At 46.4% G+C, this 40,949-nt stretch carries 44 protein-coding genes and 1 tRNA gene; 27 read left to right on the top strand and 18 right to left on the bottom strand.

Annotated features, from left to right (window positions below; genetic code table 11):
* From FTT63_RS10370 to FTT63_RS10355, 4 genes are all read left to right on the top strand, one after another.
* The coding region (locus tag FTT63_RS10370) for an IS5 family transposase (RefSeq protein WP_180192240.1) at window positions 1–595 on the top strand (595 nt) is incomplete at its 5' end.
* 169 nt (window positions 596–764) lie between these two features.
* Window positions 765–4,598 (top strand): phosphoribosylformylglycinamidine synthase, encoded by a 3,834-nt coding sequence (purL, locus tag FTT63_RS10365; RefSeq protein ID WP_127800141.1) that lies wholly within the window; start codon window positions 765–767, stop codon window positions 4,596–4,598.
* Window positions 4,599–4,724: 126 nt separating this feature from the next.
* The gene (locus FTT63_RS10360) at window positions 4,725–5,591 is read left to right on the top strand and encodes a carboxypeptidase-like regulatory domain-containing protein (protein WP_127800139.1); all 867 of its coding nucleotides are present in this window, start codon (window positions 4,725–4,727) and stop codon (window positions 5,589–5,591) included.
* A gap of 274 nt (window positions 5,592–5,865) precedes the next feature.
* Complete coding sequence (locus FTT63_RS10355) at window positions 5,866–6,183, top strand: hypothetical protein (protein ID WP_005176621.1); 318 nt, start codon at window positions 5,866–5,868, stop codon at window positions 6,181–6,183.
* 110 nt (window positions 6,184–6,293) lie between these two features.
* Here the strand turns inward: FTT63_RS10355 and FTT63_RS10350 are convergent, their stop codons facing one another.
* Window positions 6,294–7,085, bottom strand: coding sequence for a nitroreductase family protein (locus tag FTT63_RS10350; RefSeq protein ID WP_127800137.1), 792 nt, complete (start codon window positions 7,083–7,085; stop codon window positions 6,294–6,296).
* Between the two features lie 94 nt (window positions 7,086–7,179).
* Window positions 7,180–7,980 carry an enoyl-CoA hydratase gene (locus FTT63_RS10345; RefSeq protein ID WP_005176626.1) on the bottom strand — a complete coding sequence of 267 codons (801 nt, stop codon included), beginning with the start codon at window positions 7,978–7,980 and terminating at the stop codon, window positions 7,180–7,182.
* Window positions 7,981–8,080: 100 nt separating this feature from the next.
* Here FTT63_RS10345 and FTT63_RS10340 point away from each other — a divergent pair, with 100 nt between their 5' ends.
* Window positions 8,081–8,650: a nicotinate-nicotinamide nucleotide adenylyltransferase gene (locus FTT63_RS10340; protein WP_075174739.1), complete on the top strand. Its 570-nt coding sequence runs from the start codon at window positions 8,081–8,083 to the stop codon at window positions 8,648–8,650.
* Window positions 8,651–8,709: 59 nt separating this feature from the next.
* A complete protein-coding gene (locus FTT63_RS10335; protein WP_168381676.1) occupies window positions 8,710–9,294 on the top strand; it encodes a YceI family protein in 585 nt (194 codons plus the stop codon).
* A 75-nt stretch (window positions 9,295–9,369) separates the two neighbouring features.
* Here the strand turns inward: FTT63_RS10335 and FTT63_RS10330 are convergent, their stop codons facing one another.
* The 5 genes from FTT63_RS10330 to dapD form a co-directional block, all read right to left on the bottom strand.
* Window positions 9,370–9,831, bottom strand: coding sequence for a peroxiredoxin (locus tag FTT63_RS10330; RefSeq protein WP_104471274.1), 462 nt, complete (start codon window positions 9,829–9,831; stop codon window positions 9,370–9,372).
* Window positions 9,832–9,987: 156 nt separating this feature from the next.
* Entirely contained in the window at window positions 9,988–10,401 is a 414-nt protein-coding gene (locus tag FTT63_RS10325; protein ID WP_005176638.1) for a hypothetical protein, read from the bottom strand.
* Between the two features lie 16 nt (window positions 10,402–10,417).
* Window positions 10,418–11,086, bottom strand: coding sequence for a 7-cyano-7-deazaguanine synthase QueC (gene queC / locus FTT63_RS10320; RefSeq protein WP_163142410.1), 669 nt, complete (start codon window positions 11,084–11,086; stop codon window positions 10,418–10,420).
* A gap of 98 nt (window positions 11,087–11,184) precedes the next feature.
* Window positions 11,185–11,895, bottom strand: a complete 711-nt coding sequence (gene queE / locus FTT63_RS10315) for a 7-carboxy-7-deazaguanine synthase QueE (RefSeq protein WP_075167785.1) — start codon at window positions 11,893–11,895, stop codon at window positions 11,185–11,187.
* 95 nt (window positions 11,896–11,990) lie between these two features.
* The gene (gene dapD / locus FTT63_RS10310; RefSeq protein WP_005176646.1) at window positions 11,991–12,812 is read right to left on the bottom strand and encodes a 2,3,4,5-tetrahydropyridine-2,6-dicarboxylate N-succinyltransferase; all 822 of its coding nucleotides are present in this window, start codon (window positions 12,810–12,812) and stop codon (window positions 11,991–11,993) included.
* 303 nt (window positions 12,813–13,115) lie between these two features.
* Between dapD and carO the strand changes: the two genes are divergently transcribed.
* Window positions 13,116–13,844 (top strand): ornithine uptake porin CarO, encoded by a 729-nt coding sequence (carO, locus tag FTT63_RS10305; protein WP_180192239.1) that lies wholly within the window; start codon window positions 13,116–13,118, stop codon window positions 13,842–13,844.
* A gap of 45 nt (window positions 13,845–13,889) precedes the next feature.
* Here the strand turns inward: carO and FTT63_RS10300 are convergent, their stop codons facing one another.
* The 7 genes from FTT63_RS10300 to FTT63_RS10270 form a co-directional block, all read right to left on the bottom strand.
* Window positions 13,890–15,104, bottom strand: a complete 1,215-nt coding sequence (locus FTT63_RS10300; RefSeq protein WP_180192238.1) for an OmpP1/FadL family transporter — start codon at window positions 15,102–15,104, stop codon at window positions 13,890–13,892.
* Window positions 15,105–15,378: 274 nt separating this feature from the next.
* Window positions 15,379–16,302 (bottom strand): CysB family HTH-type transcriptional regulator, encoded by a 924-nt coding sequence (locus tag FTT63_RS10295; RefSeq protein WP_075167787.1) that lies wholly within the window; start codon window positions 16,300–16,302, stop codon window positions 15,379–15,381.
* A gap of 54 nt (window positions 16,303–16,356) precedes the next feature.
* Window positions 16,357–17,418, bottom strand: coding sequence for a sulfate/molybdate ABC transporter ATP-binding protein (locus FTT63_RS10290; protein ID WP_005176652.1), 1,062 nt, complete (start codon window positions 17,416–17,418; stop codon window positions 16,357–16,359).
* An 11-nt stretch (window positions 17,419–17,429) separates the two neighbouring features.
* Window positions 17,430–18,323 carry a sulfate ABC transporter permease subunit CysW gene (gene cysW, locus FTT63_RS10285; protein WP_075167788.1) on the bottom strand — a complete coding sequence of 298 codons (894 nt, stop codon included), beginning with the start codon at window positions 18,321–18,323 and terminating at the stop codon, window positions 17,430–17,432.
* A complete protein-coding gene (gene cysT / locus FTT63_RS10280; protein ID WP_005176654.1) occupies window positions 18,320–19,153 on the bottom strand; it encodes a sulfate ABC transporter permease subunit CysT in 834 nt (277 codons plus the stop codon). The genes cysW and cysT overlap by 4 nt, the downstream gene beginning before the upstream one ends.
* An 83-nt stretch (window positions 19,154–19,236) precedes the next feature.
* Window positions 19,237–19,842, bottom strand: a complete 606-nt coding sequence (locus tag FTT63_RS10275; RefSeq protein WP_005176655.1) for an alpha/beta hydrolase — start codon at window positions 19,840–19,842, stop codon at window positions 19,237–19,239.
* A gap of 47 nt (window positions 19,843–19,889) precedes the next feature.
* A complete protein-coding gene (locus FTT63_RS10270; protein WP_160243414.1) occupies window positions 19,890–20,900 on the bottom strand; it encodes a sulfate ABC transporter substrate-binding protein in 1,011 nt (336 codons plus the stop codon).
* 161 nt (window positions 20,901–21,061) lie between these two features.
* Here FTT63_RS10270 and pabC point away from each other — a divergent pair, with 161 nt between their 5' ends.
* The 5 genes from pabC (at window position 21,062) to mtlD (ending at window position 26,535) form a co-directional block, all read left to right on the top strand.
* A complete protein-coding gene (gene pabC, locus FTT63_RS10265; RefSeq protein WP_180192237.1) occupies window positions 21,062–21,874 on the top strand; it encodes an aminodeoxychorismate lyase in 813 nt (270 codons plus the stop codon).
* Between the two features lies 1 nt (window position 21,875).
* Complete coding sequence (mltG, locus tag FTT63_RS10260) at window positions 21,876–22,934, top strand: endolytic transglycosylase MltG (protein ID WP_163142403.1); 1,059 nt, start codon at window positions 21,876–21,878, stop codon at window positions 22,932–22,934.
* A gap of 2 nt (window positions 22,935–22,936) precedes the next feature.
* Window positions 22,937–23,548 carry a dTMP kinase gene (gene tmk / locus FTT63_RS10255; RefSeq protein ID WP_005176660.1) on the top strand — a complete coding sequence of 204 codons (612 nt, stop codon included), beginning with the start codon at window positions 22,937–22,939 and terminating at the stop codon, window positions 23,546–23,548.
* A 61-nt stretch (window positions 23,549–23,609) separates the two neighbouring features.
* Window positions 23,610–24,029, top strand: a complete 420-nt coding sequence (locus FTT63_RS10250) for a PaaI family thioesterase (RefSeq protein ID WP_005176662.1) — start codon at window positions 23,610–23,612, stop codon at window positions 24,027–24,029.
* A gap of 367 nt (window positions 24,030–24,396) precedes the next feature.
* Complete coding sequence (gene mtlD / locus FTT63_RS10245) at window positions 24,397–26,535, top strand: bifunctional mannitol-1-phosphate dehydrogenase/phosphatase (protein WP_180192236.1); 2,139 nt, start codon at window positions 24,397–24,399, stop codon at window positions 26,533–26,535.
* Between the two features lie 109 nt (window positions 26,536–26,644).
* Here the strand turns inward: mtlD and nadB are convergent, their stop codons facing one another.
* Entirely contained in the window at window positions 26,645–28,291 is a 1,647-nt protein-coding gene (gene nadB, locus FTT63_RS10240) for an L-aspartate oxidase (protein WP_163145964.1), read from the bottom strand.
* A gap of 228 nt (window positions 28,292–28,519) precedes the next feature.
* On the opposite strand from nadB, the gene FTT63_RS10235 reads away from it, so the two are divergent.
* The 11 genes from FTT63_RS10235 to FTT63_RS10185 all read left to right on the top strand — a co-directional run bounded on the left by FTT63_RS10235 (window position 28,520) and on the right by FTT63_RS10185 (window position 37,775).
* Window positions 28,520–29,905: a Do family serine endopeptidase gene (locus FTT63_RS10235; protein WP_180192235.1), complete on the top strand. Its 1,386-nt coding sequence runs from the start codon at window positions 28,520–28,522 to the stop codon at window positions 29,903–29,905.
* A 124-nt stretch (window positions 29,906–30,029) separates the two neighbouring features.
* Window positions 30,030–30,491, top strand: a complete 462-nt coding sequence (locus FTT63_RS10230; RefSeq protein WP_005176672.1) for a thioesterase family protein — start codon at window positions 30,030–30,032, stop codon at window positions 30,489–30,491.
* Window positions 30,492–30,665: 174 nt separating this feature from the next.
* Window positions 30,666–32,483 (top strand): translation elongation factor 4, encoded by a 1,818-nt coding sequence (gene lepA, locus FTT63_RS10225; RefSeq protein WP_005176673.1) that lies wholly within the window; start codon window positions 30,666–30,668, stop codon window positions 32,481–32,483.
* A gap of 23 nt (window positions 32,484–32,506) precedes the next feature.
* Window positions 32,507–33,334, top strand: a complete 828-nt coding sequence (lepB, locus tag FTT63_RS10220; protein WP_016660031.1) for a signal peptidase I — start codon at window positions 32,507–32,509, stop codon at window positions 33,332–33,334.
* A 25-nt stretch (window positions 33,335–33,359) separates the two neighbouring features.
* Window positions 33,360–33,731, top strand: coding sequence for a DUF4845 domain-containing protein (locus FTT63_RS10215; RefSeq protein ID WP_005176678.1), 372 nt, complete (start codon window positions 33,360–33,362; stop codon window positions 33,729–33,731).
* Window positions 33,703–34,404 (top strand): ribonuclease III, encoded by a 702-nt coding sequence (rnc, locus tag FTT63_RS10210; RefSeq protein ID WP_127800113.1) that lies wholly within the window; start codon window positions 33,703–33,705, stop codon window positions 34,402–34,404. Before FTT63_RS10215 ends, rnc begins: the two co-directional genes overlap by 29 nt.
* Window positions 34,401–35,429, top strand: a complete 1,029-nt coding sequence (gene era, locus FTT63_RS10205) for a GTPase Era (protein ID WP_016660033.1) — start codon at window positions 34,401–34,403, stop codon at window positions 35,427–35,429. The genes rnc and era overlap by 4 nt, the downstream gene beginning before the upstream one ends.
* A 21-nt stretch (window positions 35,430–35,450) precedes the next feature.
* The gene (locus FTT63_RS10200; protein WP_005176688.1) at window positions 35,451–35,639 is read left to right on the top strand and encodes an NF038104 family lipoprotein; all 189 of its coding nucleotides are present in this window, start codon (window positions 35,451–35,453) and stop codon (window positions 35,637–35,639) included.
* Window positions 35,640–35,656: 17 nt separating this feature from the next.
* Window positions 35,657–36,367, top strand: a complete 711-nt coding sequence (locus FTT63_RS10195) for a DNA repair protein RecO (RefSeq protein ID WP_127800111.1) — start codon at window positions 35,657–35,659, stop codon at window positions 36,365–36,367.
* Window positions 36,368–36,380: 13 nt separating this feature from the next.
* Window positions 36,381–37,106 carry a pyridoxine 5'-phosphate synthase gene (gene pdxJ, locus FTT63_RS10190; protein WP_016660036.1) on the top strand — a complete coding sequence of 242 codons (726 nt, stop codon included), beginning with the start codon at window positions 36,381–36,383 and terminating at the stop codon, window positions 37,104–37,106.
* Between the two features lie 15 nt (window positions 37,107–37,121).
* Entirely contained in the window at window positions 37,122–37,775 is a 654-nt protein-coding gene (locus FTT63_RS10185) for a tRNA-(ms[2]io[6]A)-hydroxylase (RefSeq protein WP_005176696.1), read from the top strand.
* Between the two features lie 273 nt (window positions 37,776–38,048).
* Here the strand turns inward: FTT63_RS10185 and FTT63_RS10180 are convergent.
* Window positions 38,049–38,124: transfer RNA gene (locus tag FTT63_RS10180), tRNA-Asn, on the bottom strand.
* Between FTT63_RS10180 and FTT63_RS10175 the strand changes: the two genes are divergently transcribed.
* Window positions 38,117–38,383 carry a hypothetical protein gene (locus FTT63_RS10175; RefSeq protein WP_143217969.1) on the top strand — a complete coding sequence of 89 codons (267 nt, stop codon included), beginning with the start codon at window positions 38,117–38,119 and terminating at the stop codon, window positions 38,381–38,383. The two genes, FTT63_RS10180 and FTT63_RS10175, sit on opposite strands and share 8 nt — an antisense overlap.
* Window positions 38,361–38,819 (top strand): hypothetical protein, encoded by a 459-nt coding sequence (locus FTT63_RS10170; protein ID WP_180192234.1) that lies wholly within the window; start codon window positions 38,361–38,363, stop codon window positions 38,817–38,819. The genes FTT63_RS10175 and FTT63_RS10170 overlap by 23 nt, the downstream gene beginning before the upstream one ends.
* 98 nt (window positions 38,820–38,917) lie before the next feature.
* Here FTT63_RS10170 and FTT63_RS10165 read toward each other — a convergent pair whose 3' ends face one another.
* Window positions 38,918–40,153 carry a pyridoxal phosphate-dependent aminotransferase gene (locus FTT63_RS10165; protein WP_005176698.1) on the bottom strand — a complete coding sequence of 412 codons (1,236 nt, stop codon included), beginning with the start codon at window positions 40,151–40,153 and terminating at the stop codon, window positions 38,918–38,920.
* 219 nt (window positions 40,154–40,372) lie between these two features.
* Between FTT63_RS10165 and FTT63_RS10160 the strand changes: the two genes are divergently transcribed.
* Window positions 40,373–40,555, top strand: coding sequence for a hypothetical protein (locus tag FTT63_RS10160; RefSeq protein ID WP_005176699.1), 183 nt, complete (start codon window positions 40,373–40,375; stop codon window positions 40,553–40,555).
* A gap of 46 nt (window positions 40,556–40,601) precedes the next feature.
* Here the strand turns inward: FTT63_RS10160 and FTT63_RS10155 are convergent, their stop codons facing one another.
* The gene (locus FTT63_RS10155; RefSeq protein WP_180036450.1) at window positions 40,602–40,796 is read right to left on the bottom strand and encodes a diguanylate cyclase; all 195 of its coding nucleotides are present in this window, start codon (window positions 40,794–40,796) and stop codon (window positions 40,602–40,604) included.
* A 63-nt stretch (window positions 40,797–40,859) separates the two neighbouring features.
* On the opposite strand from FTT63_RS10155, the gene FTT63_RS10150 reads away from it, so the two are divergent.
* Window positions 40,860–40,949, top strand: a 90-nt coding sequence (locus FTT63_RS10150) for a MerR family DNA-binding transcriptional regulator (protein WP_180046995.1), incomplete at its 3' end; no start/stop codon positions are given.

Here is a 40,949-nt window from a genome sequence, read left to right as displayed (position 1 = left end):
TGATGGGTTACACCTACTCGTCGACTCTACGGGTTTAAAATTTTTAGGTGAAGGCGAATGGAAGCGTAAGAAGCATCAGCCTGAATACCGTCGGCAATGGCGTAAACTGCATATTGGTATAGATGCTAAAACCCTGCAAATACGTGCTATTCAGCTCACAACCAATAATGTCAGTGATTCACAGGTGCTTGGTGATTTACTTAATCAGATTCCACAAGATGAGCAGATTGACTCTGTTTATACCGATGGAGCTTATGACACCAAGCAATGCCGTCAGGTCATTGCAGATCGGCAAGCGCATGCAGTGATTCCACCTAGAAAAAATGCGAAACCATGGAAAGATACAAAGAGTAGCTCGCTAGCGCGAAATGAATTACTTCGAACAGTTAAACGTTTAGGCAGGACACTATGGAAAAAATGGTCAGGCTATCATCGCCGCAGTTTGGTGGAAACCAAGATGCATTGCATCAAATTATTAGGAGATAAACTCAGTGCAAGGAGTTTTGATAGCCAAGTGAATGAGATCCATGCACGTGTAGCAGTCCTTAACAGATTTACGGAATTAGGTCGACCACTTACCCAAGTTACGCCTTAAATTTGGCTCAATTAGGGGCGCTTTGCATTTCAAATCTTTGTGCAACAAAGCCTGTCAGATTTATCAAATCCTCTCTAGCTGATTGGCTCATTTCACAGTAGAATATGCGCTCTCTTCAAGTCACATTGTGGCGAGGTCCAAAAGATCTGCCCGTGGAGCCAAAATCAGCATGTTTATCGTGGCCGGTGCACCTGCACATTCTTCTTTTAAGAAAACTCAACTATTATCACGTTTATCGTCAATTAGTTCTGTTCAATCTTTCGATAGCCAATGGATCTATCTGTTTGACCAAGCGCTCAACGAGCAGCAGCAACAATCAGCTTTAGAGCTGTTAAATGATGGCGCATCTTTTGAGTTACGTCAGCCTGCCAGTGACGAAGTCCAAATTTTAGTGACCCCACGTGTCGGTACCATTTCGCCGTGGTCATCCAAAGCGACGGATATTTTTGCCAACTGTAATATTCCAGTGCACCGTATGGAGCGCGGATTGCTGTTTACCCTAAAAGGTGTAAAAGCGCTTTCTAAAGAAGCATTACAGATCTTGCATGACCGCATGACCGAAAGCGTGTTTACTGACATTGCAGATGCAGCCGCACTGTTCGTGGAAACCGCACCAAAACCGTTAAACTCGATTGATATTCTGGGTCAGGGCAAAGAAGCACTGGTTAAAGCCAACAATGAATTTGGTTTTGCACTGTCTGAAGATGAAATTGATTATCTGACTGAAGCTTTCACCAAACTGGGCCGTAACCCGAACGACATCGAACTGATGATGTTTGCGCAAGCCAACTCTGAGCATTGCCGTCATAAAATCTTCGGTTCAGAATGGACCATTGATGGTGAAGTTCAGCCGTTGTCTTTGTTCCAGATGATCAAGAACACCTATAAAGAATCACCAACCGATGTATTGTCAGCATATAAAGACAACGCATCGGTGATTGTAGGTTTTGATACCCAGCGTTTCTACCCAACGCAAGAAGAAAACGGTCAATACGTTTATAAATACAAGAGCCAGGCGGCTCACATCCTGATGAAGGTGGAAACCCATAACCACCCAACCGCAATTGCTCCATTTGCCGGTGCGGCAACCGGTTCAGGTGGTGAAATCCGTGATGAAGGTGCAACCGGTCGTGGTGGTAAGCCAAAAGCAGGTTTAACCGGTTTCACCACATCGAACCTGAACATTCCAGGCTTTGAACAGCCATGGGAAGATAACTACGGCAAGCCATCGCGTATGGCCTCTCCGCTGCAAATCATGATTGAAGGCCCACTCGGTGGTGCAGCATTTAACAACGAATTTGGTCGTCCTGCCTTAAATGGTTACTTCCGTACCTTTGAACAAAATGTCAATGGCGAAGTCAAAGGCTTCCATAAGCCAATTATGATTGCCGGTGGTTACGGGAACATCCGTCCGGATCATGTCGAAAAAGATGCAATTCAACCGGGCGATCTACTCATCGTGCTTGGTGGTCCAGCCATGCTGATCGGTTTAGGTGGTGGTGCAGCGTCTTCTGTAGACAGCGGTACCATGGGTGAGAGCCTGGACTTCGCTTCTGTACAACGTGAAAACCCGGAAATGGAACGCCGTTGCCAGGAAGTAATTGATACCTGCTGGCGCATGGAAGATGAAAACCCAATCGTATCGGTGCATGACGTTGGTGCGGGCGGTATTTCAAACGCAATGCCAGAACTGGTCAACGATCATGAGCTCGGTGCGGTACTGGATTTACGTAAGATTCCATCGCTTGAGCCAGGCATGTCGCCAATGGAAATCTGGTCTAACGAAGCACAAGAGCGTTATGTACTGGCAATCCGTCCAGAATCTCTAGCGTTGTTTGAATCGATCTGTGCGCGTGAACGTTGTCCGTTTGCGGTACTGGGTGAAGCGACTGAAGCGCGTCATTTAACCGTTGAAGATCCACTTTTTGGCAACAAGCCAGTGGATATGCCAATGCAGGTGATGCTGGGCGGTACACCACGTATGAGCCGTTCATATGAAAGCATCGAGCGTAAAGGCGATGATTTTGATGCAGCTCAAGTGACAGATCTGAAAGATGCGATTTACCGTGTCCTGAAAAACCCGACCGTTGCCTCTAAATCGTTCCTGATCACCATTGGTGACCGTTCGATTACCGGTATGGTGGCACGTGACCAGATGGTTGGCCCATGGCAAGTGCCTGTAGCGGATGCTGCAGTAACAACCACAAGCCTGGTGGGTTATACCGGTGAAGCGATGGCCATGGGTGAACGTCCACCAGTGGCATTATTGAACCCGGCAGCGTCTGCACGTTTAGCGGTGGCTGAAGCGATCAGCAATCTGATGTCTGCAAAAATTGACCAGATTGGCGACATTAAACTGTCTGCAAACTGGATGGCTGCTGCAGGTCAAAAAGGTGAAGATCAGGCACTGTTCGAAGGTGTAAAAGCAATTGGTATGGAAATGTGTCCAGCACTGGGCATTGCCATTCCAGTTGGTAAAGACTCACTGTCTATGCGTACCACCTGGAATGACGAAGGTGAAGACAAATCTGTCACTTCGCCAATGTCAGGCGTGATCACTGCATTTGCACCTGTGACTGATGTGCGTAAGACATTAACACCAGAACTGAAAAATCTTGAATCTGTACTGGTACGTATCGACCTGTCTAAAGGCCAATTCCGTCTGGGTGGTTCGATCCTAGCGCAAGTGTACAAAGCGATTGGTTCAGTGACACCAGATGTCGACAGCTTCGATGACTTCAAAGCCTTCTTCACATTGGTACAAGACTGGAACAACCGCGGCCTGATTAAAGCCTACCACGACATCGGTGATGGTGGTTTAGTGGCCACTGTTGCAGAGATGATGTTTGCGTCACGCTTGGGTGTGGCACTGGAAGAGCAATCAGTTGCAGGTCTATTTGCTGAAGAAATTGGTGCGGTGCTGCAAATCGCCAAAGCAGATTGGGAAGCATTACAAGCTGAAGTTGCAGCGTCGACATTGAAAAATGCAATTACGGTTGTCGGTACAGTCAACAACTCTGACCAGTTGGCCGTAAACGGTTTAGTGCTGGAACGTACTGACCTGCAACAGGCATGGGCAGAAGTGTCTTATCAGATCCAGCGTTTACGTGACAACGTTGAAAATGCCGATCAGGAATTTGCCTTAATTGCAGATAAAGCCCATCAGGGGATTATCGCACAGCCAACTTATGACCTGAACGAGCCAGTTGAAGCACCGTACATCAACACCCGTCGTCCAAACATGGCGATTCTGCGTGAGCAAGGTGTTAACGGTCATGTTGAAATGGCGGCTGCGTTTGATAAAGTCGGTTTCAACACCATTGACGTACACATGAGTGACCTGCTGGCCGGTCGTATCAGCCTGGATGACTTTGAAGGTCTGGTCACCTGTGGCGGCTTCTCTTACGGTGACGTTTTAGGTGCCGGCGGTGGCTGGGCGAAATCGGTGCTGTTCAATGCCAAACTGCGTGACCAGTTCGAGAAATTCTTTAACCGTCAAGAAACTTTCAGTGTGGGTATCTGTAACGGCTGTCAAATGCTGTCACAACTAGCACCACTGATTCCGGGTGCAGAGCATTGGCCACGTTTCCATCGCAATACCTCTGAAGTGTTTGAAGCGCGTACTGTGAACGTGCGTGTAGAAAAATCAAACTCGATTTTGTTTGATGGTATGGAAGGTTCAATTCTGCCAATCGCGGTTGCGCATGGTGAAGGCCGTGCTGTGGCTAGCGCTGAAGACTTTGCCGCATTAAATGCGGGTAACCAGATCAGCCTGCGTTATGTCGACAGTCAGGGCAATGTGACCCAGCACTATCCACTGAACCCGAACGGCTCTCCAGAAGGGATTACCGGTGTGACCTCTAAAGATGGTCGTGCCACGATTATGATGCCGCACCCGGAGCGTAACTTCCGTGCCGTACAACATTCCTGGAAACCTGAAGAATGGACTGAAGATGGTGCATGGTTACGTATGTTCCGTAACGCACGTAAATTCATTGGTTAATTGACCTTATTTTGAAAAGCCACCTACGGGTGGCTTTTTTATCGGCGTTTCATCCCAAAATGGGGATAGCTGATTTTGCCCGGCACCGTACAATAAACAGCATAATTATAAAAGTGGATAACAAAAATGCAGATGCGAACGGTCATTCCTATTTTTACCAGCTTGATTATGCTGAACGGTTGTGGTGGTGAGAGTGCCAAGATTCAGGAGTCTGTCAGATATGCTCAGCCGCTGCATTCCAGTTTAACCCAGTCCCAGTCTGGTACGCAGCCACAAGGTGAAAAGTGGTCGGTTTCAGGTCAGGTATTTGATGCCAGTGGGCAGCCTGTTGCTCAAGCCAAAATCTATGTGCAGCTGGGCGAACACAACTATTACACCCATTCTCAGACCGATGGCCGTTACACTTTATATCTGCCTCGTGAATATGATTATCCGGATCATATTGCCGGCACGGTCTGGATGGAGGGCTATCAACCGGAAATCCTGTTGCTGTCCTATCAGAACCAGCATTTATATATTGATCAGCATAGTCATCTGGTTCAGCTCAAGCCTTTAACCGAAGCGCATGTGGTGTTTCAGCAGGGGCTACATTTAATTCATCTGGGTGATGATTCACTGATGAAAAACCCGGAAACCCGAATTCAGACCGCGCCACAAGGACTGGTCTGGAGTGATGGTTTTCAGTATACGCAGGCACTGCAAAAACAGTATAACCAGCTCTGTATCCAGTTGTATGGCAAGGGTATTCAGAGCCAGTATGCCAATCAGGATAAAATTTCCATCTCCAGAAAAAATGACCTGCGCTTAAGTATTACCCAATTGCTGTCGGACAGTCCGAGTTCGGGCGCCTATAGTGCCAATGAGCACTGTTTTCCGTTAAGGCATTTTCAGGTGAATGATCATATTCAGGTGCAAATTAAGTCACATACCCTGGACACCGATCAGGATAATTTCGAGATGCTGAATATTGTAGGCGTCTTAAGAAAAATTTAAAGTAGATTACCTTGCTGAGATAAATAATGGGCTCAATGGAATAGCCTAAGCAAAGAAAGGATCCAATCGATTTTGAAGATTCAATAATTCTCGCTATTCCATTGCCATGTTTCATCCAAACCCATAGCTAAAGCTGGGCAATTGTTTGGGATCAGTACTGTATCTATTCAAACAGATGTAGCGCTATTCAGGATTTAGGTCATTTCTTGCAAACAGCAGATGACAACAGGCCAGTCAATACGGTATGAAAGATAGATCAATACCGGGAGTGACTATGCTAAAACTGATTTTTTATGTGCCTGAATCGCATCTGGAAGCCACCAAAGCTGCTGTATTTAAAGCCGGTGGTGGGGGAATCGGCGATTATGAACACTGTGCCTGGCAGGTGCTGGGCACCGGGCAATTTAAACCCTTACGTGGCGCAGACCCGTATATTGGGGAAGTCGGCACGCTTGAAAAAGTAGAGGAATGGCGGGTGGAAATCATTGTACCGGAAGATAACGCAGCAAATGTAGCCCGTGCCTTAAAAGATAGCCATCCTTATGAAGAACCGGCATTCGAGTTTATTCAGATGATAGATGTGCAGTTTTAATTATTGAATATTGGAATATCTGACAGAGAGGGAGAGCCTTTTAATCAGCTCTCCCTTGTGCAGCAGTCCCGCTTCTCTCTTAAAGAAAAGTGGGACTTTTTACATCTTGTTTAAACTTTCTGAATAAACAACTCCCGGTCAAACCAGTATTGCGGGAAGAACACGCCATCTTTCGCACGTTCACCGGCAGCAATTACCATCACCACATATTGCTGTTCATTCAGCTTTAAGATTTTACGCACCATTGGCTCATCAAAACCTTCCATCATACAGCTGTCAAAGCCATAAGCGCGTAAGGCCAGCACCAGATTTTCACAGGCCAAAGCGGTAGTTTTCGAGGCCCACAGTTTGGCATCGGCCGGATGAAATGCCGACACTGGCAATTGCTTGTCCAAGCTACGTGCCACTTTAAAGGCCACTTTTTTGAAATGACCGAAGGCATTGAAATAGCCAGTTTTATAATTATAGGGAATAAATTTATAGTATTTTTTTACCGGGGCTGGCGCTTCAGGAAACGGGAACTCGGAAATATTGAGTTTGGCCATTTCATCAATGCGGTCGGTGCGTGCTACACAAACAATCAGCTCGGCCGCAGTTCTGGCTGCCAGCTGACTCAGACAGGCTTTGACCAGCTGCTTTTTCTTGGCCGGATTCTGGACCACATAAAAGGTCCACGGCTGTAAATTGGAGGAGTTCGGTGCCAGTAAGGCTAAATCCAGGCAGGCATCTAAAATATCCGCTGGAATGGGCTTGTCGGTAAATTTACGTACCGAACGGCGGCTGGTGATGACTTTACGAAAGTTTTCGACATCAATATCTTGTGGTGCCGGTTCGTAATAGCGTTTTTTCTCGGTTGAAGATGATGCAGAGTTTAAAGATGAGGGATCTGACGAATTTGACATGGGAACCATCACAAAAGAAATAAAAGAAAGAGAAAACAGCTAAACCATAAAAACGTAGGTACAGTGACTGCACCTACGTTGATGAGCATAGTACTTAATTAAACTGGGTAAAGTCAGGTTTACGTTTTTGCATAAAAGCCTGTACAGCTTCCATCATTTCCGGTGAGCCGACCCGTTTCATAAAGATTTCCGCTTCATGATCAATACAGTCAATGATCTCATCCAGATTGTGTTTCATTAGCGCTTTGGTCTGTTTGAGAGAGGCCAGTGGCAAGGCGGCCAAAATGTGCGCCTGTTGCTGGGCAGTGGCGTATACATCCTCTTCAATACTATTGACCAGACCGGCGTTTAGCGCTTTGTCGCTGTTAAACTTCTGAGCAGTTAGCAGCAGCTCTGCGGCTTTATGGAAACCGGCCTGCTGTACCAGCAGTTTGCTGGACGCACCTTCTGGGGACAGGCCGAGGCTCACAAATGGAATCTGGAACAGGGCAGTGTTGTCGCTATAGACTAAATCTGCATGTAATAACAGCGTGACCCCAATGCCAATGGCTACACCACGCACCGCAGCAATTAGCGGTTTGGAAAAACGTGCAGCAGCTTTTAGCAATACAAAGGGTGGCGTATCTCCAGCTTTGCCTTGCAATGGTGTTTGAATAAACTTCATGAAGTCCTGCATGTCGTTACCGGCACTGAAATCAGCATCGGCTCCGCGTAAAATTACTACGCGGACGTCTTTATTCTGATCGGCTTCGTCCAGTGCCTGCGCAATCCAGAGATACAGTTCACCATACAGGGCATTTTTGGCTTCCGGGCGCTGAATGGCTAAGGTCAGTACGCCATTGTCTAAATTCGCATTCAAATGTGGATGGGGTTGTTGAATACAGCTCAGTGTCATCGTACTATCCTTGCTTTCAATTAATTTGAATTTATGGGCTTATTATGGCGAAAATTATTGTTGACGCCACAACTGGTGAGTTCATAAAAGTTGATGTGCTATGAATTATAAATTTGATTATCTTGTGTTTATTGGCCGCTTCCAGCCTTTTCATCTGGCACATATGCAGACCATTTTAATCGCGCTGGAGCAAAGTGAAAACGTGATTTTGGCACTGGGCTCTGCACAAGATGAACGCAATATCAAAAATCCGTTTACTGCCGCTGAACGCCAGCAGATGATTCTGTCCAACTTTAGCCCAGAGCAGCAGCAGCGGATTAAATTTGTGCATGTGGTCGATGTATATAACGATGAAAAATGGCAGAAACTGGTGAAAATGCTGGTGGCCACGGTGGCCGGACCAGAAGCCAAAGTCGGTTTAATTGGCCATTTTAAAGATGAGTCTTCCTATTATCTGCAATTTTTCCCGGAGTGGGAGATGGTCGAGCTTGACAGTCTGGAAGGTGCCATGTCTGCCACGCCGGTACGTGAAGCCTATTTTCGTGGAGAAATCTGGACCGATGCCTTCCCGCCGGGCACAATCAAATTTTTACAGAATTTTCAGCACACGCCGGTTTATCAACAATTACAAGACAAATATCATGCGCAAGACCGTAGTAATCTCACCTAAGCTCGCCGGCTCCATCTTGTTAATAAGATAAAGCCAGTTACGCCGCAAGGAGATAAGCGATGAACTTGAACCCGTCACATGTAGCAAGGTCAAAGACCAAATGCTTACTGGGTGCGGCTATTATGCTGTTGGGTATCAGCCCGGCCTATGCCGAGCGCTGGACCTTGACCTCAAAAAGTGAAGTCGGTTTTGAAATTAAGTCCATGGGCGTGCAACTGGTCGAAGGGCAGTTTAAAGAAGTGCAGTCAGTCATGCATTTTGATCCAAAAGCACCGCAGCAGGCCTCAACCCAATTTGTGCTAAATGTGGACAGTCTGCAGCTGAGTAAACCGTCTTTAAGACATATGATTCTGGGTGAGGACTTATTCTATGCTCAAAAATATAAAACCGTCAGTTTTAAAAGCACGCGTTTTACCGCTTTAGGTCCTGATCAATATCGTATTGCCGGCAATTTAACCCTACGCGGCGTGACGCGTCCGGTTATTTTCCATACCAGTTTAAAACCTAATACAGGAAATCCAAAATTGCTGGATGTGCAATCCTTTACCCAAATTCAGCGCAGTGATTTTGGCATGAAAAAGGCGATGGGTGGTGTTGGAGAAAAGGTCAATATTCAGCTTAAAGGTCAGTGGCGTGTTCAATAATGAGATAACAATAGACGTGATGAGTGAATTAAAAGCCCGAGCTTACCTCAGGCTTTTTTCCGATCCAGCAATTGTTTAACTGTTGGCTTGTAAGGCTTTTAAATCTTCCAGTACTTGCTCGGCATGTCCTGCAGCCTTGACTTTACGGTATTCCTTGACCAGCTGGCCGTTATGGAAAATAAAGGTAGAGCGCTCAATTCCCATGACTTTTTTGCCATACATATTTTTTTCTTTAATCACATCAAAATGCTGGCACAGCACTTCTTCCTTATCACTGATCAGATCAATCGTCAGGTTCTGTTTGGCAGTAAAGTTCTGATGTGCTTTCACCGAATCACGCGACACGCCAAGAATGGTCGCACCCAATGCCTCAAACTGATCTTTCAGGCCAGAAAAATCTACCGCCTGCGTGGTACAGCCTGGAGTGGAATCCTTTGGATAAAAATACACAATTAACCATTCCGCCTGTAGTTCAGCCAGATTGATTTCCGCCGTGGTGGTCGGAAAAGTCTGATTCGGTAAGTTCAAGTCGCTCATGATATCGTCCTTTTACATTATGTTAGTTTTTAAATTGCCTCTATCATACCGAATTTCCTGCGTTTTCTCACAAATTACCGGTAGAGAAAAATGAACGCAGCAAACTGGGTAAAAAAAAGCCTGCAATGGATGCAGGCCTCTGGAGGAAATATATGATTATTTCTTTTGCTGCGCTTGCGCGGCTTTCATGGCTTCTTCAGTTAAGGTTTTTAATTTACCGGTTAACTGAGGACCAAAACATGCCTGTAAGTCTTTGTTTTGTTTTTGGACAAAAGCAAGGGTACTTGGGCTTTTCTTCTGGTTAATGGTACTTTGGATTTCCCATTTTTGTGCATTGGTCAGCTTGCCATCGGCTTCAACCGCACAGGTACAGTATTTGCTGACTTCAGCAGCGCTTAACTTTTTACCTTTTGCAGTTTCTTCTTTACAAACATTAATCAGCGCCGATTTTACATTGGTGCTTTTATATGCCTGTTGCAATTTGTCTGTGTTGGCCTGAGCAGATGTTGCAAATACGGCTACAGTAGACACAATCGCAGAAAGGATAATGTTTGATTTTAAATTCTTCATAGATTCTACCTTGTCATTACGGTATATAACGTGTTGGATCAGCCACACCTGCGTCTAGGAAACCCTGTTTACGTAAACGACAGCTATCGCATTTTCCACAAGCACGTCCTTGGTCATCTGCCTGGTAGCAAGACACCGTTTGACTATAGTCTACGTCATGATCAAGACCTAAGCGAATGATATTTGCTTTGGATAAATGTAACAAAGGTGTTTCAAATTTGAGTGGTTTTCCTTCTACGCCCACTTTGGTGGCCAGACGCGCCATATTGGCAAAAGCCTCAATAAACTCAGGACGACAGTCCGGATAACCCGAATAATCCACCGCGTTAATACCAATAACAATGGCTTCTGCATCAAATACTTCCGCTGCTGCCAGCGCATAAGACAGGAAGATGGTGTTACGTGCCGGAACATAAGTCACCGGAATACCATCCTGTTCCTGCTCGGGTACCTCAATATTATGATCGGTCAGGGCAGAGCCACCTAAGTTACCTAAATCTATATTAATAACACGATGTTCTACACCCGCACGCTGGGTTAAGGCTTTGGCAGCGTCCAGTTCGGTCGTGGAACGCTGGCCATAACGAAAACTGAGGGCGATACATTCATAACGCGCTTGCGCCCACGCTAAACAGGTTGTTGAGTCTAAACCGCCAGATAACAATACAATGGCACGAGGGCGCATCAGAATCTCCAAAATAATAAAAAGCAATTTGAGCCGTGTATAAAGCTTTGCGTTTCGCAGCTTAATTTTGCAAACAGAGCAATTATACAGCAGCCTGATTAACGACCAGTTTCGTCATTCCACAGCAGTTTGTGTAACTGTAGCTGAAAACGAACAGGGAGATGGTCTTCTAAAATCCATTGGGCCAAATCACGGGCCAGTTGTGGCATGCGTGCGGCACCATTTTCAACTTCAAAGGCAGGGGAAAACCAGACGGTACTGACTTTTTTATGCAGTTGATATAACTCTACTTGCTGCTTCGACCATTCATAATCTTCACGGTTACAAATCACAAACTTGATTTGATCGTGCGCAGTCAAATAGTCCAGATTTGAAAGCAAATTCCGTGCAACTTCCCCCGAGGTTGGGGTTTTTAAATCTAAAACTTTGGAAACACGCGGGTCTACCTTAGATACATCTAAAGCACCGCTGGTTTCCAGAGACACTTCACAGCCTAAATCTGCTAATCGCTGCATTAAAGGCAGGGCATTCGGCTGTGCCAGCGGTTCACCGCCCGTCACGCAGACATACGGTGTGTTAAAGTCCAGCGTGGTCTGAATAATTGCTTCAAGCGACTGACGCTCACCACCTTCAAAAGAATAGGTAGTATCGCAATAAGTACAGCGCAGCGGACAACCGGTTAAACGGATAAATACAGTTGGCAGCCCTGAGGTATTGGCTTCGCCTTGTAATGAATAGAAGATCTCCGTAATGCGTAAACCCGCAGACGGATCAGAAACAGGAATAGCGGAAGATCGAAGCGTACTCATAACAAATTAACCACCGGGTAGAAAAACAAAAATCTCTACGATCATTACTAACCGTAGAGATGAGGAGCGATAGCTCCGCTTAAACTAAAGAAAAATTAGTCTTCGCGTAATAAATCGTTCAGGCTGGTTTTCGCACGTGTTTGCGCGTCAACTTTTTTCACGATAATGGCAGCATATAAGCTGTATGTGCCGCATTTAGATGGCAGGCTGCCAGAAACAACTACAGAACCGGCAGGAACACGGCCGTAGTGGATTTCGCCAGTTTCACGGTCATAAATCTTGGTAGATTGACCAATGTAAACGCCCATTGAAATCACAGAACCTTCTTCAACAATCACGCCTTCCACGATTTCAGAACGTGCGCCGATGAAGCAGTTATCTTCAATAATGGTCGGATTGGCTTGGAGTGGCTCAAGTACACCACCAATACCGACACCACCAGACAAGTGTACATTTTTACCAATTTGTGCACATGAACCGACAGTGGCCCAAGTGTCGACCATAGTGCCTTCATCTACGTATGCACCAATATTGACATACGATGGCATCAGCACCACATTTTTCGCCTGGAACGAACCTTTACGTGCAACTGCGGGGGGTACTACGCGTACGCCAGCCGCTTTAAACTGTTCTTCAGTCCAGCCTTTGAATTTGGTGTCGACTTTGTCATAGAAACGAAGATCACATGACTCAATTGGTTTGTTGTCGTTCAGTTTAAAAGATAACAAAACGGCTTTTTTCAACCATTGGTGTACAACCCATTCACCGTCAATTTTTTCCGCTACACGCAGTGTACCGTTATCTAAGCCAGCAATAGCTTCCTCTACTGCCTGACGGATTTCAGCCGGGCAGTCTGCCGCGGTGAAATTAGCACGATCTTCAAACGCTTGTTCAATAATCGTTGAAAGCTGAGACATGATCTTCCTTCCAAAAAAATTTTCAAGATTTTACACTAAATTGAACATGGGTTAGATGAAAATTGGCGCTAAGATCGAAATTAATAATAAAGAAAAATGTTTTCGCTCAATAGAAGAAACATCTGCTTAAACTTTCACCTCAAAAAAGAGTTATCTTTCAAAAAGAAACATAGATTTGTATCAAAAAATAACAAAAAATGAGCAAAATGTGCATAAAAACTGTGCGGGAACTTCTTTATATTGTGCTTATCAACAATAGTACTAAACATGAAAAATAAGTTTTTATTTTGAGGAGCACATTACATGAAATCTTTACATAAAATTTTAGCCATTTCCGTACTTGCTACAGCAGCAGGTTCAGCAATGGCGGCAGATCAGACAGTCGTGACAGATGAAGGTGTTTCAACTTTCTCTTTCTTTAAACCCGCTGCAGTTCGTGCTGAAGTTGGTACAACAGGTTATGGTGGTGCGATTTCTTGGAGTGCAAACCCATACGTAGGTGTAACTTTAGGTTATAACGGCGGCGATATTTCCTGGTCAGATGACTTATCTATCAATGGCTCCAAATATGATCTAGATATGGATAATAACCTGACATATTTAAATGCTGAAATTCGTCCATGGGCGAACTGGTTCTATATGGCAGCTGGTGTAGCTTATATTGATAATGACTATGAAGTTGATCGCCGTATCCGTGATGGTGAAACTTTTAGAGTCAATGATGTAGAATTCCGTGCAGAAGGCGATGCTCGTATTAACGGTAAAATGTCTTACAAAAATAATATTGCCCCTTATGTAGGGATTGGTTTCTCTCCAGCAATTACTAACCGTTGGGGTGTATTTGGTGAGATCGGTGCCTACTATAATGGTAACCCAACAGTTGAATTAACTCCTTCAGGTACTGCTGTAAGTACGGATAACGTTATTGCAGATTTTGGTGATCAAGTTGAGCGTGAAGAGCGAAATATTCGTAATGACAATGAATACGAGTGGTTACCAGTGGCGAAACTGGGTGTAAGCTTCCGCTTCTAAGCCATTTCTATAAAAAAACGAGCTTCGGCTCGTTTTTTTATACCTTTAGAAATGATGGCCAAATCTTAGTCCATATACCCAGGCATGATTGTCCCGATTGACCGAGGCTAGACTGGAAATTTGAGTACCGGCAAAATTACTGGGTTGAATATGTGGTTGTTTAAACTTTAAATAATAGGCCCCTGCAGCAATAAAACTGTCGGGTCGAAAATAAAAGAGCTGGCCTGCGCCGAGGCTATAGTGCCCATCTGCCGGATTTAGGGTCGAGGCCGGATTGCCAATCCCGGAGTCCCAGCCCAGTTCTAATTGACTGATCCAGCGTGCATTCCAGCGATGTAACCCGCCCAGTTTGGCCGACCATTGATCTTTCTGATAATAAATTAATTTAAAGTCTTTAATTTCAGGAACGAATGTTGCGTAAGCATCAATTACGGCGCCAAATTGAGTGGGTTGTATATAAAAATCTTTCCAGTTAACCCAGCGTATACCCGCATAAAGCAGGTTATTGGCACTGATGCCGGTGTGCAAATCCAGATTCAGCGATTCGGGTGTGCGAACAGCAGTATTCTGGTCCGCCACAATCTGCAATTGGCCTTGTGGGGACTGTTCCTGTACCGCTAGCTGATGATGAATGGCCGAACGATAAGTGAACGCCGCACTCATGGCATATTCAGGAATCTGGTAGCGTAACCCGGCCAGCCAGCCCCAGGCATCATCTTCAGGGAAATAGGCCTGATAGCCATGAAAAATATAATAATTTTGTCCCCAAAGCTCTAGATTCCCCTGAAAAGACTGATGACTGAGTCCTGCATAAAAAGTCCAGTGCGTATCCGGATGATACCCGACAAGCGCGCTAATATTTTCTGTTTTAAAGCGAATGTCGGCAGCTTCGACGTCTAATGGTTGACCATAAAAATCCGGGTTGTAGTTATAGTTAACCTTGACCCCAAAGGGCTGATCATAAAGCAGGGCAAAGGAAAACTCTGGATTCAGCTGCAGTTTAAAACCACCGAGCACAAAATGCTGATCGGGTGCCAGGTTGCCGGTGGAATAATCATGAATCCCTAACTCGGCCAGTGCAGCCTGATTTTCGACTTGTCCTGCAACATCTGCCTCTAAATGCACCAGGGAGATTTCGGCATAATGATCGGGTTGGAAAAAAATATGCATGGATTGTCCGGACTGCTCCAGCGCTGCTGCAGAGACAGCTTGCCCTGGTAAAAGCAGGCTCATCGACACCCAGAAAAAATAGACCTTCATTGGCCGTCCTTTAATTTTTGGTTAAATTATAAATTTATAAAGTATTGATATTAAAAAATTATCTAGCTATTAAAACTGAATTTGATGAAAAAATAAACAATTTTAAGTGATCTTTATCCCATTTTTTAGGGGTGCTGTAATGTAGTGCAAAATGAGCGTTAGCATAAAATTTAAGAAGTGTGGATTGGACTAGTCTGATTAGTGGATCAACTTGAGAGATATAAAAAAAGAGGATGCTGATGCCATCCTCTCCATTTCCATTTTTTGTGGGTGTTTAATCTTCTGGATACGCGACTTTTTTCAGGGCTTTAATGTCGGCTTCAGGTGAGCACAGGGAAATAAACTCATAGCCATAACCACGTAGTAAATGTCCTTTACGCACCGCCAGCCAGGTGGTATTCAGGCCAAAAATATCGGTTTCTATCTGCTTTAAACGATAATCACGTTCCTGGTCATAGGCTACATTGTTGACTACACCCACGCCCATGCCTAATTCGACATAGGTTTTAATGACGTCGGCGTCCAGGGCAGACATCACGATATCAACATCAATGCCGGCATCTTCAAAGGCTTTGTCAATTTTAGAACGGCCGGTAAAACCGCCGTGGTAGGTAATAATCGGATATTCCGCCAAATCCTGAATGCTGATCTCGGCTTTATGGGCTAGCGGATGGTTTTGCGGGGTAATAATACTATGCTGCCAGGTATAGTAAGGCACACTGGCCAGATTGCTTTCTGTGGTTAAGGATTCTGTTGCAATACCAATATCGGCTTCGCCTTGTAGCAGCATCTCGGTAATTTCAACCGGACTGGCCTGTTGCAGAATCAGATGCACCTTGGGAAATTCTTTTTTAAACTGGTTCACAATCGGCGGGAGTACATAACGTGCCTGAGTGTGGGTGGTGGCAATGGTTAGGGTGCCTTCATCCACTTTATTAAAATCATCGGCCAGACGTTTAATATTATCGGCATCCACCAACATGCGCTCAACAATACCGAGTAGGGCCTGACCAGGTTCAGTCAAACCGAGCAGGCGTTTGCCTTTACGGATAAACAGTTGCACACCCAGTTCATCTTCCAGGTCTTTAATATGCTTGCTCACTCCGGACTGGGAGGTGTACAGCGCCGCAGAGGCTTCGGTTAAATTGAAGTTCTGGCGCACAGTTTCTCGAATAATTCTGAGCTGTTGGAAGTTCATGTCCTTTTTTCCCTCAAAAAAGGATGGGGCTTGAAATGCCCCATCGGTGCGCGGTTAAGCGACTTGATTTTCAAATAAATGTAATTGACTTGCTGTCAGCCAGACGGTCTGGTTTGGACGGAACTGATGCAAGCGTGCTTCTTCTGGGGTGAGGGAAATTTCAATTAAGTTCCCTTGACGGTCATTCAGTTCTGCCAGTACTTTTCCTGCAATCCAGACTTCACGTAAGAAGGTGGCCTGAATGGCATTGTCCTGTGGCTGGGCATGAATGGTCAGCTCATCCGGGCGGGCAAAGGCAATGATCTCGCCCTGAGGCCCCTGTTGTGCGCTGGCCAGCTGAATGCGGTCTTCACCCAGCTGAATCAGGCCATTGCTGTTCTGGCCTTCAAAACGGTTGGCCTGACCCAGGAAGTCAAACACAAACGGCGTCGCCGGTTTTTCGTAGACTTCGCGTGGTGAACCAATCTGCTCGATGTTGCCTTTGTTCATCACCACGATCTGGTCCGCCACTTCTAAGGCTTCTTCCTGATCATGGGTAACAAAAATTGAAGTGATATGCAATTCATCATGCAGGGTACGTAACCAGCGGCGCAGTTCTTTACGCACTTTGGCATCCAGCGCACCAAACGGTTCATCCAGCAGCAGGACACGTGGTTCAACGGCTAAGGCACGCGCCAGGGCAATACGCTGACGCTGACCGCCAGACAATTGCGCCGGATAACGGTCGGCCAGAAAGCCGAGTTGTACCAGATCAAGCAGGCGGGTCACGCGTTTTTTAATTTCAGCTTCCGATGGACGAGTGGCACGCGGACGTACACGTAAACCAAAGGCAATGTTGTCAAAAACGGTCATGTGACGGAACAGCGCATAATGCTGGAAGACGAAACCGACCTGACGCTCACGCACGTGAACATCGGTGGCATCCTGACCTTCCAGAATCACCTGACCGCCATCGGCAGATTCCAAACCGGCAATAATCCGCAGCAGGGTGGTTTTACCACAGCCCGATGGACCTAGGAGAGCCACCAGCTGGCCATCTGGAAAATCGAGGGAGATATTGTTCAGTGCATGGAATGCACCAAAGTGTTTTTCAATATTTTTAACTTGAATACTCATGAGGTCATTCCTTAAGAAACTGTTGAATCTTCATTACGTTTGTCCTGCTTTTCCTGACGGATTTCGACCCAGGTTTTCAGGATCAAGGTCACAATTGCCAGTAGGGCCAGCAGGGATGACACCGCAAACGCAGCACTGAAGGTATATTCGTTATAGAGAATCTCAACGTGTAAAGGCAAGGTATTGGTTTCACCGCGAATGTGTCCAGACACGACCGAGACCGCACCAAACTCACCCATCGCCCGGGCATTACACAGAATGACACCGTAAATCAGGCCCCATTTAATATTCGGCAAGGTAACTTTCCAGAAGGTTTGCCAGCCAGAGGCACCCAGTACAATGGCCGCTTCTTCTTCTTCGGTGCCTTGCGCTTCCATGAGTGGAATCAGTTCACGTGCCACAAACGGTACGGTAATAAAGATGGTGGCAATAACAATCGCTGGCACGGCATATAAAATCTTGATGTCGTTGTCCATTAACCAGTTGCCCATCCAGCCCTGGGTACCAAAAATCAGTACCAGCATCATCCCGGCAATGACGGGAGAGACCGAGAACGGCAAATCAATGATGGTGGTCAGAATTGATTTACCCGGGAAGTTAAACTTGGCCACCGACCAGGCTGCGGCTACACCAAACACCACGTTGAGTGGAACGGCAATGGCTGCAGTGAGTAAGGTCAGTTTGACTGCAGATAAGGTATCTGGATGTACCAGTGCCTGGGTATACACGCCCACACCTTGTTTAAAGGCTTCAACGAATACCAGAATTAACGGCAGAATTAGGCAGCTCAGGAAGAAAATCAGGGCAATGGCCAGTAAGGTGTAGCGAACCCAGGTCGGTTCACGGGTGGCATCACGCGATTGCAGCTTGTCGGCCAAAGCATTGCTGTTGGTATTTAAACTCATCGGGCTGTTCTCCCTGTACGACGGCTGGCCCATGCTTGTAACAAGTTAATTAGGAACAGCATCACAAATGAAATCAGCAGCATTACCACCGCAATAGTGGTTGCACCGGCATAATCATATTCTTCTAAACGGGAGATAATCATCAGCGGGGCAATTTCAGTTTCAAAAGGCTGGTTCCCGGCAATGAAGATTACCGAACCATATTCACCCACGCCACGGGCAAAGGCCAGGGCAAAACCAGTAATTAACGCCGGCAGTAAAATCGGGAAAATCACTTTGGTAACAATCTGCAGACGGTTTGCGCCCAAGGCAGATGCAGCTTCTTCCAGCTCGGTTTCCAAATCGCTGAGTACCGGCTGTACGGTACGCACCACAAATGGAATACCAATGAAGATCAGGGCCAAGGTAATCCCGATTGGGGTATAGGCCACCTGAATGCCTAAAGGTTCCAGATACTGACCAATCCAGCCGGTCGGTGCATATAAAGAGGTCAGGGCAATACCGGCCACGGCGGTCGGTAAGGCAAAAGGTAAATCGACCAGCGCATCAATCAGGCGTTTGCCCGGGAAGCGGTAACGCACCAGACACCAGGCCAGCAATAAACCAAAAACGACGTTCACCAGCGCTGCAATCAGCGCAGCACTAAAACTTAACTGCAAAGATTTTAAGATACGTTCAGAACTTAAAATTTCCCATAAACCTTCCCAGCCAATGTCCAGCGATTTTAAAAATACGGCAGACAAAGGAATCAGAACGATTAATGATAAATACGCTAGGGTAAAGCCTAGAGAAAGACCAAATCCTGGCAGCACTCGGGACCGCTGCGACATGATTACTCCTCAAAGAGAGAATGCGGGCTGAAATCAGCCAGCGAAAAATAAATAAATTTCGGCACAAGCATAATTTGCGAGGGTTAAATTGCAAATTTAAATAAATACTTGCTGTCATCAGTAATACTGATATGCTGCATAGCCTTTTCTGAAATCAGGTAATTCCAGAGTTCAGGAAAAGGACCAAAACCAGAGGCGACATTAATATGCCCGACATGGCCCAAGCTTACCGGTTCTAATTGCCAGGACTGCGCCAGTTCCAGTGCATGTTCGGCATTTAACCAGGGATCATTTTCACTGATCAGCATGCTGGCGGGAACCTGCACTTGCAGCTGATGAAAATAATCCTGATAGTCATGCTGGCTGTCACGGGCAAAACCGGCTTCACCAAAACGGCCCGGGTTGGCCGGTGCCACCAGTACCAGATTCTTGACCTTGCGTTGCAGCGCCGGGTATTGCGCCAGAGCGGCTACGGTAGTCAAACAGCCAAAGCTATGCGCCACAATTTGCAGCGGTGCATCAATCGCCGCCACGGTGCTTCGGAACTGTTCTACCCAGGTTTCGAGTACCGGGGCATTCCAGTCCTGCTGCTCGACGCGGGAGCAGGACATGAGCTGTCGTTGTAACCAGGATTGCCAGTGGCTATATTCACTGCCACCTACGCCCGGAACAATTACGGTATGAATCATGTCGATGCTCCTTTGCTTACCTTACAGTTGCTGATGCTACAGCTGAATTATTTAGCGCTATTGGCTTTTACGATCTGGTCGAAAATACCGCCATTTTCAAAATGTGCAGACTGGACTTTGGCCCAGCCCCCAAATTCCTGATCTACCGTGACCAGCTTTAACGGCTTAAAGACCTGGCTGTATTTCTTTAATGCTGCTTCGCTACGAGGACGATAATAATGTTTGCCGGCTAAATCCTGTCCGAGTGGGGAATACAGGAAGTTTAAATAGCCTTGGGCCAAATATTTGTTGCCGTGTTTTTCCGCATTTTTCTCAACAATGGCCACCGGCGGTTCTGCCAGTACCGACAGGCTTGGGGTAATAATTTCAAATTTACCCGGCTGCTCACGAATGGCTAAGTGCGCTTCATTTTCCCAGGCCAGCAGTACATCACCAATGCCACGCTCGGCAAACGTGGTGGTTGAACCGCGGGCGCCTGAATCCAGAACTTTGGTGTTTTTATAAATTTTACGGACAAATTCCTGTGCAGTTTGATCATTGCCACCCGGCTGATGTTTAGCCCAAGCCCAGGCGGCCAGATAGTTCCAGCGTGCACCGCCTGAGGTTTTCGGGTTCGGGGTAATAATACCTACGCCCGGCTTGACCAGATCGCCCCAGTCCTGAATCCCTTTCGGATTACCTTTACGTACTAAAAATACAATGGTCGAGGTATAAGGCGTCGAGTTATACGGTAATTTCTTTTGCCAGTCTGCCGGAAACAGTTTGGCTTTTTCCGCAATTACATCAATATCGGCGGCCAAAGCCAGTGTCACCACATCGGCACTCAGGCCATCAATTACGGCACGGGCCTGCTTGCCTGAACCGCCATGCGACTGTTTAAAATTAATTTTTTGTCCGGTCCGGCTTTCCCAGTATTTGCCGAACTGTTTATTCACATCATCATATAATTCACGGGTCGGGTCATACGACACGTTCAGAAAATCTTTTGCAGCAACACCAAAGGAGGATGCCGAAATTAATGCGGCCAGTACCCCAATTTTTAATTTTGTAAAACTCATGACTAACCTCAAATTTTTCGCTGTTTTGTAACATGAGGCAAGAATAGCGCTAGTCTTATTCCTAAAAAAATAATAAAAAATGAATTTTATATGAATAAAAAAGAAATATAAATAGATCTTCCATTCTTACACTAAAGCCAGCTCAAATGGATACTTGTTGTATGCAATATTTTAAGAATGCTGAGGAAATATCGGCCGTTTCAGTGCTGGACCGTGCCTTTCATTATGGCGATGGCTGCTTTAGCACCGCGCGCATCCGCAATGGCCATATTGAACTGGAGGCCTTACATCTGCTGCGGCTACAACGCGGCTGTGAGCGTTTGTATTTAAATGCCAATCTGGCGTTTATCCAGCAGTCGATTCAACAGCTGCAGCAGCATTATCCGCAGGTTAATGGCACCTTAAAAATCATCATTAGTCGGGGAGATGGACAGCGCGGTTATAGCCTGCCCGCACAAGAGGCTGATGTCTGGGTCTTCTTTTATCCCAAAGCAGTGGATGATTTTCACTATGAAAAAATCGCCAGTGGTGTGTTGAAACAAGCGATGGGGCTGAGTATGCCACATCTGGTCGGCATCAAAAGCCTGAACCGTTTAGAACAGGTGATACTGAAAAAAGAAGCCGATGCGCAGGGTTGGCCGGAAGCCTTGGTGACTGATGTGCAAGGCTCGGTTGTTGAAGGGGTGAGCAGTAATTGTTTCATTCTTATAAACAATGAATGGATTACGCCGGAACTTCGTTATAATGGCGTCCACGGCGTGATGCGGGCTGAAATTCTGGCCCGTATGCAGCAGCACGGCATTTCCTGTCGCCAGCGTTATGTCGATATGGAAGAAATTGCGCAGTTCCAGAGTCTGTTTTTCTGTAATGCGCTCAGTCCGATGAAAATCGTGACCCAGCTCGATGCACGCCTTTTAGATGTTCAAGCCTGTATTGAACTGTTTAATCGTCTTCAATTGAATCAGATGCATTAATATGTCTTCATCCCGCTCTAAAACGAAAAAGAAAAACAAGCCTCGCTCCCCATTACCGATTAAAGGTATTTTAACCCTGTTATTGGGCGTACTCCTCATTGTCGTGGTGATGCTCTGGTCCAGCCTGTTTAAAGACTATCCGGTAAAAGGCCAGAAAGAATTACTGGCCATTGGCGATGGCGATACCTATTCCGGTTTTATTGATCGTCTGGAAAAAAATGATCAGGTCAGTTTCCCGATTATTTTGAAGCTGTATCAGAAAATCATGATTCATGATTCGATGAAAGCCGGGGTTTATGAAATCCAGCAGGGCATGAGCATCCGTGAAGTCATGGAAATGATCTCCAATGCGGAAAATGCGCAGATGAACCGGATTCTGGTCATTGAAGGCACCACTTTTAAACAGCTGGTACAGCGTCTGCAAAAGGATGAACTGGTGACTAAAGAAGTCAGCCATCTTCCGACCGATCAATTATTAAAAGCGCTGAATATTCCGTTTGAGCATCCAGAAGGCCTGTTTGCGCCAGATACCTATTTCTTTGCCAAGGGCGAATCGGACCGTAAAATTCTGACCGATTTATATCAGCGTCAGATGAAAGCACTGGATGAAGCCTGGGCCAACCGTGCAGCAGATTTACCGTACAAGAATAAATATGAAGCGCTGGTGATGGCCTCGATTATTGAAAAAGAAACCCATGTCGATAGCGAACTGCGTCAGGTCTCCGGCGTATTTGTGCGCCGTTTAAAGATAGGCATGCGTTTACAAACCGACCCGACCGTCATTTACGGGATGGGCGACAAATATCAGGGCAATATTACCCGTAAGGATTTACGTACCCCAACGCCGTACAATACCTATACCATCTATGGTTTGCCGCCAACACCAATTGCACTGCCAAGCAAACGCGCGATTGAAGCAGCAATGCATCCGGATGATTCCGACAATCTCTATTTTGTCGCCACCGGTGATGGCGGACATAAATTCAGTACCAATCTGCAAGATCATAACCGCGCAGTTCAGGAATATCTGGCGGTCATTCGTGCGAAGAACAAGGAGTGAGCATGTTTATTAGCTTTGAAGGCACCGAAGGGGTAGGTAAAACCACGCTCATCCGTCGTATTTATGAGCATTTGCAGGCTCAAGGCAGTGAAGTAGTGCTAACCCGTGAACCGGGTGGCACCCCGATGGCCGAGCAGATTCGCAGTCTGCTGCTTTCAGTCAATCATGACGAGCAGATGTGTAATGATACTGAATTACTGCTGATGTACGCAGCGCGCGCCCAGCATCTGGCGCAGGTGATTCTGCCTGCACTGGCAGCTGGCAAAACGGTACTCTGTGACCGCTTTACTGATGCCAGCTTTGCCTATCAGTGTGCTGGGCGTGGCCTAAGCCGGGAAAAGTTGCAATTGCTGAACCAGAATTTTGTTTCGCACATGCCGGCTCTGACTTTCTGGCTGGATGCACCGATTGAACTGGGCATGTCCCGTGCGCGTGAACGTGGTGCGCTGGACCGTTTTGAACAGGAAAAAGTCACCTTTTTTGAAAAGGTGCGTGCTGGTTATCAGGAGTTGTGGCAGGCAGAACCAGAACGGATTAAACGTTTAGATGCCACCCAAAGTCCGGATCTGGTCTTTGCCGAGGCGCTCAAATATTTACAGACAGTCGCTGCTTAAATTTGGGTCAAGACTAAAAATCTTCTATAGTAGCGTGATGATAGAGGATTTTTTGATCACAATGAAAAGTAACCGTGCTGAAATTATTGAATTTTTACAACAAGAATTTCCCCAGAGTCTGGAAAAATGTGAGATTGATGCGGTCACGCCAATGGGTGCCTGCTTGACCTATCGGGTTGGGGAAAGTGAATTACGTCCGGGTGGCACGATCTCTGGTCCGACCATGATGACGGCTGCAGATCTGGCTTTATATGTAGCCATTCTGGGCCAGATTGGGATTGTCGGGTTGGCGGTCACCACCAACCTGAATATCAATTTTTTACGCAAACCCGCTGGTGGAAAAAACCTGCGGGCGGAATGCCGGCTCATGAAACTGGGTAAAAGTCTGGCCGTGGGTGAAGTCTGGATTTATTCAGTCGGGCAGGAGGAACCGGTGGCGCATGTGACCGGAACCTATTCAATTCCACCCCAAGTGGCTTGATTCTCAGGTCACTTGTTCTTTTGATCTGGCTCGCTTGATTTTATCCTTTTCTTACTCGTCTTAATTTTGCTTGCTTCAGTTTCTTCGCCAATCTGATGCTTCCAGCTTTTTATTTTTTGAAGCCTATTTAATTCGCCAAAAGCACCCTCCGAATTATTTAAAACTTATCCTTATATTTCAGCAAAATCGCTTTATTGATTTACATGATGTTACTTATTAATTACTCAATGTTACATATCTTAAATCTTACTCCAATCAAGTGGTTAATTTTTAACCTTAAATATTTCATTCTTTGTCTAAGGTGTTGTTCCCTCAAAAATTGCTCTAGGCTCTAGGCCTGTTGAAAAATGATCAAATGAGGGGGGAAATGCTTAAATTTAAAAATAAAATGATCCAGGGCGCAATTTTCGATATGGATGGCACAATGTTTGATACTGAGCGTTTACGGTTTCAAACCTTGAAACAGGCATCTCGGGAATTGATTGGAGTCGAGTTCAGCGATGACTATTTAATGGGTTGTCTGGGCTTGAGTGCGCGGAGTGCCAAACAGCTGGCACAGGCTGAATATGGTGAAGATATTCCCTATACCGAAATTCGCCAGCGTGCCGATGAGCTGGAACTGGAAAGTGTGCGTCAGTTTGGCGTGCCGATTAAAACCGGTTTGCTACAGGTGCTGGAGCGCTTGCGTAAATCCGGGCTGCGCATGGCAGTGGCGACGTCCAGTCGCCGTGCCATTGCCGAAGAATATTTAATTAATGCCAATGTCTATAAATTTTTTGATGTACTGGTGTGCGGAGATGAAGTCCAACGTGGCAAACCGCATCCGGAAATTTTCCTGACCGCTGCGCAAAAGCTGAATCTCTCCGCCAGTGACTGTTTCATGTTTGAAGATTCAGACAATGGTGTGACCTCGGCCTATGCAGCGCAGGGCATTACCGTGCTGCTGCGGGACATTAAAGCACCAAATGAACAGATGCTGTCTAAGGCGCATTACTACTATGAAAGCATGGAAGATTATCTGGAAGATTTAAACCTGTATATTCCGGCCTTGGGCATGCCCAGCCTGCAGGAAGCCTTTCCACAAACCTTGAACCAGCTAACTGTCGGAATCCATGGTTTTGGTGCGATTGGTGGCGGTTATCTGGCGCAGGTATTATCGCATTGGGATGGTTATACCCGTCCGAAACGGATTTACGCTTCTACCCGTAACCAGCTGTATCGCTCTGCGGTGAATGCTTTTGGCACCTATTGCATTCGTTATGGGCAAATGTCCTATGATGAACGTATTGAAAACATGAGCATTATTGATGCAGATAACCTGCAGCACATGCAGGAGATGTATATCGAATCCAGCTTGATTGCCTTATGTCTGCCAGAAAAAGCGCTGAGCAGCGAAGCTGAGGTGATTGCGCAAGGCCTGTATGCACGTTATCTGGCCCATCAGGACCAGCCGGCTGCGCCTTTAACCGTGCTGATTATTTTAAATAAAGTCGGTGCCAAGCAGTTATTGCTGGAGCATATCCGTAAAGCCCTGATGGCCTTAAGTGATGTGCAGACCGCACAAGCCATTTTAGCGCAGCATTATTTCTGCGATACCGTGGTCAACCGTATGGTATCCAAACTGACTGACCAGAACCTGTACCGCCAGCTACGGATTAAATACAACATCTTCAAGCAGTCGCAAACGGAAGATGAAGCCGAGCCGGTTGAAATTGAGGATAACACCCGTTTGCAGCCGGAGCAGGAACGTCAGGCCAGCCTGTATGTGGAAGATTTGCGCCGTAATTTCCAGCCGAGTCATATTCTACAGACCATGGATCTTATTCTGTTTAATGCAGAAATCGACATGCCGATTTATGTGGAAAATGCCAGTCCGTTACTGCAAAAAATGCGGCAGATGATTCTGGTCGAAGACATCAGTGAAATCCAGCTGATTAAAAACCGGCTCTGGAACGGGGTGCATGCGATGCTTGCCTGGTATGCCAGCCTACGTGGTCATCAAACCATTGGTGTGGCTCTGGCCGACCCGCAGATTGAACAGTTCATGCAGCAGTTGTTACAGCAGGTTCAGCAGGGACTGGCGGTGGTGTTACCACACCGACAGAAAGATCTACATGCACTGGCACAAAGTTTTGCAAACTCCTGTGTCCATGCCTATAAAGACCCATGTGCACGGGTGGCGCGTGATCCGCTACGCAAGCTCAGTGCATCCGAGCGGGTGTTAGGTTCAATTGCCAGCAATGCTCAGGCCGGGTTGCCATATCAGTTTTTGGCACAAGGTGCTTTATTGGGCTATGTCTATGCCGTGCAAACTCATCAGCTGACCGAGGCGCAGGCTTTGGCACATTTACAGACACAGTTACAGCAGCCACATTTTTCGGCACAGGTGGCATTAACTTTACGTAATTATGTGCAGACCTATCTGCCGCAATTGCTGTCCGGAGCGCTAGAACCTGAGCAGTTGCCCTTGTTAAAGCCAACCTCGAGTGCAGCGCAATATGCTTAAACTTGAGGCACCATCCGGCTGAAACCATTTTGGTTGCGACCAACAAAAACCGAATCGCATGATACGATTCGGTTTTTTTATCTTTCAGAACTGAAGATGTAAAAGCATTTTAAGCCGGCACATCCTCATTGACCAATGGCGTTTCTACCTGGAAGTTTGGCGGCGTAAGAACGGTTTTACGCAGCTCATCTGCCAGTTCCGGATAATCCAGGGTGTAATGCAGGCCACGTGATTCTTTACGCTGCATGGCACAGCGCACAATCATTTCTGAAACCAGCACCAGATTACGCAGTTCAATCAGGTTTTTACTGACCTTGTAATCCTGATAATACTCGGTAATTTCGCGTTTCAGCATTTCAATACGGTGCAGGGCACGTTGCAAACGCTTGGTGGTACGGACAATTCCGACGTAGTTCCACATGGTGGCGCGCAGTTCATCCCAGTTTTGTAGAATCACCACATCTTCATCGGGATGGGTCACTTGAGAATCATCCCAGGCTGGCACATTTGGTGATTGATAATCGGGCTTGAATTCAGCCTGAATGTGTTCAGCGGCACTCATGCCATATACAAAACATTCTAAAAGTGAGTTACTGGCCATACGATTCGCACCGTGCAGGCCGGTATATGAGGTTTCCCCAATGGCATACAGGCCAGCAATATCGGTCTGGCTGTGTTCATCAACCACTACACCGCCACAGGTATAATGCGCCGCCGGGACCACCGGAATCATGTCTGTGGTGATGTCGATGCCCAGTTCCAGTAAACGCGCATACAGGGTCGGGAAGTGTTCTTTAACAAATTCGGCCGGTTTATGGGTGATGTCTAGCCAGACATGACGAATCCCCAGACGCTTGATTTCAAAGTCAATCGCACGTGCCACAATATCACGTGGCGCCAGTTCGGCACGCTCATCGAAACGTAGCATAAAGCGTTCCCCATCTGGCAGGCGTAAATAGGCGCCTTCGCCACGCATGGCTTCGGTAATCAAGAAGGAACGGGCTTGCGGATGGTATAAGCAGGTCGGATGAAACTGGTTAAATTCCATATTGGCGACGCGGCAACCGGCGCGGTAGGCCATGGCAATCCCATCACCGGTGGCAATATCCGGGTTAGAGGTGTACAGATAGGCTTTCATGGCACCGCCGCAGGCTAGGGCGGTAAAGGGCGCCAGGAAGGTATCAATCTGGTCGGTGTTTTCATCCAGGGCATACAGGCCCAATGCACGATTGTCACCGGTTTGACCGAGTTTCTGTGTGGTAATCAGGTCAATGGCAACAAAGTTTTCAAAAATCTGGATATTCTGTTTTTCTCTGGCCCGCTGGACCAGTGTCGTTGAAATGGCACGTCCCGTGGCATCTGCCGCGTGAATGATCCGGCGCTGGGAGTGGCCGCCTTCACGGGTTAAATGCAGTTGTTCCTGTTCATCGAGGGTAAATTGAACGCCATGTTCAAGCAGGAAATCGACCGAAGGTTTACCGCCCTCTACAGTTTGCTGCACGGCATTCAGTTCACATAAATGCGCGCCTGCAATCATTGTGTCATCTATATGCTGTTGAATAGAGTCGGTTTCATCCAGTACGGCTGCGACCCCACCTTGGGCATAAAAGGTGCTGGCATCAGTCAGGGCCGACTTGGCCAGCACGGCAATTTTAAAATGAGCTGGTAATGACAGTGCCAGACTTAAACCTGCGCCGCCACTACCCACAATGATCACATCAAAATGATGAGTTGCATGTAAATTAGACATGTCCATCAGCTAATTTGAAAAAAGTCTGGTAATGACAACGCTTTTTAAAACAAAAGGCAAGGGTCAAGATGCTTATTAATGATGAGAAAAAGCAATAAAACTCCATTTTATAAAAAATGGCGCAAGCACTTGTATCCTGTTGAGGAATTGAACATATTATTACGAAATCTTAAAAAGCGTTATGTTAAAAACAGAACATCACATTTTTATAAACAAATTGAGTGAATGCTATATATGAATAATCGCTACTTACAGAAGGGTCTCTATGCAGCTGTGTTCACTATGGCATCTGTTCAAGCACAGGCCTCTACTTCAGTAGATTTTTCCAACCTGGTTGAACAGGTCAGCCCCGGTGTTGTCAGTGTCAATGTGGTCAAACGTTTAAGCCAGGAAGAGCTGTTACAACAACAGGTTCCGGAACTGTTACGCCGTTTCTTTGGCGATGGGGTGGTGATTCCGCAGCGTCAGGCGCCACAGGAAAAAACCGGTTATGGCAGTGCCTTCTTTATTAGCAAAGATGGCTACCTGCTCACTAACCACCATGTGATTGAAAATGCCTCCAAAGTCACCATTGTTCTGAATGATCGCCGTGAAATTGATGCCACCGTGGTCGGCAGCGATGAGCGGACCGATGTGGCCTTGCTGAAAGTATCTGGCAGCAATTTCCCTGAACTGCGTACCGGTAATGTTGATCGCCTGAAAGTTGGTGAGCCGGTGCTGGCGATTGGTTCACCATTCGGTTTTGACTATTCCGCCTCTGCCGGTATTGTCAGCGCCAAAATGCGTAACATGATGGGGGAAACCTCGGTACCGTTTATTCAGACTGACGTTGCCTTAAACCCGGGTAACTCGGGTGGACCGCTATTTAACCAGCGCGGTGAAGTGGTTGGGGTCAACTCGCGTATCTTTAGTGGAACGGGCGGCTATATGGGCCTGTCTTTCTCGATTCCGATTGATGTCGCCATGGAAGTGGCAGACCAGTTAAAACAGCATGGTAAAGTCACCCGTTCCTATTTAGGTGTGAGCCTGCAGGATATTGACCGGACGCTGGCAGAATCGTATCGACTGGATAAACCGGAAGGGTCCTTAATTACCCAGGTGGCACCGGATTCTCCAGCCGCCAAAGCCGGCTTGCGTGCCGGTGATGTGATCTTAAAATACAACGGTACCCCAATTTCGCGCACCAGCGAATTACTCAATTATCTGAACCGTACTGCACCTAAACAGACCATCCAGCTGGAAGTTTTACGCGATGACCGTCGCCGGAATATCTCGGCCACTTTAAGCACCGCACCGGATGACACCCCGGCCAAGAGCAATGTTACGCCAAGCCAGAATAAAGGCCCGGTACTTGGGGTCGCAATCCGGAACCTGTCAGCAGCAGAAATGCGTCAGCTGGAAATTAAAGGCGGTGTGCTGATTCAGGAAGTCCGTCGGGGCAGTATTGCAGCGCAGTCGCGAATTTTACCGGGTGATGTCATCGTACAGCTGAACAATAGCCCAGTCACCGACAGCAACAGTTTTGTTCAGGCGGTTTCGCAGCTGAAAAAGGGCAGCGTGGCGCGTGTGACCTTAATCCGTCAGGGACAACGTGCTATTGTCGGCATGCGAATTTCCTGATTTGAGCCAGTTAAAAACCACAGCCTGCTGTGGTTTTTTTATTTTTCAATTTATCCGGGGCCAATTTTCAGTAGACTAGGGGTCTCGATACCCGATACCCGATACCACAGTACAGTAACAGAGCATGAGCAGTACATTTTTTGATTTAAAACTTCAGGTTCAACCCGAGCATATTGACAGTCTGGGCCATGTCAACAACGTGGTTTATGTGCAGTGGATGCAGGATGTGGCCAGCGCCCATATTGAAACCTTAGGCCTGGGCATGGCGCAGTTTCTGGAAATGAAACATGCCATGGTGGCGGTAGAGCATCATGTGCAGTATCGCAAGGCTGCATTTGCCGGTGAAGAGCTGATTTTAAGAACCTGGCTCAGTGAAATTAATGCGCTGTACCTGTTTCGCCAGTATGTGTTTTATCGTCCGCAGGACCAGAGCGTGCTGTTTGTCGCGCAGACCAAATGGGCCTGTGTGGAAATAGACAGCGGCCGTCCAAAACGCATGTCGCCAAGTTTTTCCCAGGCGTATCAGCCTATTCCAGCCGATCTGAATCCGATGGATTTTAACCAGTATCCGCCACAGCCGGCATAAGCATCGTCACTGGCCGGTTTGTATCGGATGATCTAAAACCGGCCGGGCCGAAAAGCTTTGCATTATTTTGGATACTTTAAAAAATCCATCTGCTATAATCCTTCGCAATTTCTATTCGGCTTTTGCTGTGCACTGAATCTGGTTTGCATAGCGCGTTATTTTTTAAGGTAGCCCATGGCGCAAGCTAAAAAATCTGTTGATATTAAAAACATTCGTAACTTCTCGATCATTGCACATATCGATCATGGCAAGTCGACCCTTGCGGATCGTTTCATTCAGACCTGTGGCGGTTTGCAGGATCGCGAAATGCAGGCGCAAGTACTGGACTCAATGGAACTTGAGCGTGAACGTGGGATTACCATTAAAGCGACTTCGGTGACCTTGTACTATACCCATCCGAATGGTCAGGAATACCAGTTAAACTTCATTGACACTCCGGGACACGTTGACTTTTCTTATGAAGTTTCACGTTCACTGGCAGCGTGTGAAGGCGCACTACTGGTGGTTGATGCTGCCCAGGGCGTAGAAGCACAATCGGTCGCCAACTGCTATACCGCGATTGAGCAGGGTCTGGAAGTGCTGCCAATTCTGAACAAGATTGACCTGCCGCAAGCAGAGCCTGAACGCGTGATTCAGGAAATTGAAGATATTATTGGTATTGAAGCAACCGATGCGCCGACCTGTTCAGCCAAAACTGGTCTGGGCATTGCAGGTGTTTTAGAGCGTCTGGTTGATGTTATTCCAGCACCAACCGGTGACCGTGATGCGCCATTACAAGCTTTAATTGTCGACTCATGGTTTGATAACTATCTGGGCGTTGTGTCTCTGGTGCGTGTGAAGCAGGGCCGTGTGCGTAAAGGCGACAAGATGTTGATGAAATCAACCGGTCAAACGCACATCATTACCTCTGTGGGTATTTTCAATCCGAAACATACTGAAACCGATATTCTGGAAGCGGGCGAAGTCGGCTTCGTGATTGCCGGCATTAAAGATATTTTTGGTGCACCAGTTGGTGATACCATTACTTTGGCAACCACGCCAGAAGTGGAAGTGTTACCGGGCTTCAAAAAAGTAAAACCGCAGGTCTATGCTGGTCTGTTCCCGATTGATGCCAGCGATTTTGAACCGTTCCGTGAAGCACTGCAAAAGCTGCAAATCAATGACTCAGCGCTGTTCTTTGAACCAGAAAGTTCGGATGCGCTCGGTTTTGGTTTCCGCTGTGGCTTCCTTGGTATGCTGCACATGGAAATCGTTCAGGAACGTTTAGAACGTGAATACGATCTGGACCTGATTTCTTCTGCGCCAACGGTTATTTATGAAGCCGTAATGAAAAATGGCCAGACCGTATATATTGACAGTCCATCGAAAATGCCAGACGGTTCCACCGTTGAAGACTTACGTGAACCGATTGCCGAATGTCATATTCTGGTGCCGCAAGAATACTTGGGTAACGTCATGACCTTGTGTATCGAGCGTCGTGGTGTGCAAAAAGATATGAAATTCATGAGTAATCAGGTATCAATTACCTTTGAAATTCCAATGGCCGAAGTGGTGATGGATTTCTTTGATAAATTGAAATCCTGCTCACGTGGTTTTGCATCACTAGATTACAACTTCGTGCGTTTTGAAAGTTCATCACTGGTGAAAGTCGATGTCTTGATTAACGGTGAAAAAGTCGATGCGCTGGCAATGATCTGTCACCGTCAGGATGCCCGTCACCGTGGTATTGCGCTGGTTGAAAAAATGAAAGACCTGATTCCGCGTCAGATGTTTGATGTCGCAATTCAGGCGGCCATTGGGGCGCAAATTATTGCCCGTTCAACGGTAAAAGCCATGCGTAAGAACGTATTGGCCAAATGTTATGGCGGTGACGTGTCGCGTAAGAAGAAACTGCTGGCCAAGCAGAAAGAAGGTAAGAAACGTATGAAGCAAGTGGGTAGCGTTGAAATCCCACAAGAAGCGTTCTTAGCTGTATTAAAAGTCGAACGCTAATAAGATTAGAAGGATAAACGCCCATGGATTTTGATTTTAATTTGATCCTCGTTCCTGCCACGCTGTTTTTTATTGCTGTGTGGTTGCTGGATAAATTTGTCTTCAAGCAAAGACAGACCAAAGGGCGGGGCAATGAAAATTTCATTATCACATGGGCGTATGACTTCTGGCCGGTACTGGCCGTTGTGCTGGTGCTGCGTTCGTTTTTATATGAGCCGTTTAACATCCCGTCAGATTCAATGGTGCCAACCCTGGAGACCGGGGATTTTATTCTGGTAAATAAATTTGACTATGGCGTGCGTTTGCCAATCGTCAACAGCAAAATTATTGATACCGGTTCGCCAGAACGCGGTGATGTGGCGGTGTTCCGTTATCCGCCACAACCAAGCATTAGCTACATTAAGCGGATTGTGGGTTTGCCGGGTGATCATATTGTTTATGATCATGGCCAATTTACCATTAACGGCGAAAAGGTGCAGAAAGTTGCGCTGGACTTTAGCCGTGAAAAAGACAGCCTCGATACACCCAACTCGATTTACCATCAGGAAACTTTAGGCAAGCATACTTTTACCATGCGTGAACTGGAAGGCGTAAACGTGGCGCGTCAGGCACCCTTTATTAATTATGTCGAAAATGGTAAATATGCTTCTACAAATGGTTTATATTGGGAAGTCAAAGTTCCAGAAGGTCATTACTTCGCGTTAGGGGATAACCGCGATCAGAGTGCTGACAGCCGTTTCTGGGGTTTTGTACCTGAAGAAAACCTGACTGGCCGTGCCGTCTATATCTGGATGCACAAAGAGCCTGGTTTTAAATTGCCGTCTTTTAGCCGAAACGGCAGCATAGATTAAAATCATCCATTAGGAAAATAACAAAATGCGTCATCAACAAGGGGCATCGTATATTGCAATTCTGGTTGCAATTATTGGTTTTGCTTTTATGGCAAAAATTGCAGTTGCGGTTTGGGGACCGTATTTCGATGATCGAATGCTGGATAACCAGATTAAAGAGCAGTTGATTCATGGACCCAAAAACCTGAGTCCGCAAAAATTCATTGGGGAAATGGATAAGCGTTTAAGTATGAACAACATTCGTGATATTAAATTTGCGGATGTTGCCCAGGTCACCAATGTAGATGGTCTACAGGTGAAGAAAGACTATGAGATAAGAAAACCGTTCTTATTGAATATTGATATTGTCATGAAATTCGAGAAAAGTTTTGATCAAAGCTCAGTCCAAGCTCAATGAAACGCGTTTGGCCAGCCGCATCGGATACCAGTTTAAACAGCCGGATCTGCTCAAGCTGGCGCTGACGCATCGTTCGGTCAGTCACAAACACAACTATGAACGCCTAGAATTTCTAGGCGATTCACTTTTAGGGATGATTATTGCCAATTATCTCTACACTACCTATCCGCAGGAAAATGAAGGGCGGCTGACCCGTATGCGCGCAACACTGGTGCGTCAGGAAGCACTGGGTAAAATCGCCAATGATTTAAAACTCAGTCAAAATTTAATTCTCAGTACCGGTGAATTGAAATCAGGCGGTCATCATCGTGAGTCTATACTTGCAGATGCAGTCGAGGCGATTATTGGTGCGATTTATATCGACTGTGGGGATTTAAACCTGCTACAGACGATTGTGTTAAAATGGTACGTGCCTTATCTGGATCATATTGAGCCAACCGATCAGCTCAAAGATCCGAAATCACGCCTACAAGAGTATTTACAAGCACGTAAAAAACCTCTCCCAGTTTACGAGGTTGTAGATATTCAGGGTGATGCCCCGAACCAGCATTTCAAGGTGGAATGCCGGGTCGATGCTTTACCGGTAATGAAAGGTGAAGGTTCTAGCCGCCGCTTTGCCGAGCAGGCAGTTGCCGCGGAAATTTTAAAACTCTTGGAGCAAACGTCTCAATGACAATCCATTCCGATCACAACGATGCTGATCACGAGTCGCAAAGCGACAGCCACGATTTAATTAATCAATTCTTCAGTTCACAAGGTCAGGAAATTCCATCGGATTACCGTAGCGGATTTGTGGCCATTGTGGGCCGGCCAAACGTGGGCAAATCTACCTTGATGAACCACCTGTTGGGTCAAAAACTGTCTATTACCTCGCGTAAGCCGCAAACCACCCGCCATAAAATTGTCGGGATTGATTCGCGTGAAAAATCTCAGGCAGTCTATGTCGATACCCCGGGGATGCACAAAAAAGAAGTGCGTGCCATCAACAAAATGATGAACCGTGCCGCGCACTCGGCGCTGCGTGATGTGAACCTGGTATTATTCGTCGTCGATGCACAAAAATGGACCCAGAACGATGAACTCGTACTGGAGAAATTGAAAAATGCAGACATGCCAGTCATTCTGGTGATCAATAAACTGGATACCTTCGAGAATAAAAATCAGGCGCTGCCGCTGATTCAGGAGCGTGCCAAGCTGATGAACTTTGCAGAAATTGTGCCGGTATCTGCGCTGCGTGGTGCCAATCTGGAACATCTGCGTGACACCATTGAGCAATATCTGCCATTCCAGCCACCGCTATATTCATTTGATCAGGTTACCGACCGTTCCGAGCGCTTCCTGGCCTCTGAAATTATTCGTGAAAAAATCATGCGTCAGCTCGGTGAAGAACTTCCATACGATTTAACCGTACAGATTGAATCATTTAAAACCGAAGAGCCGGCTTTAAATGAAAAAACCGGTCGTATGAAACCGGCTTGTACCTATATTGATGCCACCATCTTTGTAGACCGTCCGGGCCAAAAAGCCATTGTGATTGGTGAAAAAGGTGCTAAGCTGAAAAAAATCGGGATGGATGCCCGTGTCGATATGGAAAAAATGTTCGAACAGAAAATCATGCTCACGCTTTGGGTGAAAGTCAAAGGTGGCTGGTCAGATGATGAACGTGCATTAAAAAGCTTGGGATATAGCGATATCTAAGCCATGAAACGAGGAACTGTAATGACCAAAATTGCTGTGATTTTAGCCTGCATGTTCATGCTGCAAGGCTGTATTCATAAGGTGGTTACAGTTCCGGTTAAAGTGGCCTATAAAACCACCAAAGGCGTGGTCAAAGGCACGGCCGCTGTGGTCGGTGCAGTCATTCCCGATGGGGATGAAGAAGATGAAAGCAAAAAGAAAGATGATTAGGCTGATATCCTGCCCGCATGCGTAATGAAGTCTTGCATGGCTACCTGATCCATCATCGTAAATACCGCGAGCGTAGTCATATTGTGCATCTGTTTACCCAGGAATATGGGCGGATTGATGGTATTTTAAGACAAACCCCGCCACCACAATATCAACCGATTAGCCTGCAGGCCTCGGGTAAATCTGAACTGAAAAATTTTACCAAACTGGAAATTATCAACCAGCCCGTATTTTTCTTTGGCGATGCCTTTTTCTCCGGTTTTTATCTGAATGAAATTTTGCTGCGTCTGTGTCCGCTCGAAGTCGAGATGCCTGAAACTTTTCTACAATATGCCACCACTTTGCAGCAATTGCAGCAGTTGTCGAGCCATCCGCAGCCAAACAGCTTTTTAAGACAGATTCTGCGCCAGTTTGAGCATGTATTGCTACAAGAGCTGGGTTATGCCATCGACTTTGAAGTGGATGCCAACCAGCAGCCGATTGGTGCAATGCAGCAGTATCAGTTTTTATTAAATGAAGGCTTTATGCCAACGGCGCAGGCTTCCCGTTCCAGTTTAAGTGGCGCGCAGATTTTGAGTATGCGTGACCATGAAAAGGGTAGGGATTTTAATCCAAAACAGTTACAATTACTGTCTAAATTATATCGGCAGATGATCAGCTCCCTGCTGGGAGATCGGCCGTTAAAAAGTCGTCAATTGTGGATACAGAACTCCCAAACACAATCGTAATTAGGAAAAGAGTATGGCTGCATTACTTGGTGTAAATATTGACCATGTTGCAACATTGCGACAAGCACGTGGCACCACTTACCCAGATCCGGTCAATGCCGCACTGATTTGTGAACAGGCTGGTGCAGAGGGTATTACCTTGCATCTGCGTGAAGATCGTCGTCATATTCAGGATGATGATGTGCGTCGTATGCGTCCATTGCTGAAAACCCGCATGAATCTGGAAATGGCGGTGACTGATGAAATGGTCGAGTTCGCCAAAGAAATCAAACCGCATCATGTTTGCTTTGTCCCGGAAAAACGCCAGGAAGTCACCACTGAAGGTGGACTGGATGTGGTCGGTAATTTTGCGGCGGTAAAAGCGGCAACGCAGGCTCTCTCTGTTCTGGGTTGTGATGTATCCCTGTTTATTGATGCTGACTTTGCCCAGATTGATGCCGCAGTTGCTTGTGGTGCACCAACCATTGAAATTCATACCGGTGCCTACGCCGATGCTGAAACCGCAGAGGCACAGCAGGCTGAGCTGGAACGTATTGTGAAAGGTGCCGAATATGCCGCGGCCAAAGGTCTGGTGGTGAATGCCGGCCATGGCCTGAATTTAGATAACGTGACGCCGATTGCCGCAATTCCGCAAATTCACGAACTGAATATTGGTCACTCGCTCATTGCCGATGCGGTGTTTGTGGGTCTGGCACAAGCTGTACAGCAAATGAAAGCAGCGATTAAAGCTGCACGATAATCCTGAAGTTTTTGTATGTCGACAATCAATTATGATGAACTCATGAAGCCGGTGATCGGCTTCCTGGGCTGTGAAACCCCGCAAGCCTGGCTGGATGAAGCGCTGAACAATCTGGAAATCCTGATGCAGGATCATGCCAACTGCGAGAAAAAAGCCGCCGGTACGGCCATGAACCTGATGTTCCGCTACAGCTTCTTTACCGATTTGCAGGTCAAACTGGCGCAACTGGTTCGTGAAGAAATGCTGCATTATGAACAGGTGCTGGAATTTATGAACAAACGCGGACAGGAGTGGAAAGGCTTAAGCGCAGGCCGTTATGCCGGCGGCTTACGCAAAGAAATCCGTACCTATGAGCCAGAAGCGTTAATTGATGTACTGGTGATTGGCGCCTTTGTAGAAGCGCGTTCCTGCGAGCGGTTTTATGCCTTGGCACCGCATGTTGATGAAGAGCTGGGGCGTTACTACCGCTATTTGCTGAAATCTGAATCGCGTCATTATGAAGATTATCTGGCACTGGCATTGGACGTTGCCAAAACTGCCAAGCTAAAAAATCCGGAAGAAGATATTCAGGGCCGGATTCAGCATATTCGTGAAGTGGAAAAAAATCTGATTTTAAGCCCGGATGATACTTTCCGTTTCCATAGCGGTGTGCCGGCGCAGGCAGCTTGAAACAGTCAATATTTTTTGAGAGAAAACGGGACTTCGGTTCCGTTTTTTTATGGCTGTGAGAAGGGGAATCAGGGCTGATTTACCTGTTTTTGAAGATAGATGCTCTGCTGATCTGGCGATTGACGTCTCGCCATTAGATCGCTCGGGAAGATCCTAATCTTCTTTTTTTTATAACCTTCAGATGTGAATCGCTGTAGGAATTAAAAAGATTGGAAGCTATAAATTTTGGCAATAAAAAAGCCCAAGTCTTAAATGCTTGGGCTTTCTTGAATTTGGCTCTCCCACCTGGGCTCGAACCAGGGACCTGCGGATTAACAGTCCGTCGCTCTACCGACTGAGCTATGGGAGAATCTGAATGCGATTATAGAGGGATTTCAGCAGGGGTCAAGCGAAAACTGTCATCTTTTTTACATTTAAAGTTTATATGCTTTTTATTTGTGCAAAATAAAATAAAACACGAAAAAATCTTGCAAAGCAAAAAATCTGTTGTTAGATTAAATCCAGAAAGTCGTTTGACCAAATGGTTAAACAGTGTGGATTTAAACCAACTTGCCAGCACAAAAATGGCTAAATCGGAGACAGCGAATGAATACGCTCAGCATCCCTGAAATTTTTGCAAATCTCAATTTTTACAAAGACAACTACCTTTCTCTTATCAGCAATCCAGCAGATTATTATACGCCTGTTGCTTCGGCCTATATCAACATATGGCCAGTCGGGCATGTCGATCTGTATCTGGGCGATTTGCTGCAGCTGTGGTTTAGTGAAAAATGGCTGATCAATGAGCCATGTTTCCAGCTTTCAGAGCATCCGGATCATGCGATCCGCACGCCATTACAGCGCAGCCAGGATTTATACCTGTATCAGCTTGCCGGCAGTGCCTTGTCGGGTAGTAACCGCTGCCGGGTCTGGTCGGCTTCTGAACAAAAAAAACTGCGGGTGAGTCTGGATAGTGCCTTTAAATATTACTGTATTTATAAGGGTACAGACCGTCCTGACATCTCACGCAGTCAGCTCATTCAGGCGCTGGAAAAGGCCATCTAACCGTTATCTATGGTCCGCTGAATTGAGCGTTTAGAGTTAAATCAGGCCATAAAAAAAACCGCGAACAGGTCGCGGTTTTTTTTATTGCTCAGAAGAGATTATTGAGCAGCTTTTTCAGCTTCGATCGACGCAATCGCTTCATCAACGCCTTCGATTGAATCCGCCGCTTTCTTGATACGCGCTAACGCATCTACCAGCACTTCATCAGCCGTTGCATAAGAGATACGCATGAAACCGCCTAAACCGAATGCATCACCTGGAACCACGGCAACGCCCGTTTCTTCCAGTAACCATGCAGAGAATTCTGTGCAAGATTTTAAGCCTTTAGCACGAATCAGTGGTTTGATGTTGGCGTAGGCATAGAACGCACCATCTGCAGGTAAGCAAGAAATACCTTTGATGTCGTTCAAACCGTTTACCACCAAGTCATGACGGCGTTTGAACGCTTCAATCATTGGTTGTAGAACGTCTTGAGGACCATTTAATGCAGCTTCTGCAGCCACTTGTGAAATAGACGTCGGGTTAGAGGTAGACTGAGACTGGATTTTTTTCATCGCGCCGATCAGTTTAGCAGGGCCCGCTGCATAGCCGATACGCCAGCCAGTCATGGCATAGGCTTTAGACACACCGTTTAACACGATAGTGCGGTCATACAGGTCTGGTGCAACAGTAGCGATGTTGTAGAATTCGTCATCCCAGCGGATTGGTTCGTACATGTCGTCAGATGCGATATACACTTCTGGGTATTTACGCAGTACTTCAGCCAGAGCTTCCAGTTCAGCTTTGGTGTAGATCATACCTGTCGGGTTAGACGGGCTGTTCAGTACCACTAAACGGGTTTTGTCTGTGATGGCTGCTTCTAACTGAGCAGGAGTGATTTTGAAGCGTTGTTCTTCGCCACATTTTACAATCACTGGCACGCCTTCAGCGATGATGACCATATCTGGATAGCTTACCCAGAATGGCGCAGGGATGATCACTTCATCACCTTTGTTTAACAGTGCAAGTGCCAAGTTAAAGAATGATTGTTTACCACCGCAAGACACCAGAATCTGGTTGGCTTGGTAGTCAAGGTTATTGTCACGTTTTAGTTTCGCAATAATGGCTTTTTTCAGGCCTGGCGTACCGTCAACAGCGGTATATTTGGTAAAACCGTTGTTAATTGCTGCAATTGCTGCATCTTTGATGTGTTGTGGTGTATCGAAATCCGGTTCGCCTGCACCCAAGCCAATTACGTTATGACCAGCAGCTTTCAATTCAGCAGCTTTGTTTGTCACAGCAAGCGTTGGGGACGGTTTGATGGCATTTACACGATCAGAGAGACGTACGTCCACGGCAGTATTCCTTCTTATAGGGATTAAAAAATAAAAAGCACACTATCTTAGCTCAAAAATAGTCACTTCGTCGTTTAAAATCTCAACAAATTAATAAAAAATCACGAAATTTGTGCTTCTGCGCCTCAAAATAAGGCATTTTTGAGAATAAAAAGCCGGAGGCTCGCTTCTGACTGCAAAAAACCTTAAAATAGCGCTAATTTGATTTGAGTTATCGTCATGAGTAAGCAGCAGCCTACTTCAAAAAAACCTGTGGTAAAACTCCCATTCCCAATGCCATCTGCGGAAGAAAAAGCTCAGATGGATGCCTTGCATAATCAGGTTCGTCCTAAAGATGAAGGTTATGCCGACAAGCTGTTTCCACCACCACGTGGGACCCGTAAATCTATGGGTAAACGCTAAGAAAAATGCCACGTTCTGTGGCATTTTTTATGGGCGCTTGATGGGTTTAATCCTGGGTTTCACGCCGGTCAAACTGGACATAATAGGCGCGTTTTTGGGTGTACATGGCCTGATCGGCGCGTTTTAGCATCTCTTCAATACTTTCCTGTGGTAGTGTGGTCGCAGACCCAATCGACAGATTCAGCATCTGATTACCATGAAACTGACTGTCAATTAACAGCAGTTCCTGCAAGCCTGCCAAACAGTTGTGCAGGGTTAATAACTGCCAATTGAAATCTACTTATTTCTATATTATTATATACAAATGAGTAGATATGTTAGTATTGGCGTTGCAGCTAAAACACTGGGTGTTTCCATCCAAACCCTAAGAAGATGGGATGAGGAAGGCACTTTA

The sequence above is a fragment of the Acinetobacter sp. C15 genome (assembly GCF_013420645.1).
GTDB classification, from domain to species: Bacteria; Pseudomonadota; Gammaproteobacteria; order Pseudomonadales; family Moraxellaceae; genus Acinetobacter; species Acinetobacter indicus.
The sequence above is the reverse complement of the archived record's forward strand: the minus strand, read 5'-3'. Positions and strand labels throughout refer to the sequence as shown.

Bases quoted from the DNA above. Each gene is read 5' to 3' on its own strand.
- purL (WP_127800141.1), top strand. From the start codon at position 765: ATGTTTATCGTGGCCGGTGCACCTGCACATTCTTCTTTTAAGAAAACT.
- FTT63_RS10360 (WP_127800139.1), top strand. From the start codon at position 4,725: ATGCAGATGCGAACGGTCATTCCTATTTTTACCAGCTTGATTATGCTG.
- FTT63_RS10355 (WP_005176621.1), top strand. From the start codon at position 5,866: ATGCTAAAACTGATTTTTTATGTGCCTGAATCGCATCTGGAAGCCACC.
- FTT63_RS10350 (WP_127800137.1), bottom strand. From the start codon at position 7,085: ATGTCAAATTCGTCAGATCCCTCATCTTTAAACTCTGCATCATCTTCA.
- FTT63_RS10345 (WP_005176626.1), bottom strand. From the start codon at position 7,980: ATGACACTGAGCTGTATTCAACAACCCCATCCACATTTGAATGCGAAT.
- FTT63_RS10340 (WP_075174739.1), top strand. From the start codon at position 8,081: ATGAATTATAAATTTGATTATCTTGTGTTTATTGGCCGCTTCCAGCCT.
- FTT63_RS10335 (WP_168381676.1), top strand. From the start codon at position 8,710: ATGAACTTGAACCCGTCACATGTAGCAAGGTCAAAGACCAAATGCTTA.
- FTT63_RS10330 (WP_104471274.1), bottom strand. From the start codon at position 9,831: ATGAGCGACTTGAACTTACCGAATCAGACTTTTCCGACCACCACGGCG.
- FTT63_RS10325 (WP_005176638.1), bottom strand. From the start codon at position 10,401: ATGAAGAATTTAAAATCAAACATTATCCTTTCTGCGATTGTGTCTACT.
- queC (WP_163142410.1), bottom strand. From the start codon at position 11,086: ATGCGCCCTCGTGCCATTGTATTGTTATCTGGCGGTTTAGACTCAACA.
- queE (WP_075167785.1), bottom strand. From the start codon at position 11,895: ATGAGTACGCTTCGATCTTCCGCTATTCCTGTTTCTGATCCGTCTGCG.
- dapD (WP_005176646.1), bottom strand. From the start codon at position 12,812: ATGTCTCAGCTTTCAACGATTATTGAACAAGCGTTTGAAGATCGTGCT.
- carO (WP_180192239.1), top strand. From the start codon at position 13,116: ATGAAATCTTTACATAAAATTTTAGCCATTTCCGTACTTGCTACAGCA.
- FTT63_RS10300 (WP_180192238.1), bottom strand. From the start codon at position 15,104: ATGAAGGTCTATTTTTTCTGGGTGTCGATGAGCCTGCTTTTACCAGGG.
- FTT63_RS10295 (WP_075167787.1), bottom strand. From the start codon at position 16,302: ATGAACTTCCAACAGCTCAGAATTATTCGAGAAACTGTGCGCCAGAAC.
- FTT63_RS10290 (WP_005176652.1), bottom strand. From the start codon at position 17,418: ATGAGTATTCAAGTTAAAAATATTGAAAAACACTTTGGTGCATTCCAT.
- cysW (WP_075167788.1), bottom strand. From the start codon at position 18,323: ATGAGTTTAAATACCAACAGCAATGCTTTGGCCGACAAGCTGCAATCG.
- cysT (WP_005176654.1), bottom strand. From the start codon at position 19,153: ATGTCGCAGCGGTCCCGAGTGCTGCCAGGATTTGGTCTTTCTCTAGGC.
- FTT63_RS10275 (WP_005176655.1), bottom strand. From the start codon at position 19,842: ATGATTCATACCGTAATTGTTCCGGGCGTAGGTGGCAGTGAATATAGC.
- FTT63_RS10270 (WP_160243414.1), bottom strand. From the start codon at position 20,900: ATGAGTTTTACAAAATTAAAAATTGGGGTACTGGCCGCATTAATTTCG.
- pabC (WP_180192237.1), top strand. From the start codon at position 21,062: ATGCAATATTTTAAGAATGCTGAGGAAATATCGGCCGTTTCAGTGCTG.
- mltG (WP_163142403.1), top strand. From the start codon at position 21,876: ATGTCTTCATCCCGCTCTAAAACGAAAAAGAAAAACAAGCCTCGCTCC.
- tmk (WP_005176660.1), top strand. From the start codon at position 22,937: ATGTTTATTAGCTTTGAAGGCACCGAAGGGGTAGGTAAAACCACGCTC.
- FTT63_RS10250 (WP_005176662.1), top strand. From the start codon at position 23,610: ATGAAAAGTAACCGTGCTGAAATTATTGAATTTTTACAACAAGAATTT.
- mtlD (WP_180192236.1), top strand. From the start codon at position 24,397: ATGCTTAAATTTAAAAATAAAATGATCCAGGGCGCAATTTTCGATATG.
- nadB (WP_163145964.1), bottom strand. From the start codon at position 28,291: ATGGACATGTCTAATTTACATGCAACTCATCATTTTGATGTGATCATT.
- FTT63_RS10235 (WP_180192235.1), top strand. From the start codon at position 28,520: ATGAATAATCGCTACTTACAGAAGGGTCTCTATGCAGCTGTGTTCACT.
- FTT63_RS10230 (WP_005176672.1), top strand. From the start codon at position 30,030: ATGAGCAGTACATTTTTTGATTTAAAACTTCAGGTTCAACCCGAGCAT.
- lepA (WP_005176673.1), top strand. From the start codon at position 30,666: ATGGCGCAAGCTAAAAAATCTGTTGATATTAAAAACATTCGTAACTTC.
- lepB (WP_016660031.1), top strand. From the start codon at position 32,507: ATGGATTTTGATTTTAATTTGATCCTCGTTCCTGCCACGCTGTTTTTT.
- FTT63_RS10215 (WP_005176678.1), top strand. From the start codon at position 33,360: ATGCGTCATCAACAAGGGGCATCGTATATTGCAATTCTGGTTGCAATT.
- era (WP_016660033.1), top strand. From the start codon at position 34,401: ATGACAATCCATTCCGATCACAACGATGCTGATCACGAGTCGCAAAGC.
- FTT63_RS10200 (WP_005176688.1), top strand. From the start codon at position 35,451: ATGACCAAAATTGCTGTGATTTTAGCCTGCATGTTCATGCTGCAAGGC.
- FTT63_RS10195 (WP_127800111.1), top strand. From the start codon at position 35,657: ATGCGTAATGAAGTCTTGCATGGCTACCTGATCCATCATCGTAAATAC.
- pdxJ (WP_016660036.1), top strand. From the start codon at position 36,381: ATGGCTGCATTACTTGGTGTAAATATTGACCATGTTGCAACATTGCGA.
- FTT63_RS10185 (WP_005176696.1), top strand. From the start codon at position 37,122: ATGTCGACAATCAATTATGATGAACTCATGAAGCCGGTGATCGGCTTC.
- FTT63_RS10175 (WP_143217969.1), top strand. From the start codon at position 38,117: ATGGGAGAATCTGAATGCGATTATAGAGGGATTTCAGCAGGGGTCAAG.
- FTT63_RS10170 (WP_180192234.1), top strand. From the start codon at position 38,361: ATGAATACGCTCAGCATCCCTGAAATTTTTGCAAATCTCAATTTTTAC.
- FTT63_RS10160 (WP_005176699.1), top strand. From the start codon at position 40,373: ATGAGTAAGCAGCAGCCTACTTCAAAAAAACCTGTGGTAAAACTCCCA.